A 56,922-nucleotide genomic window follows, 5' to 3' on the forward strand; every position below is an offset into this window, starting at 1 on the left:
CGGCCGCTCGCTGGCGACCAAAACCCAGGGCCGTTTCGAAACCTCGTTTAGGGACGAACGGTTTCGGCACGGAGTTTTGGTTGGGTGCGCGTGTGTCGAGCCTGAACTGTGGCGGCTACGAGAGCGGCGCAGGCCACGAGCGCGAGGGCTACCGCGGCGGCGAAGAGACTCGCCCCGCCGAGCCACCCAGCGATGGGGTAGGTCACGAGGAAACAGGCGTGCGAGAGTGCGAACTGCGCGGTGTAGACCAGGTTCCGGTTCTCGGGCGTTGAGGCGTCCGCGAGGAGGCGTGCCGACGGAGTGTTGACCAGCGATGTTCCCATTCCGAGAACCACCCAGGCTGCAAGAAGCGCCACCCAGCCGCCGACGGCCGCGGTGAGTAGCGCCGTGACGGCGACAGCACCGGCAAGGCCGACCACGATCAGCACGGACCCGGCGATCATCGTCGGGACGACTCCGAACCGCTCGACAATCCAGGGCACGTTCAGTGCGACAACCAGGGAGCCGACACCGTAGCAGCCGAGCGCCAGCGCCAGCGCTGCATCGTCGAGGTGGAACACCCCGCGGGCATATACGACGGAGTTCACCAGCACTATCGCGGTGCCGGCGGCCACGACGATGTTCGTCAGCATCACGAACCGGAGCGTCGGTGTCCGAGCGAACACGCGCACACCCACGGGGAGCCGCTGCCAGAAGGTGCCTGAGGAGGTCGAGGTATCCCGAGGCGGGAGCTTGGTCGTGAGGACGAGCAGTGCGGAGCAGGCGAACCCGACCGCCGTTCCGAGGAAGAGGTTGTTGTACGCGACGACCGTGAGGAGCGCCGCTGCGATGATCGGGCTGAGCAGTGCTTCGAGGTCGTACGCGAGACGCGACAGCGACAGGGCGCGGGTGTAGTCGCGTGACTCGGGGAGCACGGCGGGGATGAGGGATTGGAACGCCGGGGTGAAGGTTGCGGACGCCGACTGCAACACGAACACCAGAACGTAGATCTGCCACGTTTCGGTCACCCACGGCAGGCTGAGCGCGATCGCGAATCGGATCACATCGGCCCCCACGAGCACGACCTTCTTGGGCAGTCGGTCGACGAGAGCTGCGACGAGAGGAGCGACGCCGACGTAGGCGACCATTTTGATTGTGAGAGCCGTCCCGAGGACCGCGCCGGCTGAGTCGCCGGCCAGGTCGAATGCGAGCAATCCGAGGGCGACTGTGAGTAGTCCGGTGCCGAGGAGGGCGAGAACCTGAGCGAAGAACAGCGCCCGGTAGGTCGAGTTGCGTAGGACGTGAATCACGAGTGGTGTCTCGGTGTTTCGTCTACGGCATGTTCGGCTTGTCGGATTGCCTCGATGGCGAGCCGCGTCGCGTGCTCGTCGATCAGGCGGTAGAACGCCCGGTTGCCGTCCTGCCGGACTCTGACGAGCTTGCCCCACCGAAGTTTTGCCAGGTGCTGGGAGACGGCCGCGGGGCTGCGCTCGACGAGCTCGGCCAGGTTGTTCACCGACATCTCGCCCTCACGCAGCGCAAGCACAATGCGGATGCGTGTCGCATCGGCCAGGAGTCGAAAAACCTCTACGGCAAGCTCGATGTACTCGTTCGAGGGTGTGAGGTCATCCCCATTAGTATCTACGTGCATACGCAGATACTAACTCTTGCCAGCGCGCGCGTCGTTTGTGGCTTTCCTCAATCGCTCGAAACTGATCGATTTTGGCACGACAGCCAGCGTCAAGAGACGGCCGCGCCTGTAGATCGCGGCAGTGGATGCCGTCTTTCTCGCGTCGCTTAATGTCACGCCAGACTTCGGGGTCGTCTGGTGGCCAGTTGTCTCGGTCGTCCTCTCGTGCGCTGGTCCTATCCGTTGGGCTCACAGAATCTGAGTTCGTTGCCGAACGGATCGATGATGGTCATGGTCGGGCCGCCTGGGGCGTCACGGTCGATTCCGGGACGTTGTGAACCGGCGGGGCTCGCCATCAGTACGTCGCGGTAGGAGGTGAGGGCTCGTGTGGGAATCCATACGACGCTGCCGGGCGTGCCATCGCCGTGGTGCTCGCTCAGGCCGAGAGCTGCGTCATCTCGGCTGACCCCAACGAACAGGGGCAGGCCCGGTTCGAACTGGTGCTCGAAGTCGATGCTGAAGCCCAGCCAGTCCACGTAGAACTGTCGAGCCAGGGCCGCGTCTTGAACGCGCAGGATGGGCATGGGACTGCCGAAACCAGGCTTGTGGTAGGTGGCGGCTAGCGCGTTCCAGTCGGCGAGTCCGGCCATTCGCGCGAGAACGTCAAGGGCCTGCCCGTGGCTGAGGGTGAGGTGGGGCTCTAGTCCGCTGCGCAGCGCGCGAGCGAGGACCTTGGCATCGTTTGGGGTTAGGGGGATCACGGTGGCTCCAATGCTCGGGAAAGACGGGGGTGCTCGCGTTACCGGCGTACAAACCGATGGAGTGGTCGTGTCCAGATAGTGGAGGTGCGACGTGTTCACCTTTCCCCGAAGGGTGCGAGCGGCAGGTACGTCAACCTCTGGCAAGCCTATCCGCTAAGGCTGGCTGATCGACTTTCAGCGTCCTATAAGTAGTGCCTCTTGGGCGGCGTCCACGGCCTCAGGGGTGAGATGGGTGTGGTTGTTGATGTCGAGGATGCGCCTGACCTGGGTGACAAGTCGGTCGGCGAGGCGGAAGTTCCCGTTGGTCGCTCGGACGATCGATCATGAGAACTCCGACGCCCTGAACTGCGGGGTCATCGTCATCGCCACGGTCCCCGAAGCAAGCGATCCGACGAGCTGATGGAAGGCACGTACGGATCACCGCTTTCAGTGCATGTGGTCAAGGTTGGTTGACCGGCTGCATTCCGTCAACTAATATTGACCGCATGGAGTTCACGCAGATGACGGCGGCGATGGCCACGATGGGCGACGAAAACCCGTTGGTGGGTCTTGGTGGCTTGACGCAGCTTCGCGGTGAGGTGGAGCGTGCTGAGGCCGTCCTGGTTCGTCGGTCCCGCAATGCCGGGGCGACATGGGTGCAGATCGCGGCCGCTCTGGGAGTGTCCAAGCAGGCCGTGCATCAGAAGTATGCCGGTCGCGGTCTGTTGGGTGGTCGGGGATGATGTCCGCGGTGTTCGGCGACGAGCAGCTCGCGGCTCGCGCAGCTGGCCTGCTGGGTTCCCGGCATCCGCGGTTCGCTGTAGCGACGGTCACCGCGACGACGACCACCGTCGCCAGCCGTGGCGCCGAGCTCGGCGCTGATTTCGAGATCGCCTCGATCTCCAAGGGCCTCACCGGCTTGCTCTACGCCGATGCTTTGGCACGCGGGGAGATTCGACGGGACTCGACGCTCGGTGAGCTGCTGCCGCTGGCGGGTACTCCCGTCGCCGGCGTGACGTTGGACTCGCTCAGCACCCATCGTTCGGGGCTGCCTGGCCTTCCCCGTTCTGCCCGGCCGTTGCGGCGGACGATCGCGTTGTGGCGGCACGGGACCAATCCGTACGGTGAGAGCGTCGAACAACTTCTGGAGCAGGCGCGCGGTGTTCGCGTCGGTGCGCCTCGGCCTCGCTACTCCAACTTCGGCTTCGAACTGCTGGGCCACGCGATCGCCGGCGCGGCTGGAGTGAGCTTCGCCGAGCTTGTCCAGTCTCGGTTGGCAGGGCCGCTCGGGCTCGACGGTCTCTACCTGCCGGCGACCGCGGAACAGCTCCGACCCGGTGCTCTCCTCGGCAGAAGCAGACGCGGCAAGCCTCGCGAACCATGGACAGGCGAAGCGTTGGCACCTGCCGGGGGCATTCGTTCCTCCATCCAGGACATGACCCGGCTGGCTGTGGCACTCCTTGATGACTCGGCTCCGGGCATCGATGCACTTGATCCCGTGGCACCTTTCGGCGGGGGAACGCGCATCGGCGCCGGCTGGGTCATCACGGAAGTCGGCAATCGCTCGATCACGTGGCACAACGGCGGCTCCGGAGGGTTCCGTTCCTGGCTCGGCCTCGACCGCACGGCGGGCACCGGCGTCGTCATCCTCTCCGCCACTCCCGCCTCGGTCGACCGTCACGGGTTCGCCCTGCTGGCCGAGCAGTAGACCGGTTCAAGTGGCCACCTGACGACCCCGGAGTCCGGCACGACATCAAGCGACGCGAGAAACACGGCATCTACTGCCGCGATCTACAAAGTGGCGTGCGAAAACGTGTCCCGTATCGAAACCTAATTACGGGACGTGCGGTTTCGGTCCGTAGTTTCGGGACAACCGCGGCCGGTGGGCGGGATGCGCGAGAATCGGGTCATGCGTATTGGAGAGCTGGCGGCCAGGACGGGAGCTAGCGTGAGGGCGCTTCGGTACTACGAGGAGCAAGGGTTGCTTACGCCGCACCGTACGACTGCGGGGCAGCGGATATACAGCCCCCAGCACGAGGAAGCTATCAGGAATATTCAAGACTTGATTGCGGCTGGCTTTTGCAGTTCGGTGATCGCTACGCTCCTCCCGGTTCTGTCTGATCCGGGGATGTCGACCGGTGCGCTGCAAGCGGCCGTGGACGCCGCTGAGGAGCGCTTGCTCAGTGAGCAGCGGGCGATCAAGGAGGAAGTGCAGCGCCTGACCGCGCTTCGTTCCCGGTGGGGTCTTGCCCCTCACGTGCACGTCAGCAGTCAGGGTGAAGAGCATGACGAATTCCACAACCCCGAAACAGCTCCGTTTGATCATCGAGACCGACGACTTCGACACCGCGCTCCGGTTCTACCGTGACGTTCTCGGTATGCCCGAGCAGATCGCATTCGCCACGGACGGCGACGATCGCGTCGCGATCCTCCATGCCGGCGTAGCAACTATCGAACTCGCCACGCGAGCTCACGTGAAGAACATCGACGAAATTGAGGGAATGCCTCCCGTGCGCGGACAGGCCTTGCGCATCGCGCTCGAAGTCGATGATACCGCCGAGGCTGTGTCCGCAGCCGCTGAAGCTGGCGCAGCCATCCTCGCGGCTCCAACACACACGCCCTTCCGTTCCCTCAATGCGCGAGTCCAGGGACCTGCAGGCTGGCAAGTCACGTTCTTTCAGGAGCTGGAAACCCTGCAGGAACGGCAGATGCGAGAGGGGTTCACAACCGACGACGCTCGCGACCGCTAAAGGCCTGCCCAGTTGTAGGTTTCCGCAATCGCTCGAAACTGATCGATTCCGGCACGAGCGCCGACGGCATCCGACCGACGTCGACACGCCGTGCCGAAACCCTGTACCAAAACCTCCCGTCCCGTGCCGCAGTGGTAAACGTTTCCGGCACGACGACTAGGCACGTATGCAGGCTGAGTGTTGCCTATTCGTTTGAGGTCGCGCGATGACTTCAGATGCAACTACGAGTACCGATGGCCTGCGCACAAGATCACCTCTAATCAGGCCTTTCTTGTCTGGTGCGATGCGCATCTTCGACCTGCGCAGTGTTGTCATTGCGCCGTTGCGGTGTGAAGTCCGCCAGTGGCGGTTGATTCGGTTGGGCGAACTGCGGTCTGAGCGCCCAGCTCACTAGTGTCATTTCACTATTGCGTGAGCCGCGCAACGATACGCGAGTCCCGCAGCATCCACGGCAGCGCAGCCGTGGCATTTCGCGCGCTCCTTCCCTCCCTTACCTTCATTGCGGCGCTAGCCCGGGTGCCCGAACTCTGCACGCGCCATACCACCCGCCGAGTTGAATCTCAAGCTGATTCTTTCATCGGCATCCAATAGGTTTCCCATGAGAGCCGCGCGTCAGGGATGCTTGCTGTACTCGCTCTCGACGTGGTCGAACAACTCGCTGACGCGCTGCTTCATCACCAGATATCGAAACGAAGGAGAAGGAAGTGTGAAGAAGCGGACAAAACTTGGCGGGGCTGTCGGGGCAGCCGTCCTGGCGCTGACAACGATCGTAGGCGCCGCGGCGCCGGCGACTGCGTCGACTGACTCATCGACCGATGATCGCGCAGACAACTCTTTCACCTTCCTGGTGCCGGAGGACTCAGCGAGCAGCGCCGAAATCGGGGACGTGCAACCTCTGTCGGCGGAGGATAGAGAATGGGCCGATATATCACACCGGCTGATTCAGATGACACTCGCCAATGCAGAGGTCCTCGCGACATCGACGGTCTTCGACCCCGACACGAAGCAGATCAAGCTGTACAGCGCGGCGCCCGAGGGCATCGTCAACGCCACGATCGAACGCTACGGGCTTGGCGATTCCGTCGTGTACGCTCCTGCTGCTCGGAGCGCGCGAGCCCTTGACGCGGTGATTCAAAAGCTAATCGGCGACTACGGGGTACTCCCATCAGGCCATCAGGTTGCACTCGCCATTCCGTCTGTGGATGGTGCACGTGTGGAGCTGGTTGTGGATGAGGCATCTAAGAACCGGACGGCGCTGAAGCTTCCCGATGTTGATATTCCTGTGGACATCACGTACGGTCCCATGCCCGTCTCCGCGACTCGCAATGCCGCTCCGGCTGCGGGAGATCCGTCACTATTCGTGGGCGCATACATGCAGAACGGCCAACTGGCTTGCACCACAGGGTTTCCTCTCTCCCAAGTAGGGAGCGGAATCCGAGCCATGGGCTCGGCGTATCACTGTGGGGCGGGCGTCAATTCACAGTGGTACTACAGCAGTCTGACCAGCTGGCCGATCGGACAGTTCCAGGGGGGCCTGTATCCCGCAGGGATGCCTTACGGAGATACCGCGCTCTGGACAGGTAGCGGCGTATCGAGTTTGGTCCCGGGAATTTTCGTCGGAGACCACACCGTGTCGGGATCAACGGTGCGCCCGATCCGAGGAGCCGTCAGCTCGTCTGTAGGGATGTCGATGTGTTACTCAGGTAGTCGAAGCGGAACTGTCTGCGGAAACGTCATTGATCAAGTCAACGTTTCCGCATGCTATGGCGGCGGACTGCCGTGCTTCGAGAACCTAGCGCTGACAAAGCAGGCAGTGGGTATCCCCGCTGCAGGTCAGGGAGATAGTGGCGGGCCGGCCTACTTTGTGGGCGGCCCTGGTAACGGCATCTACGCGGCCGGTGTGATCAGCGGCATCCGCAACTACTCTGGCGCGTGCACAGGGGACACCGGGCGGAGTTGCAGCGCGGAGGTGCTCTATGCTCCGATCACCGAGTTCTTCGGTGCGAACTGGGGCTTGAACTACTATCCGTAAGCTCTTCTATCTGTGGAACCGGACGTAGACCTCGTATCCTTCTACGTCCGGTTCCACCGTCAACTCATGGGTCCGAAGTATGAGATTTGCTGCGCAGGGGTCTAACCCGGTCGACGTGAGCTCGATGTAGATCCGCTCTTCATCAGAGCGGATGTCGGCAACATTGGGTATCCAATCGCATCCCGTTGACCCGGGAACTGTGATGAACAATTGGTGGCCGACGCCCGCTGCTCGAACCAACTCAGTGTCTTCTCCGACCACCTTAAGTGTGGATGCTGAGGGTGGAACGGTGGCCTCAGGATTTGGGGGTTCCCCGCATCCAACAATTGACGCTCCCATGCCCGTTGCCAAGCAAACTGCCAATGCACGGATGCTCCACTTGGGAAGGTTGAATGAGCGGCTCATAGGTGTTCTGAACGGGTCGAGGGCTGTCGTGTCTAGATCATCTTCCAACCTGTGGCTGATTCCGTCTATACAGCGCCACCGTTCGTATGTCGGGACGTCGATAACGCACCGGACAGGGCGAGCAAAATGTCGACCGCGAGGAGGCCCAGCGCGACGGGAAGTGGCCCCGTGTCAACGGCGGCGATCACCTGTGCGGAGAACGCAGCTTCTGGGCACGTCCATCGTGGAACCGCTGATCATGAGCGGCGCCCGGCGTAGCCTCTACGGCGCGCTTAGCACACCGGATCGCCCCCACCACTAGGACGGTCCCCGCGTGCTCGTCGTTCAGCCGACAGAACATCCGATTCTCTTCCTGGCGGGCCCGCAAGAGCGGCGACGTCCACCAAATCGTTCATCGCGCTCCCAGCGCTGCTACGCGAGGGCGATCCGGATCGGCGTCGCGTACCCGCGAATGGAGAAGCTCGACGGCGATCTCAACGAAGTCGTCCTGGGGTAGACCCTCAGGCGAGGTATCTACGTGCATGCGCGAATGCCCATATCTGCGCTACCTGAGGCGGAGTGCGGGGTATCCGGAGTAGGCGGACGCGGCGAGCGTCTGCCAGCGGTTGGCGACGCCGACGCTGATGCCGGTGAGGTCGGAGAGGGGCCCGGCGGGCATGATGGCGGCGAGGGCGAGGAGGGCTGCGCCGCGGAGGGAGACGATGCTGCAGCCGAGGATCTGCAGGTCTTTGACCATCATGCTGTAGTCGGTGTGGGCGCCGGCGCGCAGCTTGGAGGGGAAGAGCCAGTCGGAGTCGGTGTCCCAGCGGCGTGGGGCGTCGAGCTGGCGTCGGATCAGGGCGGGGAGCGGGTCGCGGAGCCTCACGGGGGATGTGCCGATCGTGACGGTCATCTCGTCGCCGGTGTCGGTGATGTCGGATCGGGTGAGTTTCGCGACGGCGGAGCTGGGGCGTCCGAGGGTGCCGCAGAGCAGGCCGCAGATCCGCGTCCGAAGGGGAATGGTCTCGTCGGTTTCGAAGCGGTGCATCCAGTCGCGGTAGATGGGTATGGGGTAGCTGGTGAAGGGGTCGATCCAGCGGGACGGCGGCGGGCTCATCCGCGTCGCCCGTCCGGTGTCTGCGGCCCAGCGGATGAAGGTGCGGAGCTGGTCGAGGTGTCGGGGGAACTGTTCGAGGTAGTCCTCGACGAGGGTCTGGGAGCCTGTGTGTAGGTCGAGGTTGTTGTCTTCGAGGTAGGTGAGGAAGGCCAGCGCGATCCGGCAGGATGAGCGGGCGCGGTCGAAGGTGCCGTCGCTGATGCCGTTGCGGGCGATCAGGAGCCGGGTGCGGGCGACGACGGACCACCGGCAGTAGGGCCCGAGGATCCGTGCGATCGCGGTGGGGTGGCCGGTGAGGAATCGGTCGAGCCAGCGTTCGAAGTGTGCCCATGCCTGGTCGCGGGGTGGGAGCACGCCGACGTCGGTGAGGGCGTGGCGCATGAGCTCAGCGGCTTGGGTGATCGGGTGCTCGTCGAGGGCTTCGTGGGAGATCTCGAGGCGCCCGGTGAGCATGTCGCGGATCACCTGGGCGGATGCGGAGCGCTTCGGCCAGCGAGACATCGACTTGGGTTCGGGGTGGTTCATGAGCCTGACGCGGAGCGGCTCGAGCGTTTCGCGCCGTTCGGGGGTGCCCACTGCGAAGAGGGCGTCGACGGCGTCGCGTGCACTGCAGGGGAAGCACTTCTTGCCGTCGCGGATGTCTTCGATGCCGCAGCTGGCGCAGATGAATGGCGACGGCCGTCCGGCGCAGGGAGTGCAGGCGAGGGTGCCGTCGTCGGCGACGGATGCGACGAGGGTGACGCGCTGGCATCGCGGGCAGGGGCGGCGGGTGCCGCGGATGATGTCGAAGCAGGGGCTGCAGGTCGCGCCGCCGGTGAAGCGGACTCTGACCCGCGCGGTGCGGCCGCAGTGCACGCAGGGTTCGATCTTCCCGGGTGCGCACTCTGGGCAGAGCGGGCCGTCCGGGGTGGTGGTGTGGACCAGGCGCACGTTGCCGCAGCGGATGCAGGGCTTCTTCGCGTCGGGGAGCCGGCGGCGGCAGTTGTTGCAGATCGGGACGCCGTCTCGTCGGATGCAGACGGGGCGTGTCCGCCCGCAGTCGCCGCAGGGCTCAGCGGAGAGCGCGTGTGCGCACCCGTTGCAGACGCGCCGCTCGTCGGGGCCGCGCCCGATGATCCGTTCTCGGCCGCATCGCTCGCAGACCGGGATCACCACGGCATGCCCGTTGTCGCGGACCCGGCGGAGCATGCGTTGCAGGATCGCGGGGGTCATCCGGTCGGCGGCATGGGCGAGGTCGGTTGTCGTGCGGACGTAGCGGGCGATGTGCCCGCGGGTGACGGCGGCGGGAGCGAACTCGACGATGAACTCCGTGAGCGCGGATTCGCCCATGCTCACCCAGGGTTCGCCCTGCGCGAGGAGATGGTGGACGGTGTCGGGGAGTGCGGTGGTGGGCGGCGAGCTCACTGCTTGTCGGGGCGGACGAGCTTGGCAGGAACGGTCCGCAGCGACCCAAGCTCGGTGACCGTTCCGCCAACGACGCGGCTCTGCTTCACGGCGACGTCCTCGAACGTAATGAGGTCGTTCGGGGTGCAACCGAGGATGACGCAAAGCGCGTCGAGGACCTCCATGTTGAGTCGTTGCGGGGGGCTCGTCACCAGCCGATAGACCTGCTCCCTCGAGAGGGAGACGCCCTGCTCGGCCAGCAGCGGGACGAGGTCGGTGGTCTTGAAGATGTCGCGCTCGGCGAGCCGCCGGCGCAGGTGCCACTCGAACCTGCGGGTCATGCGACGCCCTCCTTCTTTCCGAGCACCCGATCGAGCGCTTCGTGAAACACCCGGTTCTTCCAGTCATCGCTGACCGAGGTGTAGATCGCCGTCGTCGAGGAGTGGTGATGCCCGACCTGCTCCTGCACGAACCGCTCGGCGTAGCCGAACTCGATCAAATGCGTCACATACGAGTGCCGCAAGCTGTGCAGGGTCAGCATCGGATCCAGGTCGAGGTCGTCGCGGATCCGCGCGAATCGGACGTCCGCCGTGCGGGTGCTGATCCGGGTGCGACGTTCGCTCAGCCAGAGCGCCGCGGCCTCGTCCGTCGCGATCCGCGGCCGGATCTCCTCCACCCAGACCTTCAACCCCCGGGTGGCCCACTCGAACTCCGGCAGCGCGAGAATCGTGCGGCGCCGCGGCGGCGAACCCTTCATCGCCTTCCCGTAGCGGACGTGGACCTTCCCGTACGGTCCCCAGTCGGGCATGTGGGGGTTCGGTCGCAGATCGTTGACGTCCAACATCACCGCCTCGCGGCGGCGGAGGCCGAAAGCGTAGACGGTCTTGAACAGCTGCGCGTCTCGTAGCGCCGGTAGCGCCGCCTTCCCGCGACTCGCGATGAGGTCCTCAGCGATCTCGTCGGCCCGGGCGAAGAACGCTTCGAGCTCGTCGTACCCGAATGGGCGCCGCGACGCGCGCGCTTCGAATTCGGCCAGATGTGAGTGCGTGTTCCAGGGGTGGCAGATCTGTGCGGGGACGAGCCCGAACCGCTCGAGGCAGACGTCGTGCCAGTCGTAGGCCGGGTTGACGAGGAACTCGCAGAACAGCTTGATCATCAGATGGTAGCCGCGGATCGTGGAGTGTGCGGCCGGCTGCGGCCTCGACAGTAGTGACGACGTGAAGTCCTCGACGTCCCGCGGACCCCAGTTCCACGGATACTCGCCGGTGAACTCCTGGAACCGCCTCACACCCCACAACCGCGCTTCCACTGTCGACGTCGACAACCCGCGGGAGCGCAGCGAGATCGCGTACCGGTCCAGCATGTCGGTGAACGTGGCGCGCTCGGGATCCAGCTGCACGACCGGCGCGAGAACCAAGCGGTGCGAAACCATTCACCCTCCAGCGGATGCATTAGACGCAACAGGAATGGCATTCAACGTAACACACAGTCAACAGACGCAACGCATATTGCGCCTCGGGACCCAGTTGCATCAGGTGTTACGGTCAGAGCCCGATTTCGCCGATAACCCCGTTAACCAGGCACAAATGAAATCGCGCACCAGAATGATCGCCTCGCTTCATTGGGGTCGGAGCTGCCCCCACTGGGTGGGCGGGCACCGCAGCCAGCCGTGCGCGACGAAACTCCGCACCAAATCAACGATCATGCGATGCGGCGCGCAGTTGCAAGAAATGCAACTCTGCCCGCTTGTGCCCTCCAGACTCGGCTGGCGCCCCTGCAACGCGACGATGTCGGGAGCCGTCACGGCGAGCTCGAAGGTCTCCTCCACGGTGATGATCCGCTGCTCGGGAGCGCACGCGCCGATGAGCGCGGCGAGCAGCGTCGTCTTCCCCGCGTGCGTGGCGCCGGAGACGAGCACGTTGCGACCGCCGGTCATCGCGTCGCGCAACAGGTCGGCCACGCCGAGGGGAAGCGATCCGGCGCGGACGAGATCGTCGAGGGAGCGCCGAGCCGGCAGGAATTTGCGGATGTTCACGGCGAAATGCGCGCGCGTGATATCCGGAATCACGACGTGCAGTCGGCTCCCGTCCGGGAGCGAGGCGTCGACGAACGGCTGGCTGAGATCGACTCGGCGCCCGGTGGCGTGCAGCATCTTCTCGACCACATCGCGCACCGCCTCGTCGGTCAGTCGCATCGCCACGCGCTCGCTTCGCCCCGCTCGGGCCGCGAAGACGGCGCCCGGGCCGTTGATCCAGATCTCCTCGACCTGCGGATCATCCAGGAGCACCTGCAACGGACCGTAGCCGGTGACGCGCGCGAGCACCTCGCGCACCGCCGCGTCCTCGTCGTCGACGAACTCCAGTCCCCGTGCGAGGGCGTAGTCATTGTGGTGTCTCACCTCCGCGGTCGCCAGCTGCGCGGCGCGATCGGGATGCCGCAGCGGGTCGGCCTGCTCATCGCGCAGGCGGTCGCGCACCCGGTCGGCGATCGCGCGCAGCACCATCGTCGACGCCGCCGAGATCGTTCCCTCCGGCGCGACGGACGTGGGGGCGGATGCGGAGGGGGTCATGGCGGCATCCTCACATCGACGAGGGCCGGCGCGCCGAGACTATCCACAGCGCTCCCGCGCCGTCGCGCGGAATGCCGAGGGCGGGCGGCAAGAGAAAAGAAACCCCGCCCTTTACCGTTGCAGCAGAAAAGAAACAACCCTGTCGAAAAACAGGAAAAGGTGCGGTAATCTCTCGGCCATGGCACGCAGAGAAATCAAGACGTATATCGTGGTCGACGATCTCACCGGCGAGGAGATTCCCGAAGAGGACTCCGTCAGCATTCAATTCAGCTACGGCGGGCAGGCGTACGAAATCGATCTGTCGAGGCAGAATGCGACGAAGCTGGATGACTTCCTCGCCCCCTACATCGACAAGGCCCGACGGGTGCGCTCGTTCGGCGCGGCGCCGGCGCGGCGCGCCGCTCCCGCCGCGCGCACGCGCGATCTGGAGGCCGTCCGCGCCTGGGCGCGCTCCAACGGCCACACCGTGAGCACGCGCGGACGAGTGGCGAAGTCCCTGCTCGAGGCGTACGACGCCGCGCACTGATTCCTCCGCCGGCGGGCGGGCGGATCCTCCGCCGCGGCGCCCTGCTTGTGTTGTGGTCTGACCACAGAGTACGATTTCTTCGTGCTCACGATTCCCGAGACCCTTCAGGCGCAGGCCGACGCGGCCGTCCATAAGGCGGACGGCGTCCTCTCCCCCGGGCGTTTCGCCGTTTCCGGCATGCTGGCCGGCGCCTACATCGGAATCGGCGTCGTCCTCATGGTCGCCACCGCCGGCCCCCTCCTGGCAGCGGGCGATGGCCTCGCCAAGCTGGTCGCCGGCGTCGTGTTCGGCGTCGCCCTGACCCTCGTGGTCTTCGCCGGGGCCGACCTGCTCACGAGCGCGATGATGATCCTCCCCCAGGGCGCCCTCATGGGAGCCGTCGGCTGGTGGCGTGCGATCGGCACCATGGCAGCCACCTTCCTCGCCAACCTCGTCGGCGCCCTCCTCTTCGCCGCGCTCATCGTCGCCTCGGGCGTGCTGCACGCCAACGCACCCGCCGGCAAGATGATCGCCGACATGCTCGCCGCCAAGGCGGAGGAAGGCCCCCTGCAGCTGTTCGTCCGCGGCATCCTCTGCAACGTGCTCGTGTGCCTTGCGATCTGGATGTGTGCACGCGTGCGCTCCGACGTCGCAAAGATCCTCCTGATCTTCGCCGCGATCCTCGCTTTCATCAGCTCGGGTTTCGAGCACGTCGTCGCGAACATGACCACGTACGGCATCGGCCTGTTCAGCGGCGACCCGCACTTCACCTGGGGCCTCTTCGCCAACAACATGCTCTGGGTGGGCCTGGGCAACCTCGTCGGCGGCGGGATCGTCGTCGGTCTGGGTTACTGGATCATCGGCGGCCGTCCCCGTCTGGCAGCCGCGTCGACGGTATCCGCTCCGGAGTCGGTCGAGACCACTGGCTAGACTGGTCGCCGCGCGGGAGTGGTGAAATCGGCAGACACGCAGGATTTAGGTTCCTGTGCCTTCGGGCGTGTGGGTTCAAGTCCCACCTTCCGCACGGACGACGTCGCCGCAGAGCGGCCGGTGTGATCAGCCGATTCACCGCAATCACTCGGGAACCGCGCCGGTAGACTGACCGCGACCGCTCCCCTGAGCGACCTTCCACCGCCGATCTACCGACGGGAACCCTGTGCACGCTCTCGCCCTTATCCCCTGGCTCGATCCTGCGGCCATCATCCAGAACGCGGGCCCGTGGGCCCTGCTGGTGGTCTGCTTCATCGTCTTCGCCGAGACGGGTCTGCTCGTCGGCTTCCTGCTCCCCGGCGACACGCTGCTGGTGATCTCGGGCCTGCTGTCGCACTCGACGCCGACGCTGCCTCACGGGATCTTCGGCATCAGCGTCTGGTGGGTGGCGCTGCTGATCGGCCTCGCAGCCTTCGTCGGCGGCGAGCTCGGCTATTACATCGGGCACAAGGGCGGACCCGCCGTGTTCGAACGCAAGGACTCCGGCCTCTTCAGCCGCAAGAACGTCGAGCGCACCAACGCGTTCTTCGAGCGCTACGGCGGCCTCACCGTCATCCTCGCCCGCTTCGTGCCGATCGTCCGGACGTTCGCCCCGGTGGCGGCGGGCGTCGGCCACATGCCATGGCGCAAGTACTCGCTCTACAACCTCATCGGTGCGGTCCTCTGGGGCTTCGGCCTCACGATGTTCGGCTACCTCATCGGCTTCATCCCGCCGGTGGCCACGTTCGTCGAGAACTACATCGACCTCATCCTGCTCGCCGCCGTCGGCGGCACGGCCCTGGTGACCGTGTGGCACTACTTCTCCGAGCGTCGCAAGGTCAAGAAGGAGCAGGCCGCCGGGCTCGCGCCCGAGACCGTCGAGCCTCTCGAGGACGGCACGCCCGCAGCCTGAGTCACGACGCCTTGGTGGCCTTGCCCTTCTTGGGCGGGGCCACCTTCTCGTTCTCCGCACGGGCGGCCCGGCTGCGCTCCACACTGGCCTTCAGCGCCGCCATCAGGTCGATGACCTCGCCCCCGGCATCCTTCTCGGCCTTCTCGCCGAACGTCTCGGACGTATCGAGCGCGTCGCCCTTCTCGAGCTTGGCGTCGATCAGGGTCCGCAGCTCCTGCTGGTACTCGTCGACGAACTGCGCGGGGTCGAAGTCCGACGAGAAGCTCTCCACGAGGGATGCCGACAGCTCGAGCTCCTTGTCGGAGATCTTGACCGGCTCATCCAGCGCCGGGAACGAGGCTTCCCGCACCTCGTCGGCCCAGAGCAGCGTCTGCAGCACGAGGACGTCTCCCCGCACCCGGAGCGCGGCGAGACGCGTCTTCTGGCGCAGGGAGAAGCGCACCACCGCCGTGCGATCGGTCTGCTCGAGGGTCTTGCGCAGGAGCACGTAGGCCTTCGGCGAGGCGGAGTCGGGCTCCAGGTAATAGGGCCGGTCGAGCGTGAGCAGATCGATCTGGTCGCTGGGGACGAACTCGACGACCTCGATCTCGCGACTGCGCTCCGCCGGGAGCGCGGCGAGGTCTTCGGCGGTCAGCACCACGGTGCGGTCGCCGTCGTCGTACGCCTTGTCGATGTCGGCGTAGGGCACCACCTCGCCGTCGAGCTCGCAGATGCGCTGATACCGGATTCGTCCGCCGTCGGCCGCGTGCACCTGATGCAGCGGCACGTCGTGGTCTTCGATGGCCGAGTACACCTTCACCGGCACGTTGACGAGCCCGAAGGTGAGCGCGCCCTTCCAGATCGATCTCATGGGCCCATCAAACCGGCTCCTGCACCGGTTCGCCAGGGGCTGGCCGCTACCCTGGCGCCATGGCACAGGCAGCACAGGTCGTCGAGGTCGGCGGACGACGCCTCCGGCTGAGCAACCTCGACAAGGTGCTGTACCCCGCGACCGGCACCACCAAGGCCGAGGTCATCGACTACTACTCGCGTATCGCTCCGCTCCTGCTCCCCCATCTCGCGGGCCGACCCGTCACGCGGCTGCGGTGGCCCGACGGCACCGGCGAGCCCCCCTTCTTCGCGAAAGACCTGGAGGCCGGCGCACCCGACTGGCTCCGGCGCCGCGCGATCGATCACTCCGGCGGAGCCAAGGACTACCCGCTGATCGACGACGTCGCGGGCCTGGTGTACCTCGCGCAGGTCGCGAGCCTCGAGCTGCACACGCCGCAATGGCGCTTCGACGGCGGCGGCCGCGGATCGCCCGACCGGCTCGTACTCGACCTCGACCCCGGCCCCGGCGTCGGGCTCCCGGAGTGCGCCGAGGTGGCCCGCCGGGCCCGCGGCATCCTGGCGGACATGGGCATGGACCCGCTGCCGGTGACCAGCGGGTCGAAGGGCCTCCACCTGTACGCACCCCTGGACGCGACGCGCACGAGCGACGAGATCTCGGCGTTCGCGCGCGAGCTGGCACGCGCGTTGGAAGCCGACGATCCCGATCTCGTCGTGAGCGCGATGAGCAAGAATGCGCGCCCCGGCAAGGTGTTCGTCGACTGGAGCCAGAACAACGCCGCCAAGACCACGATCGCGCCCTACTCACTCCGCGGACGCGCGGAGCCGACGGTCGCCGCCCCCCGCACCTGGGCCGAGCTCGACGATCCCGACCTGCGGCACCTGCTGTTCGACGAGGTGCTCGCCCGCGCCGCCTCCGACGGCGACCTGCTCGCGCCCCTGGCGCCCGTCGCCCCCGATCCCCTCTCTTCCTACTTGGCGAAGCGCGCCCCCTCCGCCACGCCCGAACCCTTTCCCGCGCCCGCGAACCGACACGCCCTGGCCGAGCCACCACACCCCGGCCCGGCGGGGCATAGCGGCTCGCACGACTCGTGGCGGTTCGTGATCCAGGAGCATCACGCGTCGCGTCTGCACTTCGACCTCCGGTTGGAGCACGACGGGGTGCTCGTCAGCTGGGCCGTGCCGCGCGGCGTCCCGGCGACCCCCGATCGCAACCACCTCGCGGTCATGACCGAGGCGCACCCCCTCGAGTACCTCACCTTCGCCGGCGAGATCCCCGCCGGCGAGTACGGCGCGGGAACGATGACCGTCTGGGACTCCGGCACGTTCACGGTGGAGAAGTGGCGCGACGACGAGGTGATCGCGACCCTCTCCGGCCGGCCGGACGGCCCGCTCGGACGTGTGCGGATCGCCCTGATCCGCACCGCCGGCTCGGGTGAGAAGTCCCAGTGGCTCCTGCACCGCACGAAGGATGCCGCGACGCCGCCGGTCCGCGCCGCGCGCGCCGGGCATCGTGCGCCCGCGCGAACGGCGAGCGGGCCCGACGCCCCGATGCTCGCGGTGTCGACGACGCCGGCGCTCGCCGCGGCGGCCGCGCGAAGGTGGGGCGACCTCCCCTGGGTCGAGTTCAAGTGGGACGGCATCCGCGCCGTCGGCACATGGGACGGCAGCCGCCTGCGGTTGCGAGCGCGCAGCGGCGCCGACATCACCGACCGCTACCCCGAACTCACCTCCGGAGACGTCGGCTTCGGCCCCCGCCCGGCGGTCGTCGACGGCGAGATCGTCGCCCGGGATGCCGCGGGCCGCCCGAGCTTCACGCTGCTGCAGTCGCGCATGCACCTGACCTCGGCGCCGGAGATCGCGCGGGAGGCGCAGCGCATCCCCGTCGACTACTTCCTCTTCGACGTGCTGCGCGTCGGCGACGAGGACGTCACCGGGCGTCCCCTGCGCGAACGCCGCGAGATCCTCGAGACGATCGCGGCCGACGCCATCGCCGCCGTCGCCGTGCCGCCGGTCGCGGACGACGTCTCCGATGCACTGGCGGCCGCCGCGGAGCTGCACCTGGAGGGTGTGGTCGTCAAGGATCCTCGGTCTCCCTACCGTCGCGGAGCCCGATCCGAGGAGTGGCTCAAGGTCAAGCTGACGGCCATGCAGGAGGTCGTGATCGGCGGCATCCGCCCCGGGAAAGGGGGACGGCGCGGCAGTATCGGATCGCTGCTGCTCGGCATCCCCGACGAGGACGGCCTGCACTACGTCGGACGCGTCGGCACCGGATTCGGCGACCGCGAGCTGAGCCGGCTCGCGGCCCTGCTCGAGCCGCTGCGCACCGACTCCTCGCCCCTGCTCGGCGTGCCGGTCGCGGACGCCTCCGATGCGCTGTGGGTGCGGCCGGAGCTCGTCGGCGAAGTGGAGTACGCGGAGTTCACGCCGAGCGGCACCCTGCGCCACGCCCGGTGGCGCGGTCTGCGTCCGGATGTGGATCCCGCAGACGTGCGCCGGGACGACTGAGCTCAGGCCGGCGCGGCGGTCGGACCCTGCGGGTCGGCCGCGAAGACGGCGACGGCGTCCCCGTCCCACACGAACTGCAGCGCGGTGCCCACCGGGAAGGCGGCGCGCAGCTCCTCGGGGCTGTCATCGGCGACGAGCAGCGCGACGGTCGGGTGAAACGGCCCCGCGCCGCAGCCGCTGGTCCCGGACCGCGATCCGTCGGCGGCCGGGACCCGCGGCGTCACGATCAGACACTCGCCCGAGGAGTCCAGCACGTCACGCGCGACGGCGACCACCACGAGCCCGGAGAACGCGTAGGCGGAGCTCTCCTCGGATTCGCCGAACCACGGCATCGCCGCCGGCGGACTGGTCAACGGCTCGTCCAGGCTCGCGACCTGCCGCGCTCCCGTGACCGGTGACACCGGACGCAGCGAGGCCAGACCGAAGACGAGCGCACCCACCACGACGGCCACCACCGCGATCGACGCCGCCCATCCGATCGCCAGCGCACGTCCGATGCGGGGCGGCATCGCCGCGGGCGCTTCCGTCGGGCGGGGAGGCGGCGCGCCGCCGTCCTCCGGGGCGGTCTCGACGGCCGCGCCCGGCGCGGGTCCAGGCGTGGCCGCGGGCGCGGGCGTCACCGCGGCCTGCGTGCGGCGCCGTTCCTCCAGCGCCCGCAGGCGGGCCAGCGCGTCCGGATCGCGCTCGATGTCGGCATCCGGTCCGTACGCGCGCGTGCGCAGCAGGGAGAGTTCGCGGAGATCGGCATCGTCCATGCCCTGCATCGTCGCACAGTCGCCGGGCGGGCTTCGTCGCTACACGTGCGCGTCGTGCTCGCGGTGCCCGGCCGGCTCGAGCTGGAACGTGGAGTGCTCGACATCGAAGTGACGCGACAGGCAGCTCTGCAGACGCGACAGCAGCGCCCCCGCACCACCGGCGTCACCGGCGAGCACGTCGTCCGCGACGACGACGTGCGCGGTGAAGACGGGGGCGCCGCGCGTCAGCTGCCACACGTGCACGTCGTGCACGTCGACGACGCCGGGCTCGCCGAGGATGTGGTCGCGGATGTCCGCCACGGCGGTGCCGTGCGGCGCCCGCTCGCCGAGCACGGAGAAGACCTCGCGCAGGAGTCCGACGGCCCGCGGCAGGATCATCACCGCGATGAGCAGCGAGGCGAGGGCGTCGGCCGGCATCCAGCCCGTCGTCCAGATGACGACGGCCGCGACGATCACGAGCGCCGAGCCGATGAGGTCGCCGAGCACCTCGATGTAGGCGCCGCGCACGTTGATGCTGCGCTTCTGCGCCGCGCTGAGCAGGTACATCGACACGGCGTTGGCGACGAGACCCACCGCGGCCACGAGGAGCATCAGCCCTCCCGCGACCTCGACCTCGGTCGGTCCGATGAGACGCTGGACCGCTTCGACGGCGATCCACACCATGAGGGCGATGAGGATCAGCGCGTTCACGAGGGCGCCGAAGACCTCCGCGCGCTGATAGCCGTAGGTGTTGCGATCGTCGGCCGGTCGCCCGGCCACCGCCGAGGCGATGAGGGCGATCACCAGCGCCGACGAGTCGGTGAACATGTGTGCCGCGTCGGCCAGCAGGGCGAGCGATCCGGTCAGCAGCGCGCCGACGATCTGGACGAGCATCACTCCGGCCGTCAGACACAGCGAGATCGTCAGCAGTCGCCGATTGCTCGAGTCCCGGATGCCGGTGGGTGCGTGATCGTGCATAGAACGAGGCTAAGCCGCGGCGCCGCCCGCGCACCCGCTCGCGCACTAGTCGGGAATGAAAGCGGTTATCGCTCCAGCGCGCTCAGCAGCGGCGCGAGCGCGACGAACGCACGGGCACGGTGCGAGGCCGCGTTCTTCTCCTCCGCCGACAGGTCGGCGGCCGTCCGCCCCTGCTGGTCGTCGGGCAGGAAGATCGGGTCGTAGCCGAACCCGCCGTCGCCGGAGGGCGCCGTCGCGAGCCGGCCCGGCCAGACGCCCTCGACCGTCTCCTCGTGCACGATGCGGCCGTCGGGCCCGGGCACCACGAGGGCGATGGTCGAAACGAACTGGGCCGTCCGGTGCGGGTCGGCGATGTCGGAGAGCTGGTCCAGCAGCAGCTCGAGGTTGGCGCGGGGATCCTTGCGGTGCCCTGCCCAGTACGCGGAGAAGACGCCGGGGGCGCCGCCGAGCACGTCGACGCAGACGCCGGAATCGTCGGCCAGCGCGGGAAGCCCGGTGTGGGCCGCGGCGGCTCGCGCCTTGATGAGCGCGTTCGCAGCGAAGGTGACGCCGTCTTCGATGGGTTCCGGGCCGTCGTAGCCGATGACCTCCAGATCGGGGCGCACGCGCGCGACGATCGCGCCGAACTCCTCCACCTTGTGCGGGTTGTGGGTCGCCAAGACGATACGGCGGGGTCCGGCGTCCGCCGTGGAGGAGTTCGGGACGCCGGTCACGAGGCGAGCACCTCGGTCTGGGCGTCGCGGAGGTCGGTGCAGCCGGCGACGCCGAGCTCGAGCAGGGCGTCGAGCTCGCGCTTGTCGAACGGGGCCCCCTCGGCGGTGCCCTGCACCTCGACGAACAGACCGCGACCGGTGACGACGACGTTCATGTCGGTCTCGGCGCGGACGTCCTCGACGTAGGCCAGGTCGAGCATCGGCTCGCCGTCGATGATGCCCACCGACACGGCGGCGACGGAGTCGAGCAGCACCTTCGCGTTCTTGCCGACGAGACCCTTCGCGCGGCCCCACTCGATCGCATCGGCCAGGGCGACGTAGGCACCGGTGATCGCGGCGGTGCGCGTGCCGCCGTCGGCCTGCAGCACGTCGCAGTCGATGACGATGGTGTTCTCACCGAGCGCCTTGGTGTCGACGACGGCGCGGAGCGCACGGCCGATCAGACGCGAGATCTCGTGGGTGCGCCCGCCGATCTTGCCCTTGACGGCCTCCCGGTCGTTGCGCGAGTTGGTGGCGCGCGGCAGCATCGCGTACTCCGCCGTCACCCACCCCTTGCCCTTGCCGGTCAGCCAGCGGGGCACGCCCCCCGTGAAGGATGCCGTGCACAGCACCTTCGTGCCGCCGAACGAGATCAGGGCGGACCCCTCGGCGTGCGCGCTCCAGCCCCGCTCGATCGTGACGGGGCGGAGCTGGTCGGGCGTGCGTCCGTCGGCGCGGGTGGTGGTCTCGGTCATGGGGTTCCCTTCAGGGGGTCCGGCAGGTCGATGGCGCCCGTCTGCACGAGGCGCACGCTGGAGACGCCGCGGCCCATGAGCCGGTCGGCGAGGCGGAGGAAGTCGTCGGCGGAGTCGCCGGTCGCTTCGTAGGTGTGGGTGGCGACCGCATCCGGACCGGCGAGGAGGTCGCGCGAGACGAGCTGCCGGTAGACGTCCTTCGCGGTCTCGGTGTCGCTCGAGACGAGCGACACCTCGGGCCCCATCACATAGCTGATGGCCCCCTCGAGGAACGGGTAGTGGGTGCAGCCGAGCACGAGCGTGTCGACGCCCGCGTGCCGAAGCGGCGCGAGGTAGTCCTCCGCCACCCGCAGCACCTCGGCCGATCCCGTGACACCAGCCTCGACGAACTCGACGAAACGCGGGCAGGCCTGCGTGAACACCGCCAGCTGCTCGTTGACCCCCAGCATGTCCTGGTACACGCCCGAACCGATGGTGCCGACCGTCCCGATGACGCCGATGCGCCGGTTGCGCGTGGTCGAGATCGCCGTGCGCACCGCCGGGCCGATGACCTCGACGACCGGCACGTCGTAACGCTCCCGCGCGTCGCGCAGGACGGCGGCGGATGCCGTGTTGCAGGCGATAACGAGCATCTTGACGCCCTGCTCCACCAGCGTGTCGAGCACGTCGAGGCTGTACCGGCGGACGTCCGCGATGGGCTTGGGACCGTACGGCGAGTGCGCCGTGTCGCCCAGGTAGAGCACGGATTCGCGCGGAAGGAGCTGCGAGACCGCCCGGGCCACGGTGAGCCCGCCCACCCCGGAGTCGAAGATCCCGATCGGCGCGTCATTCACGATCCTCCACCCTACCCGCCGGTCCCGGGAGGATCTCCGCACGCGGACCCGGCCCGGCGCCCGACGGCCTCGACGGCGTCGCTAGAGTGACGGAATGACCCGCGCCGATGCCCCGTCGTCCGCCCTGCTGACCGACCGGTACGAGCTCACGATGATCGACGCCGCCCTCCGCGACGGGACCGCGTCGCGACCGTGCGTGTTCGAGCTGTTCGGCAGACGCCTGCCGGGTGCGCGCCGCTTCGGCGTGGTGGCGGGCACCGGGCGGCTGCTGCAGCAGCTGCGCGCGTTCCGCTTCGGCGACGACGAGCTGCGCTACCTGCGCGACCACCGGGTGGTCGGCACGCAGACGCTGCGCTTCCTGGAGGATTACCGCTTCACGGGCACCATCCGCGGATACCGCGAGGGCGAGCTCTACTTCCCGGGATCTCCCATCCTCACCGTGGAGGGCTCGTTCGCGGAGGCCGTGGTGCTCGAGACGCTGGCCCTCAGCATCCTGAACCACGACTCCGCCGTCGCGAACGCCGCCGCCCGCATGAGCATCGCCGCCGGCGACCGCCCCCTGGCCGAGATGGGGTCGCGCCGGGCCGCCGAGCGATCGGCCGTCGCCGCCGCGCGCGCCGCCTACATCGCGGGCTTCGGCGCCACGAGCAACCTCGAAGCCGGTCGCGAATGGGGCATCCCCACGATGGGGACGGCCGCACACGCGTGGACCCTCCTCCACGACACCGAGGAGGAGGCCTTCCGCAGCCAGATCGATGCGCTCGGCATCGACACCACGCTGCTCATCGACACCTACGACATCCGCGCCGGCGTCGAGACCGCGGTGCGCGTCGCCGGAACGGGGCTCGGCGGGGTGCGGATCGACTCCGGCGACCTGCCCACCGTCGCAGCGGAGGTGCGCGCGCAGCTGGACGAGCTCGGCGCGACGTCGACGCGGATCACGGTCACGAGCGACCTCGACGAGTTCGCGATCGCGGCGCTGGCGGCATCCCCCGTCGACGCCTACGGGGTGGGCACGTCGGTCGTCACCGGATCGGGCGCTCCGACGGCCGGAATGGTCTACAAGCTGGTCGCACGCCAGGATGCGGCGGGCAGCTGGGTCGCCGTGGCGAAGGCGTCCACCGACAAGGGTTCTCGGGGCGGACGCAAGGCCGCGTTCCGCACCCTGTCGCACGGGACGGCCACCAGCGAGCTCATCGCGGTGTCGGACGGGTTCGACGCCGTGCAGACCTCCGACGACCATCCCGACGCCCGGGCGCTGCAGGTGACGCTCGTGGACCACGGTGAGCCGGATGCCGCGTACGAGGGCTCCGGCGGTGTCGCGCAGGCCCGCGCGCACCACGCCCTGGTGCGCGAAGAGCTGCCGGTGACGGCACTCGCGCTGAGCCGGTCCGACCCGGCGCTGCCCACCGTCTACATCGACGCGTGACAGGAGGCCCGGACCGACGGCGAACGGGTCAGCTCATGAGCGACTCGTAGATCTCCTTGCACGTCGGGCACACCGGGAACTTCTCCGGGTCGCGGCCGGGCGTCCACTTCTTGCCGCAGAGGGCGCGCACCGGCTTTCCCGTCAGGGCCGACTCGAGGATCTTGTCCTTCTTGACGTAGTGGGAGAAGCGCTCGTGGTCGCCGGGCTCGATGTTCTCCTCGCGCAGGAGCTCCTCGAGCTCCCGGTCGAGGGTGGCGACGCCGCCGTCGCCGGGGCCGTCGGGGCTGTCGAGAGGGCTGCTCATGGTGTCCGATTCTATCCGCGCGGCGACCCGCCCGGCCGAGTTCGTCCACAGCGGATCAGGTCGACTCCGCGAACTCCATCAACCGCTCGCCCGTGCGATCGAACACGGCGCCGCCGCCGAGGATGCCGGCGAGCAGCACCACCGCGCCGATGCCGATGCCGCCCCACAACGCGGTCCACGACCACTGTTCGTCCACCGTCAGGGCGAGCCAGGCCCACCACAGCGCCGGAGCCCCGCACGCCAGCGCTCCCAGCATCACGACGCCCTGCGAGAGACCGCCGCCGGTGCGCTGCGGCTGCTGGAACGGACTGTCCCCGGGCCGGGAGACGGCGTAGGGAGCGATGACCGAGGCCAGGGAAGACAGGCCGAGTCCGCTGAGGAAGAGGCCGGCGCACACGCCGATCATCGCCGGGAGCATCGCCCACCGGCCGTGTATCGAGACGGTGACGGGGATCGCGACCGCCAGTACCACGACGCCCACGAGGGAGATCGGGGCGAGCCGCCCGGCCCGGTCGGCCGCACCGCGCACCGCCCCGGCGATGTGCATCCACAGCGCCGTCGAGTCGTACGCGAGGTCGTTGTGCGGCAGCCATCCGAGGAAGAGGGCGATGAGGGGCGCGGGGATGAGCACCGCCATCGACAGCGGCACCCCGACGAGCACGAGCGGCACGATCGTCACGGCCGCGGCCACGGGCACGATGATCATGTTCACCAGGTAGCGCGGGTCGCGGAACCAGTAGATGAGACTCCGTGCGGCGACACCGCCCGCCGGCGTGCCTCCGGTCAGGTCGAACCATCCCAGACCGCGCCGCTCGCGCGTCGAGCCCGGGCGCTCCGTCGTCGTCATCAGGCGCCCGACGACCCAGAACCAGCAGACCGCGAGAAGTGCAACCGTGAGGGCCGCCACGATCGCGGGCCCGAGCAGTCCGCCGTGGACGGCTCGGTGCGGGAGCGCCCAGGCCGCCCCGAACGGCGTCAGCGCCAGGACGTCGACCGCTTCGGTGAGGGCCGACGGGACGCCCTCGGCCCACTGCAGCGACGCGAGGAAGACGACGACGGGCACCACCACCGCGATCACGGCGATGAGGAAGACACCCGTGAGCTCCCGCGACCGTCGCTCATGCAGGAGCCCTCCGATCGCGAGGGCGATCTTGGACAGGAGCAGGCAGGTGAGCACCCCGGCGATCGACGACAACACGACGACAGCCGCGGGCGCTCCGCGCTCAGACCAGAGGGTGGCCATCGCGATCGCGATCGCGATGAGCGCGATCATCGGCACGCTGATCACGCTCGCCAGCAGCGTCGCGGCGGCCGTCGCACGCGGCGAGGCGCCGAGGACGGAGAACCGGCGCGGATCGAGCTGATCGTCCACGCCGCCGATGAGCGCCGTCACCAGGAAGCCGACGGTCAGAGCGGATGCCGCCACCATCGTGACGGCGAAGGCGGCCTCGTCCGACGACGAGCGCAGCCGCAGGGCGCCCGCCCACACGGCGCCGACGGCCAGCGCCACGAGCACGAACCCCACGACCGTTCGCACCGCCTGTCGGCGCTCGCCCCGCAGCGCACCGATCAGCAGATCGAGCCTCAGTCGGAGAACGTGTGCAACCACTCGAGCCCCTCCGCGTCGCTGATGCCGCCCGAGAGCTCGATGAAACGCTCCTCGAGGGTGAGGTCGCCGCGGACCTCGTCCACCGTCCCCTCGGCCAGGACCCGACCTCCGACGATGACGGCCAGGCCGGAGCACACCCGCTCCACGAGCTCCATCCCGTGGCTGGAGAGCACGACCGTCCCCCCGTGGGCCACGTACGCGGAGAGGATGTCGAGGACGACCGCGGAGGACACCGGATCGACCGACTCGAACGGCTCGTCGAGCACCAGCACACGCGGCGAGTGGATCATCGCGCCGGCGAGCATGATCTTCTTCGTCATTCCCGCGGAGTAGTCCGACACGGGCCGCGCCAGGGCGTCGGTCAGGTCGAACGCGCGCGCGAGCTCGGCGCTGCGGCTCTCGACGACCGCGGAGCGCAGTCCCCTCAGCACGCCGTAGTAGTGCAGCAACTGGCGCCCGGTGAGCCGGTCGAACGTGCGGAGCCGGTCGGGGAGGATCCCCATCTGCTGCTTCGCGCGGCGCGGGTCCGCGGCGAGGTCGATGCCGGCGATCGCGATGTCGCCGCTGTCGGGGCGCAGCAGGCCCGCGATCATGGAGAGCGTGGTCGTCTTGCCGGCGCCGTTGGGACCCACGATCCCGTAGAAGGTCCCCGCCGGGATGCGCAGGTCGATCGCGTCCACCGCGACCGTCGCGCCGAACGACTTCGTGACGCCCCGCACGTGCACGGCCGGCGTCGGCGATGCCGCCGCCTCGGACACGGCCTCTTCGCTCGCCACGACGAACACCTCGTCGGCCAGGTCTCCGAAGACCTCCGCCACCGACGGCTCGGGCACCTCTGCCGGGTCGTCTTCCCGCTCCGGTCCGGATGCCGGGGCGAGGTCAGGCTCGAGGTCGGCGGCGTCCGCTTCGGACTCCGCCTCCACAGCCTCCGGCTCTGGCTGCGCCAGCGGTTCCGGCTCCACAGCGTCCGGCTCGGGCTCGGGCTCGGACTCCGCCTCCACCGCCTCGGGCTCCGGCTCCGGCTCTGCGGCATCCGCTTCGGACTCCGCCTCCACCGCCTCGGGCTCCGGGTCCGCGGCATCCGCTTCGGACTCCGCCACAGGCTCAGGCTCTACGGTCTCAGCAGCGGTCTCGGTCTCTGCCACATCCGCGGATTCCGGCTCCGGCTCGACAGCGGACTCGGCGACCTCGGTTTCGGGCTCGGAATGCGGGCGCGCCGGTTCTGCGACGTCCGCCTGCGACTCGACCGCGTCCGGCACCGGGACGTGCTCCTCGGTGTCCGCGGCCGGCTCCTCGACCGTCGGCGCGGTGTCGGAATCGGCGGGCGCGATCACCGAGCGATCGGCCGCGGCGGCCTCGAAGCGCGCCGCGGCGATCTCCGGGGCGATCTCGGGGCGCGGCGGCGTCGCGACCTTCGGCTTCCGCGCGCGCGGCGCACGCTTCGCCGGCGGGCGGCGCGGGCGCGGAGCGGCGGGCGCCGGAGCATCGACGGCGGGCGCCTCGTCGGCATCCGAGGGCGTCCGATCGAGCCGAGCGGCGGCCTCCGCAGCGGCGACCGGGGGCAGCGGCGGCAGGGCGTGCACGCCGTCGTCGTCCTGGGGGATCGGCTGGGGGGCGCTCACCCGACAAACCTAGCAAGCACGCCCGACGATTGCCGCGAGTCGTCCACAGAGCGTGACAATGCGTGCGGTTCGCGGGGCGAAAATGCGACGGATCAGCCACTTCCCGCACCTTCCCAGGTCGAGCCGGTACCATAGCCGAAGCACAAGGAAGTGGCTGAACGCCGAATACTCCGTGAACACTTCCCCGGGAGCACACTCGTGACACTTCAGACCGTCATCCTCGCAGCGGGCATGGGCTCGCGCCTCGGGCGCTCGCTGCCCAAGCCGCTCACCGCACTCAGCGACGGCCGCACCATCATGCAGCAGCAGCACGACAACATCCGCGCCGCCTTCGGATCGGCCGCCCGCATCACGACCGTCGTGGGCTACCGCGCCGAGGCCATCGTCGATGCGTTCCCCGACTCCGAGTACGTCTACAACGAGCGCTACGACCAGACCAACACGTCCAAGAGCCTTCTGCGGGCCCTCCGCGCGACGGGGCGCGCCGGGGTCCTGTGGCTCAACGGCGACGTCGTCTTCGACCCGCGGGTGCTCGGCCGGGCCCGCCCCCTGATCGATGCCGAGCAGTCCTTCGCGACCGTCAACACCTCCTCGGTCAGCGACGAGGAGGTCAAGTACACGGTGTCCTCGGAGGGCTTCATCGCCGAGCTGTCGAAGACCGTCCGCGGCGGCGTGGGTGAAGCGGTCGGGATCAACTACATCTCCGCGGCCGACAAGCGCGCACTGATCGCACAGCTGAGCCGCGTCGACGACCAGGACTACTTCGAGCGCGGGCTCGAGCTCGCCATCGCCGAGAACGGCCTTCTGCTCGAACCGCTCGACATCTCCGACCTCTATGCCGTCGAGGTCGACTTCGCGGAAGATCTGGAACGCGCCAACCAGTTCGTCTGACCGGACGATCGACGACACCCCGACCGCTCAGCCGCCGCTCAGGGGCCGTCCATAGGATCGTGCCGACATGGCCAAGATCCATCGCATCCACTCCCTCCCCGACGACGCGCCGTGGGACGGTGGCCTTCCTCCGGAAGGATCGCCCGAGCACCCGCGCACCGTGCGGGCGCTCGATCGGATGCTGCAGGTCCAGCGCCCGGTCGTGATCGCGCACCTGCGCAGCATCCGTCTACGCCATCCCGAGGCGACGACGGCGCAGATCGTCCGGATGCTGGAGCGGCGCTACCTGGCAGCGGTGACCACCGGCGGCGCCGCCGTCGGCGCGACCGCGGTCGTACCCGGCATCGGGACCGGGGTCACCCTGGCCCTCTCGGGCATCGAGACCGTCGGGTTCCTGGAGGCTACGGCACTGTTCGCCCAGTCGCTCGCCGAGCTGCACGGCATCCGCGTGGACAATCCCGATCGCGCCCGCGCGCTCGTGCTGACGCTGATGCTCGGCCAGGAGGGTGTCGACCTCGTCGCGCAGCTCGGGCGACAGGTCGCCGGCACCGGTGGCTCGCGGACCTCGTACTGGGGCGAGCTCGTGACGAAGTCGCTGCCCCGCGCGGCCGTCGGCCCGCTCGTCGACCGGCTCAAGTCGTCCTTCATCCGGCAGTTCGCGACCAAGGGCAGCGCCTCGGTCATCGGCAAGGCGCTCCCCTTCGGCATCGGTGCGGCCATCGGCGGAACCGGAAACCACCTGCTCGGCCGCCGCGTGGTGGTGGGATCCCACCGCGCGTTCGGTCTGCCGCCCGTCGCGTACCCGGCGGAGCTCGAGCCGCGCCCCGGCACCGAGCGGCTCGAGCGCTCCGCGTTCGGCACGGTCCGGCGCGCCGGCGAGGCGATCGGTGCGGGCGGACGTCGCGCGGCCGGCGCCCTGGGCGCCGCCGCCGGCGCGGTCGGAGCGAAGGCCCGCCGCGGTGGCCGCTCGGCGGCGGACGGCGCTGCCGCGGGAGACTGACGATCGCGTCGCGCGAGACGCGCCCGGCGGGGGCGCCCCCGCGACGCCGGGGTCGCGCACAATGGAGCCATGGGTATCTTCCAGAGTCGTCCCGAAGAGCCGACCGAATGGGGCGGTCTGCCCTCCGAGCCGGTCGATGAGCAGCAGCCCGCGGAGGTGCTGCCGCCCCCGGTCGACGATCTCGGTGTCTTCGGTGCCGCCGGCGTCGCATTCTCCGTGCCGGTGGAGGTCCTGGTCCAGGACGAGGAGTCGACGCCAGAGGACTGACGACGCCTCGGCGCGGCTTTCTCGACACCCGACGGCGCGCTGGCTAGCCTCGACCCATGCAGACGACGCTGAGGCATCTGGCCGCATGGATGCCGCAGCAGAGGTGGTACACCCCGACGGGCGGTGAGCCGCGGCTGCGCGTGCTGGCCGAGCGGCGGCTCTCGAGCTCCGCTCCCGACGTCGACGTGCAGCTGCTGATCGTCGGCGACGGAGACGACGCCGACGCGATCGTGTATCAGGTCCCCCTCGTGTGGCGGCCTCGCACCGGCGAGCCGGGACCGTCCCACACCGTCGGCGTCGACGATGATCGGCTCCTCGTCGACGGCCCCCACGATCCCGCCTTCACGGCGGCGCTGCTCGTCGAGCTGGGTCGCCCCGATCTCGCCGGACCGGCGAGCGTGCTCACGGGCGAGCAGTCGAACACGTCCGTGATCTTCCGGCCCTCCCACGCCGCGCCCGTCATCTGCAAGGTGTTCCGTCGGCTTCATCCGGGCATCAATCCGGACATCGAGCTGCAGTCGGCGCTCGCGGCCGCGGGCTCTGCGCACGTCCCGCCCGTGATCGGTCACCTCGACGGCGAGTGGACGTCGACCGCCCCCGGCGAGCCCGCCGTCCGCGGATCGCTCGCGTTCGCCCAGGAGTTCCTCCCCGATGTCGAGGACGCCTGGCGCGTGGCGCTCGCGGCCGCCGCGGTCAGCGCCGACTTCTCGGCCGAAGCGCAATCGCTGGGACGCGCGACCGCCGATGTCCATCGCGATCTCGCCCACCTGTTCCCGACCCCGCCCGCCGACGCCGATGCGCGGCGCTCGATCGTCGCGGCGTGGCGCCGGCGCCTGTCGATCGCGGTCGCGGAGGTGCCCGCGCTCGGCGCGTTCCACGATGCGGTCGCGCGCATCTACGCGCGCGCCGAGGCCGCGCCCTGGCCGCACCTGCAACGCGTGCACGGCGACTACCACCTCGGCCAGGTCCTGCACTCCCCCACCCGCGGCTGGATGCTCCTCGACTTCGAGGGCGAGCCGATGCGCCCGATCTCCGAACGGCGCGCCCCCGACCTGGCGCTGAGGGACATCGCCGGGATGCTGCGCTCGTTCGACTACGTCGCGGGCTCGCTCCGCCTCCAGCGCGGGCCGCACCAGCTCGACGCCACGGCCGACGCCGCCGCCGACGCGTGGGCGCTCGCCGCCCGCACGAGCTTCCTCACCGGGTACGGCTCCACGTTCGCCGACCCGTCGGGTGCTCTCCTCGACGCGCTCGAGCTCGACAAGGCCGTGTACGAAGCGATCTACGAGGCGCGCCACCGTCCGGCGTGGCTCGCGATACCGCTGGCGGCGGTGGCGCGGCTCGTCACGCGCTGAGCGCGCTCAGCCCTCCACACCGGCCGAAGGCCCGGACGCCGCGTCCGCGCGCGTCGCGGCATCCCACGTCTCCCACCGTCGCATGAGCTCGGCGATGGCGGCCTCGAACCGCGCGGATGCCGCACCCGGCGCCGTGTCGCCGAAGTACCGCTGCACCCACCGCGCGAGACGCGCGGCCGCGTCAGGGTCGTCGAGCACCCGCGTGATGCGGTCGTCGACGTCGGCCGCACCGGCGGCATCCAGCCACTCGGCATCCGACAGATACCCGTTCGTATCGACGTCGGCGGCGGGATCGACCGGGCGCGTGATCAGCAGGGGCTTGCTCGTCGCGAGGCGGTCGTAGACCATCGCGGAGATGTCGACGACGGCGATGTCGGCGGCGAGGAGCTGCCAGCCCAGCTCTCCCCCGGCGTCGACGACGTGCCGGGCCGTCGGATCGGACGCGTTCGCAGCCGTGATGGCGGCCACGATGCGCGCGTTCGCCGCGCCGTACTCCGGGTCGACGACGCCCGAGCGGGGGTGGGGACGGTAGATGAGACGGTACCGGGGCGACGACAGCAGCGCCGCGACGAGGGCCTCCCCGTGGCTGCGGAGAGAGCCGTAACGGGCCGCCGGACGATCGCCCTCCCAGGTCGGCGCGTAGAGCACCACCGTGCGCTCGTCGGGCGCATACGGCGGCTCACCGACGTAGTGATCGGTCTGGGGACGGCCGACGGCGATCGTGCGCCGATCGACGTCGTAGTCCCACAGCGTCCGTGAGAGGCGATCGCGCGCCGCCTCCCCCGCGACCAGGGCGTAGTCGTACGCCTTGAACTGGTTCGTGGTCATGTACATCTTGTCGGACTCGCCGTGGTTGATGAACACGTGCCAGCGGCGACCGTACCGGAACATCTGGAAGTTCCGCGTGTTCTGGTTGACGTAGAGGACCACCCGGATGTCCTGCTGCGCGATGTAGCGCTCGAGGTCGCGCACCTTCGGGACGAACGCGACGGGCAGGGCGTCGTCGGCCAGGAGCGCCCGCGCACCCGTCGCGTGCCGGCTGAGCACCACGACCGGCCACCGCCCGGCGAGGGCGGCCAGCGGCCGATACCACTGACGGATCTGGTACATGTTCACGTCGCCGTCGGCGAAGTACACCGCGATGCGGAAGTGGGCCGGCGGTGCCGGGGGCCGCGCAGCCTGTTCGCGGCGCACCTCCCGCAGTGCCGACCGTCCGTTGGCCACGCGCCGCAGCAGCGAGCGGGCGCGGCGTGCCTCGGAGACGATTCCCATCCCTCCAGCCTACGGCGGCCGCGCCGGTGCGCCCCCGGCATGGGATGATCGTCGGATGCACTCCGTCGCGGCACGTTCCCGGGACGCGCGGGTGCCGTCCCCGGATGCCGGGGTCAGCTTCGTGATGCCCGTGCTCAACGAGCAGGCGTATCTGACCCGCGCCGTCGAGAGCGCGCTCGCCCAGGAGACGGCCGGCCCCAGCGAGGTCATCCTCGCTCTCGGACCGTCCACCGACGCGACCGACGCGATCGCCGCGGAGCTGGCGGCGCGCGACCCGCGGGTACGCCTCATCCGCAACCCGGCCGCCGACATCCCGGTGGGCCTGAACCTCGCCATCCGAGCGGCCCACTACCCGACGATCGTGCGCGTGGACGCGCACTCGGAGCTCGAACCCGGATACGCGCAGCGCGCGCTGGACACCCTGGCGCGGGTGCGTGCGGCCAACGTCGGCGGAGTCATGCGCGCGGACGGCCGCACCGGCTTCCAGCGTGCCGTCGCCCGCGCGTACAACGCCCGTGTGGGCCTCGGCGGCGGCGCCTACCATTCGGGCGGCCGTGCGGGTCCGGCCGAGTCGGCCTATCTCGGCGTGATCCGGCGCGACGTGCTCGACGAGGTCGGGCTGTTCGACGAGACCATCCGCCGCGGGGAGGACTGGGAGCTCAATCTGCGCATCCGACGCGCCGGCTACCGCGTGTGGTTCGATCCCGAGCTGGCCGTCACGTACTGGCCGCGCGAGCGTTGGACGCGACTGGCGCGGCAGTTCCGCTCGACGGGAACCTGGCGCGGCGAGCTCGTGCGCCGATACGGTCGCCGCAACTCGCTGCGCTTCTTCGCGCCGCCCGCCCTGGTGCTCACCACCGTCGCCGCCCTCGTCGTCGGCGTCCTCCAGGCGACGGGCGTCCTCAGCGGCATCCCGGCGCTTGCGGCCTCCGTCGTGTACGCGCCGCTCGCGGCATACGCGCTGGTGGTGGTCGGCTGGGCGCTGAGCCCGGCCGCGGGTCCCGGCATCCGGGAGCGGCTCTGGGGCCTGGTGGTGCTGCCGACCATGCACGTCGCGTGGGGCGTCGGCTTCCTCATCGGTGCCGCTCGCGGCGCGCGCGAGAACATCGACACGTCGCGTCTGGATCGCAACACGCCGCTGCCCTGACACCGCTGCCCCGGAACGCCGCTGCCCTCACGCGACCCGACCCCGCGGCATGCGCCGGCCCGATCAGTCCCGGTCGACGAACCTCTGGTCGAGGATCCGGGCGACGACCCGTTCGGCCGCACGCCCGTCGTCGCGGGCGTTGACGCGGGCGCGCCAGGTCGCATACCGGCCCGCGAACCGCTCCGGCACCGTCTCATCGGCGACCAGGCGCGTCAGCTCCTCCTGGGTCGTCGCCAGAGGCCCGGGCGCGTGCGCCGCGAGATCGAAGTAGAAGCCGCGCAGCCGCCCGCGGTAATGCTCGAGGTCGGGGGTGAAGAAGAAGATCGGCTTGCCGGTGGCGGTGAAATCGAACATCACGGACGAGTAGTCCGTGATGAGCGCATCGGCGATCATCAGCAGCTCGGACGTGTCGGAGTGACCCGTGACGTCGACGACCCGCGGCCCGGGCGCATCGGCGGTGAGGTCCACCCCCGGCAGCAGCGTCCGCGAATGACCGCGCACCAGCACCACCGAACCGGTGGCTTCGGCGAACGCCGGCAGGTCCAGGAAGTCGACGATCTGTTCGCGGTCGTCTCGCCACGTGGGTGCGTAGAGGAGCACGTGTTCCGCGGCGCCGATGCCGAGCAGCGACCGGATCTCCTGCTGCCTGCTCCCGGTGCCTGCCGACAGCTCGTCGTTGCGGGGATACCCCTCCACCCAGATCGGACGACGCAGGAACGCGTAGGCCGCGCGCAGCGTACGCGCGCCGTACTCGTTCTGGGCGAGCAGCACGTCCCAGCGGCGACTCTCGCGCACCACCGCGAGCATCCGCCGCAGGTCGAAGCCCGGTCGGTGCAGGGCGAGGCGCTTGAGGGGCGTGCCGTGCCAGGTCTGCAGCACGCGTTGGCCGGGACGGCGCACGTAGCGTCGCCGCAGCCAGTCGTTGACCACGAGCAGACGCGCCGACGCTCGCGCGCGCCACCACTGCGGGCTGCCCTCGACCACGGCCACCGCACCGTCGGGCACCGCCACCGAGAGGTCGACGACGCTCCAGTAGCGGGTCACCCCGGGAGCCGCACGCGCGAGTTCACGGTCGATCGCCCGCGGATTGCACCCGGCGATGCGCCCGTAGAAGCTCTCGAAGAAGACGGCGTTCTCCAGCTCGCCCCCCGGGCGCGTCGCATATCGGCGCTCGAGAGCGGCCTGCGCTTCGGCCGAGTCGTACGCGGCGTCGATCGGCGGACGCACCGTGAGCGTCCCGTCGCGGAGGGCGACGCGCATCGTCGAGGTCATGGTGTCGGCGATGGATGCCGCGGCCACCTCGCCGGCGTCGGCGCCGTCGAGGCGAAGGCGGTAGTCGCCGGTCGGCAGCGGCAGCTCGCGCTCGCCGCCGCGCGCCGAACGCAGGGGCAGCGCCGCGGTCCACCCCCCGGTGCCGTCGGCGGCGGGACTCCCGTCCACCCGTGCACGCCGACCGGCGAGCACGGCGGCGTCGGGCAGCGTCCCCTCACCCTGCAGGACGAGCTCGGGGCCCGCCTCGGCGTGGCGGATCGACGCGGTGATCGTCATGATCGCCTCTCCGCGGCGAGCGCCGCCTGAATCGCCCGGAACACGCGGGCGCTGCCGCCACCGTCGGCGACGTCGTGCACGCGCGCGCTCAGCGCGCGGGCCGCCGCCACACGCCGCGCGTGCTCGGCGGGATCGGTGAGGACCGCGCGCGTCTGGGCGATCGCCTCGTCCCAGGTCGTGGCGGGGGCCTCCCCCGACACGTCGCGGAAGGTTCCGTAGAAGCCGCGCGTCCGGGCGTAGGCGGCGAGGTCCGGGGTGAGGAAGACCGCGGGCACGGGGACGAGCGCCGCGTCGAAGACGATGGACGAGTAGTCCGTGATCAGCACGTCGATCGCCGGCAGCAGAGGGGTGACCTCGGCGACGAGGTCGGCTCCGAGAAGACGGATACGCTCCCCGGCGTGACGCGCGTAGGCGCCGGCGCCGTGCGGGTGCGACCGGATCAGGAGCACGGCGTCCGACTCGGTCAGCAGGGCGCGAAGGCGATCCGCCTCGGCGGGCGTCGGGACGGCGGGATCGGGGGCGCCGTCGCGCCAGGTCGGCGCGTAGAGGATCAGCCTCGCCGTCCCGAGCGCACCGGTCGCCTCCGCGACGGCGGTGCGGGCGCGCGCACGCCGCTCGTCGGCGTCACCGGCGAAGAGCACATCCGTGCGCGGCTCCCCCGTCACGGGCACACGCGTCGAGGGGAGCCCGAAGGCGGACTCCAGGCGGCCCCGCACGAGCTGGGAGGCGGCGGGCAGCACGCGGATGCGCGACTGCGCGCGGCGGTACGCCGCGGTCACCACCCGTGTGAGGATCCGCTGGACGAGCGCCGGGAGACGGCGGGCGGTCACCTGCATCGTCACGGGTGCGTCCAGTCCCAGACGCTTCAACGGGATGCCGTGCCACAGCTGCACGATCACGCCGCCGGTCGCGGCGTAGCGGTTGACATCGCCGAAGCCGTGGGTGATCACGATGACCCCGGCACGCGCCGTCGCCCAGAACCCGCGCAACGACCCTTTGCGCGTCCACGGGATGCCGCGTGCCTGCGCCTGCAGGTCGTCGCGGACGGAACCGGTCAGCCACACCGCGCGCACGCCCTCGCCGCGCGCGTGCTCCCAGAGCGCCCATGCGCCGTCGCCGACGCCCCACGCGCACCCGAAGACCCACCGGTCGCGCGAGCGCGGGATCAGCAGGGTCGCGAGGCGCCCGCCGACGTACATCGGCACGCGCAGGAGCTTGCGGGCATTGCCGACGCCGAACGAGAAGGACGCCACCCCGCGAGCCTATCGCGGGGTGGCGTCCGAGCCTGAGGGCGTGCTTACGGCTGCAGCTCCCCGAGCGTGACCTCGGCGGAGGCCGTCTTGCCGTTGCGCTCGTACACGATCGTGGCCTTCGAACCCGCCGCGAGCGCGCGCACCTGCGCGGTGAGGTCGGTCGCGTCGGTGATCGGGAACCCGTTGAACGACGTCACCACGTCACCCTTCTGCAGCCCGGCGTTCGCCGCCGCGCCGCCCGAGGTGACCTCCGCGATGTAGGCACCCGCGGTCGTCGCGCCCTCCTGCGTGGCCGCGTCGCGGACACCGGCGCCGAGCAGACCGTGCGTGGCCTTGCCGTCCTTGATCAGCTCGTCGGTCACGCGCTTGACGATGTTGGACGGGATCGAGAAGCCGACGCCGATCGAGCCCGACTGGCCACTCGAGCTGGAGCCTCCCGCCGACGCGATGGCGACGTTGATGCCGATGAGCTTGCCCTCACCGTCGACCAGGGCACCACCGGAGTTGCCGGGGTTGATCGCGGCATCCGTCTGGATCACCGCGATCGAGATCGAGCTCGTCGCCGTGGTCTGCTGACCCTGGCCGAAGTCGAACTGGAACGGCGAGCCGTTCTCGCCCTGCTGCGGCGTCTGCTCCTGCGTGTCGCCCTCCGGAGCCGCCGACGAGGCGATCTGGATCGAGCGGTTCAGCGCGCTCACGATACCCGTGGTCACGGTGTTGGACAGACCGAGCGGCGCGCCGACCGCGACCGTCTGGTCGCCGACGTTGAGGTTCGACGAGTCGCCGAAATCGATCGGGGTCAGGCCGGATGCATCGGTCAGCTTGATCACCGCGAGATCGTACGTGGGGTCGGTCCCGACGATCGTCGCGGCGTAGACCTTTCCATCGGAGGTGGTCACCGAGAGCGTGGCGTCGGCGGTCTGGCCGTCGAGGGTGACGACGTGGGTGTTCGTCACGACGTAGCCGTCGGCGGTCAGCACCACACCCGAGCCGGTTCCGCCCGACGAGCCCGACGTGGCCGAGATCGTCACGACGCTCGGGACCACCTTGGCCGCGATGGCGGTCGTCTGGTTCACCGACGAGGTGTTGTTGACCGTGACGGCCGCGGGCGCGCCGCTGATGACCGTCTGCGACTGCGGGAACAGCGACGCGCCGGCAGCGGCGCCGCCGATTCCGGCCGCTCCGCCCACGAGGGCGGCGGCGACCATGATGCCGACGATCTTGCCGGCACCGATGCGCGCGGCGGGTGCCGCCGGCTCGGCGGTCGCGGTCGCGCCGTACGGCATGGTCGGCTGCGCACCGAAGGCCGCACCCGTGTAGGCGGGCGCCCCGTACGGCGACGGCTGCGCCGACGACGGGACGGTCGGCGCGGTGTACGGCGCGTTCGAGGAGTAGCCGGTGGGCGCGACGGCCGGCGCCTGTGCCGCCTGGGTCGCGGGCTGCTCCGGCAGCGGCGGGCGCTGCGGCGCGTCCCCGGCGTTCGCGACGGTCTCGGGGGCGGCCGGGGTCTCCGCGGCGGCGGGGGTCTCTGCGACGGCGGGCGTCTCGGCGCCCTGCGCGGCGGCGTCGTAGCCCTGCGCGGCGGCGTCCTGCGGGTCGGTGTTCGAGGGGGTGTTCTCGCTCATTGGTGCTTCCTTCTTCCCAAGTCCTGATCAGGATGTCGCGCGATTCTGTGTGTTGCTTATGTCCGCACCCCGCTGAGCCTATGCATGTAGCCTGAGCGCGATGCGAGAGATTCCGGGCGCGTGGCGCCGTACCGCACAGGGCGCGGGACTGCTGTCGTCGGACGGTGTCGCGGCGCCGACGATCTTCGCCGAGATGAGCGGCCTCGCCGCACGCACCGGCGCCATCAACCTCGGGCAGGGCTTTCCCGACGAGGACGGTCCTCGTGCCGTCCTCGACGCGGCGCGCGACGCGATCGCGGCCGGGTTCAACCAATACGCCCCCGGTCGCGGCGTGCCGGCGCTGCTCACCGCGATCGCGGCGCATCAACGGCGTTTCTACGGACGAGAGCTCGATCCCGACCGCGAGATCCTCGTGACGGCCGGGGCGACCGAGGCACTGGCGGCCACTCTGCTCGCCCTCATCGACTCCCCCGACGACGAGGTCGTCGTCTTCGAGCCCTACTACGACTCCTACGCGGCGTGCGTCGCCCTGGCCGGCGCCCGGCTGGTGACGGTGCCGCTGGCGTGGCCGCGGTTCCAGCCGGATCTCGACCGGCTCGCAGCCGCCGTCACCGACCGCACCCGGATCATCCTCGTCAACGACCCCCACAATCCCACCGGGGCGGTCTTCGCGCCGGAGGTCCGCGCGGAGATCGTGCGCCTGGCCGAACGTCACGACGCCGTCATCGTCACCGACGAGGTCTACGAGCATCTCGTGTTCGACGCCCGGCACGAGCCGATCGCGACGCTGCCCGGCGCCGCGGAACGCACGCTCACGATCTCGTCGGCGGGCAAGACCTTCTCCACCACGGGGTGGAAGGTCGGATGGGTGTCGGGGCCCGCGGCGCTGATCGACGCCGTCCTCGCGGTCAAGCAGTTCCTCACGTATGTGAACGGCACACCCTTCCAGCACGCGATCGCCACCGGCCTCGCCCTCCCGGACGACTTCTTCACCGGCATCGCATCGACGCTGCGCACCAAGCGCGACCTGCTCGCGGCGGGGCTGGATGCCGCCGGCTTCACGGTGTCCGAACCGGCCGGCTCCTACTTCACCGTCGCCGACGCGGCACCGCTGCTGAGTCCCGGCACCGATGCGGCGCAGTTCTGCCGCGAGCTGCCCGCGCGCGCCGGGGTCGTGGCCATCCCGCTCACGGCCTTCGCGAGCGCGTCGCACCGGGCCGACTACGCCACCCTCGTCCGCTTCGCCGCCTGCAAGCGCACGGAGGTCATCGAGGAGGCGAGCGCCCGGCTCGCCGCGATGGAGCCGTCACCGGGCCGCTGAGCACGGGCGGTCTACCGTCTCGTGCTCCTCGTGCACGGCGCCGTGTCAGCGTCGTGTCAGCGCGGTGCGACGTCGAAGCGCCGCAGCGCGAGCGCGGGATTGACCCGCCGGATGCGCTCGATCGTGCCGACGTCGGCGAAGCCGACCGCCACGTCGCTCGCGGTTCCGACGCCCGCGATCTCCACGCCCTGCGGATCCACGACCACCGATGCACCCACCCCCAGCGGCGGCGGGTGGTCGGCACCCGCGACGTACAGCGTGTTCTCGATCGCCCGCGCGTGCAGGAGCGTCCGCCAGTGGTGCTCCTTGAGGGGCCCGCGCACCCACTCGGCCGCCACGAGCACCACGTGGGCGCCCGCATCGGCGAGCACACGCGCCACTTCGGGGAAGCGCAGGTCGTAGCAGGTCATCAGCGCCACGGTCAGCCCGCCCACCTCGAAGGTCTCCGGAGCGCCGATGGCCCCCGGTTCGACCCAGTCAGACTCCCGCTGGCCGAACGCGTCGTACAGGTGCAGCTTGTGGGAGACGGCGAGGATGCCGCCGGCATCGACGGCCACGACCGCGTTGCGCACACGCCCGGCCTCGCCCCGTTCGACCAGGCCGGCCGTGACGACGAGGTCGTGTCGGGCGGCGATCGCCGTGAGATCGGTCACGAAGGGCCCGTCGAGCGACTCCGCGTTCTCGGCGAGCGAGGCATCGAACGGATCGACGAAGTAGCTCGCGTACTCCGGGAACGCCACGACCGCCGCGCCCCGCGCGGAGGCGGCGGCGGCGAGCTCGTCGATCACGCGCAGGTTGTCGGCCTTGTCGGCGGTGGGCGCGAACTGCGCCACCGCGACGCCCACGGCATCCGCTCTCATACCCGACTCCCCTCCGGCGCCGCCGGGCACGCAGCGGGGCACGAACGGGAGGGTGCGGTCACGACCCCATCCTCCCCCGCGGCGGCGACCTTCGGCAATGCCCGGTTCGCGTGGCGAGGAGCGCCCCGTGTACACCGGCACTCCGAACCCGTGTTAGGCTATTCCTTGTGCCGCGGGGTGGAGCAGCTCGGTAGCTCGCTGGGCTCATAACCCAGAGGTCGCAGGTTCAAATCCTGTCCCCGCAACCAATATCGCGTGTGTCACGCGGTCACGAAGAAGGCGTCCCCGATCCGGGGGCGCCTTCTTCGTGTGCGCCGACCCGCGGCCGTTCACTCGACGAGCGCGTCGTCCATGTCCTCGAGGAAACGCGCGATCGCACGGAGCTCCTCGTCGCTGTAGCCGTCCATGACGTCGCGCATCTTCGCCATGCGCTGCCCGAGGTGGCGGGAGAACTCGCTGCGCGCGCGCTCGGTGAGCACGACGATGCGCGCCCGTCGATCGGCGGGGTGGGGACGCCGCTCGATGTGTCCCCGCTCGCTCAGCCGGTCGAGCAGCTTCGTCGTGGATGCCGTGGAGATCGCGAGGTGCTTCGCGATCTCGTGGGGCGAGACCCATTCGCCGCGCTGCTCGCGCACGATGAGCATGCGCAGCGCCGCGAGATCGGACCCGTTCATGTCCATGTCGGAACGCAGCACGCCGTGCAGCCGATCCATAGAATCGCTGAAGGAGCGCACGGCGACCAACGCGTCGCGGACGAGTTCGTCGCGCTGCGTCGTCGGGATCCACCGGTCTGTCACGCTGGACACCCCCCTCACTCGAAAGGTAGTATCCCTTAAAATCGCTAGCTAAACTAGCAATAAGGAGAAGATCGTGTCCCCGACAGAATACGTGGTCCTGCTCGACGACAACGGGGACGAGATCGGCACGGCGCCGAAGGCCAGCGTGCACGGCACCGACACGGCTCTGCACCTCGCCTTCTCCTGCCACGTCTACAACTCCCGCGGCGAGACGCTCGTGACCCGCCGCGCCCTCGACAAGCTCACCTGGCCCGGAGTGTGGAGCAACTCCTTCTGCGGGCACCCGCGTCCCGCGGAGCCGGTGATGGATGCCGTGCACCGCCGCGCCGAGCACGAGCTGGGTCTGACCCTGCGCGACGTGCGGCTCGCCCTCCCCCTGTTCCGCTACCGCGCGGTCGACGCGAGCGGCATCGTCGAGCACGAGATCTGCCCGGTGTACACGGCACTCGTCGACGACGAGCCGCGGCTCAACCCGCGCGAGGTGGCCGAAGCGCGCTGGGTCGATCCGGCCGATCTCGCCGTGTCGTTGCGCGCCACCCCCTGGGCGTTCAGCCCCTGGCTCGTCCTGCAGGCCGAGCAGCTCGGCGTCTTCGAGCCCGCGACGGTGCGGAGCGCGTCGTGATCGCGTTGCTCGACGATGACGCGCGCATCAGCGTCGACGCCGCGATCGAGCGCGCCCTGAGCCGGCTGCAACGCCGCGCCGCTCCGCTCGGAGACGGCGCGAAGGCCCTCACCGCCGCGACCGCCGCGGCCGCCGCCGACGGCAAGCGGCTGCGCCCGGCTCTCGTCGTCGCCTCCTATCGCGCCTTCGGCGGAGGTCGCGACGACGACACCACGGCACTGTGGGACGTCGCGGCCGCGCTCGAGCTGCTGCACACGGCATTCGTCGTGCACGACGACCTCATCGATCGCGATCTCGAGCGCCGCGGCATCCCCAACGTCGCCGGACGCTTCCGGACCCGAGCCCAGGCGTTCGGTGCCGGGCCCGAGCAGGCCGCCATCGTGGGCGATGCCGCCGCCGTGCTCGCCGGCGACCTGCTGCTGTTCGAGGCCGCCCGCCTCGTCGCCTGCTGCGACGTCGACGAGACCACACGGCACGCCCTGCTGGAGATCATCGACGACGCGATCCTCGTCTCGGCCTCCGGCGAGCTCGCCGATGTCGAGCACGCCGCGCGCGCCGACTACCCCGACACCGATGCCCTTCTCGGGGCGGCGCACGACAAGACCGCCGCCTACTCCTTCGAGGCGCCGCTGCTCGCCGGAGCCATCATGGCGGGAGCACCGGCCGAGGCCCGCTCCCGGCTGTCGCTGGCCGCAGCCGACCTGGGTCTCGCGTTCCAGCTCGTCGACGACCTCATCGGCACGTTCGGGTCCCGCAGCCAGGCCGGGCGCGATCCGGGCGCCGACCTCCGCGAGGCGAAGCGCACGCCCCTCATCGCCCTCGCCCGCGACACGGCGGCCTGGCCCCGGGTCAGCTCCGCGCTGGCCGTCGCGCACACCGGGCCGATCGCCGTGCGGCGCGCCCAGCGCGAGCTCGAGGCCAGCGGGGCACGCGACCACCTGGTCGCCCTCATCGACGACCGGCTGCGCCGAGCGCGGAGCCGATCGGCCTCCCCGGCGCTGCCCCCGGCCGCGGTGACGCTGCTGGCGGAGGTCGCGAACGCGATCGAAGGGCGCATCCCGTGAGCGGCGCCCCCGCGGCCGGCGGCTCCCTGTACGACCGCTGCGCGCAGGAGGCGGCGGCCACGGTCATCGGCGCGTACTCCACGTCGTTCGCACTCGCCTGCCGCCTGCTCGGCCCCCGCGTGCGCGCACACGTGCGCAGCATCTACGCGCTCGTGCGCGTCGCCGACGAGGTGGTCGACGGCGCCGCCGAGCAGACCGGCCTTCCCGCGTCGACCCACCGGCTCCTGCTCGACGAGCTGGAGGCCGAGACGCTCGCGGCCGTCGCCCGGGGGTTCAGCACCAACCTGATCGTCCACGCGTTCGCCCTCGCCGCCCGGGAGTGCGGCATCGGACACGACCTGGTGCGACCGTTCTTCGCCTCGATGCGGACGGATCTCACGCGCACGCGGCACGACGACGCCTCGCACGACGAGTACGTCTACGGCTCGGCCGAGGTCGTCGGCCTGATGTGCCTGCAGGTGTTCGTCAACGCCGGGCGGGCGACACCGCTCGCTCCCGACCCCGGCCTCGTCGACGGCGCCCGGCGCCTGGGCGCCGCCTTCCAGGACGTCAACTTCCTCCGCGACCGCACCGACGACGAGAACCGACTGGGACGGGACTATCTCGGACTGCAGGACGGACGCCGCGATCGCACGGCCGTCCTCGACCGCATCGACGCCGACCTGGATGCCGCGGCCGCCGCGATCGCCGACCTGCCCGCCGACTGCCGGCGGGCCGTGACGACCGCCCACGGCCTGTTCGCCGAGCTCGCGCACCGCTTGCGCGAGGACGACGACACGGCCCGTGTGTCCGTCCCCACACCGGTCAAGGCCACCATCGCGGCCCGGGCGCTCGCCGGCCGCCCCCCGAAACGGAGCACTCCATGACCCGCACGGCCCTCGTCATCGGTGGCGGGATCTCCGGCCTCGCGACCGCCGCCCTCCTCGCCCGCGACGGGTGGCAGGTGGAGCTGCACGAGGCCGGGGACGCGCTGGGCGGGCGGGCCGGCTCCTGGGAGCGCGACGGCTTCCGCTTCGACACCGGCCCCAGCTGGTACCTCATGCCGGAGGTCTTCGACCATTTCTTCCGCCTGTGCGGCACGAGCGCCGCCGCCGAGCTCGACCTGGTGCCGCTGACGCCGGCCTACCGGGTGTACCCCGAGCCGGATGCCGGTGCCGCCAGCGCCGCCGTCGACGTCGTCTCGGGGCGCGAGGCGGCGCGGGAGCTCTTCGAGAGCCGGGAACCCGGCGCGGGAGCCCGCCTCGACGCGTACCTCGACTCGGCCGCCGACGCCTACGACCTCGCCGTGTCGCGATTCCTCTACGACACGTACGCCTCCACGAAGGGACTGCGCGATCCTGCCGTCGCCGGTCAACTGCCACGACTGGCGCCGCTGCTGACACGGTCGCTCGACGACCATGTCGCCCGTCGTTTCCGCGATCCGGTGCTGCGTCAGATCCTCGGCTACCCGGCCGTGTTCCTCGGCTCGTCGCCGTTCGACGCGCCCAGCCTGTACCACCTGATGAGCCACCTCGATCTCGACGACGGGGTGCTGTATCCGCAGGGCGGCTTCACCGAGGTCATCGCCGCGGTCGCGCGGGTCGCCCGTGCACAGGGCGCGGTGCTGCACACCTCCTCGCCCGTCGCCGAGATCCTCACCCAGGATGCCCGTGCGATCGGCATCCGCCTCTCCGACGGCACCGTGCGAGAGGCCGACATCGTCGTCTCCTCCGCCGATCTCCACGAGACCGAGACGACCATGCTCCCGCCGTCGCTCCAGTCCTACCCGCCACGGTGGTGGCGCCGGCGCAACCCGGGGCCCGGGGCGCTGCTGCTCCTGCTCGGTGTCGACGGGGAGCTGCCGCAGCTCGCGCACCACACGCTGTTGTTCGCCCGCGACTGGGAGAAGAACTTCGGCGACGTGTTCGGCGCCGACCCCCGCATCCCCGACCCCGCCTCCCTGTACATCTGCCGCCCCTCCGCGACGGATCCGACCGTCGCGCCGCCGGGCGCCGAGAACCTCTTCGTACTCGTCCCCATGCCTGCCGACCCCTCGCTCGGCCGTGGCGGCGTGGACGGGGCCGGCGCGCCGGCGATCGAGCAGGCGGCCGACCGGGTGATCGCCCAGATCGCGGCGTGGACCGGCATCCCCGACCTCGCCGCGCGCATCCGGGTGCGACGCACCATCGCGCCCGCCGACTTCGAGGCCGACCTGGGCGCCTGGCGCGGAGGCGCCCTGGGGCTCGCGCACACCCTCCGCCAGAGCGCGGTCTTCCGTCCGCGCAACGCCTCGCGCAAGGTGCGCGGCCTGTTCTACGCCGGCACGTCGGTGCTCCCGGGCATCGGGCTGCCGATGTGCCTCATCTCGGCCGAGCTCGTCGTCAAGCGGCTGCGCGGCGATCGCGGTGCCGCGCGCCTGCCCGAGCCCTCGGGAGTCGGCGCGCGACGCCGCGCCCCTGAGGACGACCGCTGACATGCCCGGCGCGTACCTGCTCGTGCTCCTGGTGTCGATCGGCGGGGTGATGGCGCTCGACGCCCGCCTGCGCCTGGCGCTCTGGCCCCGCCGCGGCGACGGCGGCGACCGCCTCCGTGCCCGCAATGCGGGCGCGATCGTCGTCGGGACGGCGTTCTTCCTGGTGTGGGATGCCGTGGGCATCGCGACCGGCGTCTTCGTCAAGGGAGACAGCCCCTACCTCCTGGGCGTCGACCTCGCCCCGCACCTGCCGATCGAGGAGCCCCTGTTCCTCGCCTTCCTCTGCTACCTGGCGCTCACCGTCCACGCCGCTGCCCGCCGGTTCGCCGACCGTTCGCACAGCGGCGCGCCGGAGACACGGCGTCCCCCCGGCGCGCGCGATCCCCGGAGGTCGTCGTGACCTACCCGCTCATCGTGCTCCCGTTCGCCGTCGTCGCCGCGGCGGCCGTGCTCGCCACCGCGCGGCGTCCCGCATTCCGGGCGCGTCTGCGTGCGAGCGCGATCGCGGCGATCGTCCTGCTGCTGCTCACGGCGGTGTTCGACAATCTGATGATCGCCGCGGGCCTGTTCACGTATCCGGAGGAGCTCATCAGCGGCATCCGCATCGGCCTCGCCCCCATCGAGGACCTGTCGTATCCCCTCGTCGCCGCGTTCGCCGTGCCCGCCGTCGCGGAGCTGCTCCGCCGACCGCGCTCTCCGCGGCCGCAAGACGCGGGAGCGTCCCGATGAGCGCCGGGGCGACGCTGCGCCAACTGCTCGTCGCGTCACGTCCGGTCAGCTGGATCAACACCGCCTACCCGTTCGCGGCCGCCCTGCTGCTCACGACGGGACGGATCGATGCGACGCTCGTGGTGGGCACGATCTTCTTCCTCATCCCGTACAACCTGGCGATGTACGGGATCAACGACGTCTTCGACTACGAGTCCGACCTCCGCAACCCCCGCAAGGGCGGGGCGCACGGCGCCGTGCTCGACCGTCGCTTCCACCGGATCACCCTGTGGGCGGCGGGGCTGTCGTGCATGCCGTTCGTCGCCTATCTCGTGATCGTCGGCTCGATCGCATCGACGCTGGTGCTCGCCGCGAGCCTCTTCTTCGTCGTCTTCTACTCCGCCCCGCCGCTGCGGCTGAAGGAGCGGCCCGTCGCCGATTCGGTGACCAGCAGCATCCACTTCTTCTCCCCCGCCGTGTACGGCCTCGTCCTGGCCGGCGCGACGTGGACCCGGCACCTCGGCGCCGTGATCCTCGCGTTCGCACTGTGGGGCGTCGCCTCGCACGCGTTCGGTGCCGTGCAGGACGTGGTCGCCGACCGCGAGGCCGGCATCGGTTCGATCGCGACGGCTTTCGGCGCGCGCGCCACCGTGCGTCTCGCCCTCACCGGCTACGCGCTGGCGGGGGCGGTCATGCTGGGCGCCGCCTGGCCCGGACCCCTCGCCGCACTCCTGGCCCTGCCCTACCTGGTCACCGTCTGGCCGTACCGCCACGTCTCCGACGCGGATGCCGCGACCGCGACGCACGGCTGGGACCGCTTCCTCTGGCTCAACCAGTTCACCGGCTTCGCCGTCACGCTGCTGCTGATCTGGTTCGCCCTCATCCGCTGAGCGCCGCGCGCAGCCGCGCACCAGACGGCGGACCCCGGCAGACGAGACGGCGGCACCCCCGACTCCGGGGATGCCGCCGTCAGCGGGACTGCGATCCGCTCAGCCCTGGCCCTCGAGCTGGAGGAGCTTCTGCAGCGCGGCGGTCAGACGCGCGTCGGCCTCGCCGTACTTGGTCCAGTCGCCCTGCGTCAGGGCCGCCTGGCGGTCCATCATCGCCTGCTGCGCATCCTTCAGCGCGGCCTGGAACTCCACGCTCGTGCCGGTTCCGCCGCCCGTGCCCGAGCCGGTGCCGGCATCCGTGCCACCGCTCTCCGACGGTGACGGAGACGGAGAGGGCGTCACGCCGCCGTCACCCGTGCTGGCGCCGGAGTCTCCGCCGAACAGCTTGTCGAGCGCGTCCTGCAGCGTGTTCTCGAAGGCCACCTGGTTGCCGAACGCGACGAGGATCTTCTGGAGCGTGGGGAGCTTGGTCGATCCCGACGACTGCACGAAGACCGGCTGCACGTACAGCAGACCACCGCCGACGGGCAGGGTGAGCAGGTTGCCGTTGAGCACCTGGGACTGGTTCTGGTTCAGCAGGTTCGAGAACGACGACACATCGGGCTCGGAGTTGAACGTGTTCTGCACCTGGCCGGGTCCGGGGACCGGGGTCTCCGCGTTGATCTCCAGCATCCGGAGCTTGCCGTAGTTCGGATCCTTGACCCCCGCCGTGGCCCCGGCGTCCGAGTCGACGGACAGGTAGCCCATGAGGACGTTCCGCGTGTCGTCACCGCCGGGGATGAACGTCGTGAACATCGAGTAGGTCGGGGACTGCTGACCCGGCATCTTCATCGTGAGGTAGTACGGCGGCTGCAGCACCTCCTGCTTGGAGACCGGGTCGTTCGGGGTCTTCCAGGCGTTGTCGCGCTGGTAGAACGATCCGGCGTCGTCGACGTGGTAGGTGCCGAGCATGGCGCGCTGCACCTTGAACAGGTCGGTCGGGTAGCGCACGTGGCTCATCAGGTCGCCGCTCATCTCCGTGAGGGGCTTGAGCGTCGACGGGTAGACCTTCTGCCACGCCTGCAGCAGCGGGTCGGTGTCGTCCCACGCGTACAGCGTCACCTTGCCGTCGTACGCGTCGACGGTCGCCTTCACCGAGTTGCGGATGTAGTTGACGTCGTCGAGCGCGACGCGCGGCGTCGTGTTCGTCGTGTCGCTGATGGCGTCGCGCAGGCTCACGATCGACGAGTACGGGTAGTTCGCGCTCAGCGTGTAGCCGTCCACGATCCACACGATCCGCCCGTCCACCACCGACGGGTACGGGTCGTTGTCGAGCTCGAGGTAGGGGGCGACCTTGTTGACGCGGTCGATCGGGTTGCGGTCGTACAGGATCTGCGAGTCCGCGTTGATGCCGTCCGAGAAGAGGATGTCGGTCGACTGGAACTTCAGCGAGTAGATCAGCCGGTTGAACGGGTTGCCGATGTTCGGGCCGCCGTCACCGGAGAAGGTCGTCTTGGTCTGCGCGGCGTCGCCCGTTCCCCGGGGGTAGTCGAGCTCGATGTCGGGCGTACCCTCGGGCGCTCCGACGATCGAGTAGGCGGGCGAGTTCTCGCCGAAGTAGACACGCGGCTCGTACTGCTCCCCCGTCGTGAGGGCGCCCGTGGTGGGGATGCCGCGCTCCACGAAGACCGGGTTGCCGTCGGCGGTGCGCTCGTTGCCCTTCGCGGCGACCATGCCGTAGCCGTGCGTGTAGACGAGCGTCGAGTTGTACCACGACGCCGCCTGGCCGAGCTGGCCGATGTTGAGCTCGCGCAGCGAGACGACGGTGTCCTGGCTCTTGCCGTCGATCTGGTAGCGGTCGACGTCCAGCGGGTCGGTGAACTGGTAGTACGACCGGTACTGCTCGAGCTGGCGGACGGTCGGCGAGATGATCGCGGGGTCCATGATGCGGATGGATGCCGTGGTCTCGGCATCCGAGCGCAGCTGCCCGGTCTCGGCGTTCGTGACGGCCTGGAAATCGCTCTTGGTCAGCCCGTCGATGCCGTACGCCTTCTTGGTCGCATCGATGTTGCGCTGGTAGTACGGGCTCTCCAGGGTCTCCTGGTTGGGGCGCACCTGGATGTTGGTCACGACCCACGGGTAGGCGACGCCGACGACCAGCGCCGAGACGATCAGAAGGCCCGTGCCGATGAGCGGGAAGCGCCAGCGGCCCACGATGGCGGTCACGAAGAACAGCACGGCGACGATGACGGCGGCGATGGCGATGATCGTCAGGCCCGGGATGATGGCGTGGTCGTCGACGTAGCTGGCGCCCGTGATGCGATCGCTCTGCTGCGTGAGCGTCTTGTAGCGGTCGAGCCAGATGCTCACGCCCTGCACGAGGAGGTACAGTCCCGCGATCACCGCGAGCTGGATGCGGGCGGCCTTCGAGATGCGCAGCTCACGCTGTCCGACGCGCACGGAGCCGTACAGGTAGGCGACCAGGGCCGTGACGATGAGCGAGACCAGCAGCACCGCCGAGGCGAAGCCGAGGGCGGAGCTGAAGAACGGCAGCGAGAAGAGGTAGAAGCCGGTGTCCAGCTGGAACTGGGGGTCGAGCTCCCCCGTGTCGACCCGGTTGAACCACAGCCACACGGTCTCCCACTGCGCCGACGCCGCGAACCCGGCGAAGAAGCCGAAGAAGACGGGGATGCCCCACATCGCGAGACGACGCAGCGGCTCGACGACCTCCTGGTAGTGGTCCAGCTGCGAGGTGAGCCGGGCGTAGACGGGCCGCAGGCGGTACGCCAGCTGGATCGCGGCGAACACCGGCACCGCCATCGCGAGAAATCCGATGACGAACATGATCACGCGAGCCGACCACTGCGTCCACAGCACGCTCGAGAACCCGAGCTGATCGAACCACAGCCAGTCGGCGTAGAGGCTCGCGAAGACGAAGAAGCCCACCACGATGACGGCGATCACGGCGAGCGTGATGGCGATGGCGCGGCGGAAGGGATTCGGCGTGGCCTGGTTCGGCGCTGAGGTCGTGGTCACCCCACCATCCTAGGTGGGCGCATTCTGGAGGGACGCCGAGGAACCTTCCAGGATGCCGTGAGGTCAGCGGCAGGTGGGGAGCGCGTCCAGGTCGCCGCCGTCGCGGATCGTCGAGAGCACGGAGAGGGCGTCGTCGAGGGTGGCGACCGAGAACACGCGCAGGCCGGAGGGGATGTGGCCGACGACCTCGTCGCAGTTGGACTGCGGTGCGAGGAAGGAGGTGGCACCCGCGCCGACGGCGCCGTACATCTTCTGCCGGATGCCGCCGATGGCGCCCACCGTGCCCGAGGCGTCGATCGTCCCGGTGCCGGCGACCTGCTGGCCGCCGTTGAGGTTGCCGTCGGTGAGCGTGTCGATGATGCCGAGGGCGAACATCATGCCCGCGCTCGGGCCGCCCACGTTGTTGAGCTGGATGGTCACGTCGATGGGGAAGTCGTAGTCGTGCATCGTCGAGATGCCGACGAGCCACGTGGTCGCGCCGTCGACGGTCGCCTGCTTCGGCGTCACCTCGACGTTCTCGCTGGCGCCGGCCCGATCGATGGTCAGCTCGACCGGGGCACCGCCGCCGGCGTTGATGATGCTGCGCAGCTGGTCGGTCTCGGTGATGGGCTGACCGTTCGCCGCACGGATGATGTCGTCCTTCTGCAGGATGCCCTGCGCGGCGGAGTCGTCGGTCAGCGCGTAGACGCGCACCATCGGCTTGACGTCGTAGCCCAGCCGGGTCAGCGCCGCCGCGGTCGCCTCCTTCTGCGAGTCGACCATCATCACCGCGCTCTGCTCGTTGCGCTGCTCGGTCGTCTGCCCCTGCGGGAACACCTCGTCCACCGGGAGGACGGCTTTGGCCGGGTCGAACCATGCCAGGGCCAGCTCGAACCACGACGGGGTCCGCTCACGGTTGCCCACGACCTGCACGGTCAGCAGGTCGAGGGAGCCCGAGGTGGGGTAGGTCGACGCGCCGGAGACCGTGATCAGCGGGACCTCGGCTCCCGAAGAGTCGGTCGTCGTGCCCAGCGTGTTGAACACGGGGCCCGGACGCTGGATCACGAACGACGTCGGGATGAGGGTGAGCACCAGCAGCGCCACCAGGGCGACGGCCAGGGCCCACACCCCCACCCGCGTCGAACGCGACAGCGGGCGGCGGCGCGCGGGCACGATCGTCGTGCCCTCGTCGAACAGTGCCACAGCAGACCTTCCCGGCCGATCGTTCGCGATCGGCGTACACGCGACGTCCTCCGTGGCGGGCCGAGACGGCCGTGCGGGGAAGTCCAGCCATTAGCGTAGAACGCGACGAGATCCGCCTGCTGAAAGGCGCCTGATATGGCTCACGACGACACTCCGGACCGACCCGACGACGACGATTTCCAGGAGATGCTCCGCAATCTTCTCGGCGGTGGGGCGGGGCTCGATCCCGCTCAACTGGAGGGGCTCTCGCGGATGGGCGTCGATCCGGCGATGCTCCAGCAGATGATGGCCCAGCTCCAGCACGCCTTCGCGAACGGCAGCGACGACGGCATCGACTGGAGCTCCGCGAAGACCCAGGCGCTGCACCTGGCCAACAAGGACGGCCTCGGCATCAGCACCGGGCAGAAGCAGGACTTCGACCAGGCGTTCTCCCTCGCGACCCTGTGGCTGAGCGAGGCGACCACGATCTCCGACCTCGCCGGCGCACCGCAGGCGATCACGCGCGGCCAGTGGGTGGAGGAGTCGCTGCCGGTCTGGCAGGAGCTGGCCGAGCCCGTGGCCGACTCGATCGCGGGCGCACTGACCGCGGCGATCGACGAGCAGACCCCCGAGGAGATGAAGCAGCTGATCGCAGGGGCGGGCACCTTCATGCGCAGGGTCGGCGGCTCCCTGTTCGCCGCGCAGCTGGGCGGGGTCATCGGACGGCTCTCGCAGGAGGTGCTGAGCGGGGGCGACGTCGGCATCCCGGTCATGCCCGACGGCGTGGCGGCCATCCTGCCGCAGAACTTCGCCGACTTCGCGCGCGACCTCGACGTCACCGACGATCAGCTCGCCCTGTACCTGGGCACCCGCGAGCTCGCCCACGCGCGACTGTTCCGCCACGCCCGATGGCTGCGCCTGCACGTCATCTCGCAGGTGACCGAGTTCGCCCGCGGCATCCACGTCGACACGAGCGCCCTCGAGGACCTCGCGTCGCGGTTCGACCCCTCCTCGCCCGAGGAGCTGCGTTCGGCGATCGAGTCGGGCGCCCTCCTCCCGCAGCGCACGCCCGCGCAGGACGCGGCACTCGGTCGGCTCGAGAACCTCCTGGCGACCATCGAGGGCTGGGTGGACGTGGTGACCGCGGATGCCACCTCCCGGCTTCCCGCCGCCGTCAAGATCGCCGAGGCGGTCCGCCGCCGCCGGGCCGTGGGCGGACCCGCGGAGCAGGCCATGGCGTCGCTCGTCGGGCTGGAGCTGCGGCCGCGGCGCCTGCGCGAGGCGGCGGCGATGTGGCGGGCCGTGACGGATGCCGTGGGCATCGAGGCCCGCGACGGTCTCTGGGACTACCCCGATCTCATGCCGACCGCCGAGGACATCGACGACCCGCAGGCGCTCGTGGCCCGTCTGCAGGCGCGCGCTCGCGGCGAAGCGCCCGAACGCGACGCCTTCGACGAGGCGCTCGACGAACTGCTGGCGCAGGCGGCGGACGAGAAAGACTCCGGCACGTCCGCGGCGGGCACGAACGATCCCGACGCCGACCGCGCGACCGACGGGCCGGAAGACCCCCGCCCCGTCTGAGCGCACGCCGCCTCCTCCCCCACGGCCCGGCCGCCCTCGCGCGCGGTCGGGCTGTGGACAGTCGCCCCGCGGCCCCCGCGAGCCCATCACAATCGGGGGCATGCTCCGACTGGCCGCGTCCCATCCGCCGCTGTGGCGGACACCCTCGAGCCTTCAGCTCGGAACGGAGCCGGGCGTTCGCATCGACGGCGTCAGCGACTGGCAGGAGCGGCTCCTCGACGCGCTGACCGACGGGATCCCCGACGCGATGCTGGTGCCGCTCGCCCGCAGCTTCGGGGCGACCGCCGCACAAGCGCAGGAGTTCACGGCCCGGCTCTCGACGGTGCTGACCCGCGAGGATCCTCCCGCGCTGGCCGTGCAGGTCGAGGTCCCCGCCACGCTCGCCCACGCCGAACTCGTGTCGCTCACGGCGGGGTGGGATGCCGCGGCACTCGCGCACGACGGCGTCTCACGGTGGGACTGCGGTGTGCCGCGGCCCGGCATCCCGCTCATCGTCGTCGCGCACCGGCTGCTCGATCCGCGGCGGGCCTCCCGCCTGATGCGCGGAGACGTCACCCACGTGCCGATCGAGCTCGCCGGCGATCGCGTGAACGTCGGCCCCGTCGTGGTGCCCGGCCGGACGGCGTGCACCTCCTGCCTGCACGCGCACCGCGCGGACGAGGATCCGCAGTGGCCGCTCCTGGCCGCGCAGCTGCTCGGCCGCGAGCCGGTGCGCACCGACCCCGCGCTCCTCGTCGAGGCGGCGCTGCTCGCCGGGCGCCTCCTGCGCGAGGCCGCGGCGCTCCCGGCCGAGCCGGACGGCGAGGTGCGGCCGACGCTGTCCGTGGGGCTCAGCGCCGCCCGCGCGCGCCGCTCGTGGCGCGTCCATCGGCCGCACGAACGCTGCCTGTGCCGATCTCCTGAAGGAATCGCGACCGCTGCCGCTGCCGCGCCCCCGAGCGCTGGGACCAGCTCAGGGAGAGCGACCGCGCGGCCCGCGTGATGCCGACGTAGGCGAGGCGTCTCTCCTCGTCGATCTCCTCGAACCCGGTCGCGTAGGAGATCGGCAGCAGGCCCTCGGCCAGCCCGACGAGGTGGACGTGATCCCACTCCAGTCCCTTCGCCGCGTGGAGCGTGGCGAGGGTGACCGTGCGCAGCGTCGGTTCGTGCTGATCGCGCCCGCGCGCCATCAGCTCGTCGGTGAAGGCGCGCAGCGTCATGCCCTCCGGCGCCTGCTCCGCCAGCCGCATCACCGCCGCGCGCGCTTCCCACGCGTCGCGGAGCGCCCCGCCCGCCGGCGGCGGCTCTTCGGTGAGGCCGAGCGAGCGCAGCACATCGCGCACCGCCGCGACGAACCCGGACTCGACGGGGGCCACGGAGGCGCCCCGCAGCGCGAGCACCGCCTGGCGCACCTCGGGGAGGTCGAAGAAGCGCTTGCCGCCGAGGACGGTCGCGGGGATGCCGCGCGCCGCGAGAGCGGCCAGCAGTGGAGCCGACTGGGCGTTGGCGCGGTACAGCACCGCGATGTCCTGGGGCTCGATGCCCGCGTCGCGCTGCGCCGCGATCGCGGCGGCCACGCCCTCGGCCTCCGCCGCGTCGTCGTCGTAGCCGGTGACGGTCGGCGTCACCCCGGCCGTCCGCTCCGAACGCAGCGCGAGCGCCCCCGGCCGACCGCGCATGAGCGCGTTGGCGACCGCGAGGATGGCGGGGTCGGAGCGGTAGTTGTGCTCCAGCCGCACCACGGTGGCGTCCTCGAAGCGGTCGGCGAAGTCGAGGAGGTAGCGCGGGTCGGCGCCGGCGAAGGAGTAGATCGTCTGGCTCGCGTCGCCGACGACGCACAGATCGCGCCGGTCTCCGAGCCAGAGCTCCAGCAGCCGGTACTGCACCGGCGAGACGTCCTGGAACTCGTCCACCGTCAGGTGGCGGTACTGCTCGTGCACCGCGGCCGCGACGCGCGGCTCCGACTCGAGCATGCCCGCGCACGCGAGCAGGACGTCTTCGAAGTCCAACTGCCGGCGCTCGTCCTTGACCTTCTCGTACCGATGCTGCAGCTCGGCGAGGGCGTGCGCGTCGAGCGCGGGACCGAGTCCCTCGGGGTGCGCGGCGGCATCCTGATCGATCGTGTGCATCGCGACCTTGCGCCATTCGATGCGACTGGCCACGTCGCGCAGGGTCGTGCCATCCAGCCGCAGACCGAGGCTGTCGGCGGCCTGCCCCAGCACACGCACCTTGTTGTCGATGATCGACGGGGCGGTGTCGCGGGCCAGCTGCGGCCAGAAGAAGTTCAGCTGCGCGAGGGCCGTCGCGTGGAAGGTCCGTGCGGCGACGCCTTCGACACCGAGCGCGCGCAGGCGCCCCCGCATCTCCCCCGCCGCCTTCGCCGTGAAGGTCACGGCCATGACCCGCGACGGCGAGTAGGCGCCGGTGTCGACGCCGTGCGCGATGCGGTGGGTGATGACGCGGGTCTTGCCCGTGCCCGCGCCCGCCAGCACGCACACCGGGCCGCGCAGCAGCGCCGCCGCCTCGCGCTGCTGATCGTCGAGGCCCATCAGCGCGCGTGCGCTCACGCGGTCTCTCCCGCCCAGTCGGCGATCAGCCGATGCGCGATGGAGGCCGTCCCGGGCAGCAGCACGTCGCCCTCGCCGCGGAGCGCGGCACGGATCTCGTCGCGGTCGAACCAGCGCACATCGACGATCTCCTCGCCGTCCGGCCGGGCGGCCGCCGGATCGACGGCCGCGGCGTGGAAGCCGAGCATGAGCGACCGCGGATACGGCCAGGCCTGCGAGCCGCGGTAGTGCAACGCCTCGACCGCGACACCGGCCTCCTCGTGCACCTCGCGCACGATCGCCGACTCGAGCGACTCGCCCGCCTCGACGAACCCGGCGAAGGTGGAGTACAGGTTGCGATCGCCCCACAGGGCGTTGCGACCCAGCAGCAGGCTCTCGCCGTCGGGAGCGACGACCCCGACGATCACCGCGGGGTCCGTGCGGGGGAAGTGCTCGCGTCCGCACACCGGGCAGTGGCGCGCCCACCCGGCGGCACGCTGCACGGTGCGCGCTCCGCAGTGGGAGCAGAACGGGGCGTCGACGAGCCAGCGGGCCAGGGCGACCGCCTCGACGAGCAATCCGGCGTCAACGGCGGAGAGCTCGCCGCCGATCGCGCGGAGCGACGCCCACACGAGCCGTGCGGCGGCGTCCGCCGCACGGTCCTCCCGCACCGGGTCGGCCTCGTCGGCCCCCGCAGCGGCGAGCAGCACGGCGGTGCCGGCTGCTCCCCGACCGAGGAAGGCCCACTGCACGTCTACACGGATCGCGTCGACCGGCACGAGCTGCAGGGCTCCGGCGGCATCCACCGGAGCGCGGTCGCCGTGGACGGCGACGACGCGGGAGGACGGGTCGGCGCGCAATCGCTCCAGCAGGTCGGGATCGCTGCGCTCCTCGGCACAGCGATCGATGCCGCCGCGCGCGAGCGCGGGCAGACGCACGGAAACAGGCGGCTCGGCCGATGGCGACATCCGGGACCTTCCTCGACGGGCGTGGCGCACACGGGGACGGGGCGCGGCACACCTACCCTGGGGGCATGGCACGCTCACCACTCACTCTAGCCGCGTCGGTCACGTCGGCTCTGCCTCGCGTCGCGGTGGTCGGTGTGGCGCCGCTGACCGAGGGCGTCTCCGGCCGGTACGACAGCGCCATCGCCACCCTCGACGACGATCGGCGCGTCGTGGTGCGCGTTCCCGTCAACGACGAGGCCCAGAACGACCTGCTGGCCGAGGCGCGCGCCCTGACCTCTCTGACGGCGGGCGTGCGCGGAGTGCTCCCGTTCGGCGCCCCCGACGTGCTCGGGCAGACGAGCGTCGACGGCCGTGCCGCGCTCGTGCAGTCCCTCCTTCCCGGCTACCGCGTGGATGCCGCACACGTGCCGTCGGGACGCGGCATCGCGACCGCGCTCGCGGCGGCCATCGCGGCCGTGCACGACCTGCCCGTCACGGTGATCCGCGACGCGGGCCTGCCGATGCTCACGTCCGGGCAGGTGCGGGACGAGGCCGAACGACTGCTGGACCGCGCCGAGGCGACCGGACTGCTGCCCTTCGGGCTGCTGCGGCGCTGGAGCACGGCGCTCGGCTCCGACCCGCTCTGGCGGTTCGAGACGACGGTCGTGCTGGGCGGGGTCGACCCGGCATCCTTCGTCTTCGAGGACGACGCCGACGGCGCACCGGTCGTGACCGGGTTGCTGTCGTGGGGCGGGCTGGGCGTCGGCGATCCGGCGATCGACCTCCGCTGGACGGCCTCGGCGCCGGCGGCCCAGGCCGACGTCCTCGACGAGTACGCGCGCCGCTCGCATCGGGCGCCGGACTCGCTGCTCTCCGAGCGCGCCCGTCTGCACGCCGAGCTCGAGTTCGCGAAGTGGCTCGTCCACGGTCACGAGAGTGGCGACCGCACCGTCGTCGGCGACGCCGTGGCCCTGCTCGAGTCGCTGGATGCCAGCGTCCGCGACGAGCCGGTGCGCGCGCGCGACGACGTCACCCTCGACGAGGCCCTCGCCGCGACGCAGCGGGTTCCGGCGGGTGCCGGCGACGCCGCCGACACGTCCATGCAGACCGACAGCTTCGACCCCGACACCCTCGCCGCCTTCCTCGCCGACGAGAACGAGGCCGGCTCGGCGGAGACGAGTCATCTGGAGACCATCCCGATCGAGCTGTCGGAGTGGTCCGCCGCGCCGGCGGCCACCGGCCGCGTGCCGGTTCACACCGCCGATGTCCCCGTGACCGCGCCCGCAGCGCGCGAGGACGACCTCGCCCCCGCCGAAGACGGTGCGCCGGCCAGCGCCGACGACATCGACCGCGACACG

At 70.4% G+C, this 56,922-nt stretch carries 51 protein-coding genes and 2 tRNA genes (1 of these 53 only partly in view); 27 read left to right on the forward strand and 26 right to left on the reverse strand.

Annotation, left to right across the window (positions count from 1 at the left end; all coding sequences use genetic code 11):
- Positions 1-47: 47 nt before the first annotated feature.
- The 3 genes from MHO01S_RS09710 to MHO01S_RS09720 form a co-directional block, all read right to left on the reverse strand.
- The gene (locus tag MHO01S_RS09710; RefSeq protein ID WP_060959160.1) at positions 48-1,289 is read right to left on the reverse strand and encodes an MFS transporter; all 1,242 of its coding nucleotides are present in this window, start codon (positions 1,287-1,289) and stop codon (positions 48-50) included.
- Positions 1,286-1,630 carry an ArsR/SmtB family transcription factor gene (locus MHO01S_RS09715; RefSeq protein ID WP_060959159.1) on the reverse strand — a complete coding sequence of 115 codons (345 nt, stop codon included), beginning with the start codon at positions 1,628-1,630 and terminating at the stop codon, positions 1,286-1,288. The genes MHO01S_RS09710 and MHO01S_RS09715 overlap by 4 nt, the downstream gene beginning before the upstream one ends.
- Before the next feature lie 215 nt (positions 1,631-1,845).
- Complete coding sequence (locus tag MHO01S_RS09720) at positions 1,846-2,370, reverse strand: glyoxalase superfamily protein (protein WP_255266081.1); 525 nt, start codon at positions 2,368-2,370, stop codon at positions 1,846-1,848.
- Positions 2,371-2,855: 485 nt separating this feature from the next.
- Between MHO01S_RS09720 and MHO01S_RS09725 the strand changes: the two genes are divergently transcribed.
- From MHO01S_RS09725 to MHO01S_RS16480, 5 genes are all read left to right on the forward strand, one after another.
- Positions 2,856-3,092 (forward strand): hypothetical protein, encoded by a 237-nt coding sequence (locus MHO01S_RS09725; protein ID WP_060959158.1) that lies wholly within the window; start codon positions 2,856-2,858, stop codon positions 3,090-3,092.
- 8 nt (positions 3,093-3,100) lie between these two features.
- The gene (locus MHO01S_RS09730) at positions 3,101-4,057 is read left to right on the forward strand and encodes a serine hydrolase domain-containing protein (RefSeq protein WP_231735013.1); all 957 of its coding nucleotides are present in this window, start codon (positions 3,101-3,103) and stop codon (positions 4,055-4,057) included.
- A gap of 201 nt (positions 4,058-4,258) precedes the next feature.
- Positions 4,259-4,717: a MerR family transcriptional regulator gene (locus tag MHO01S_RS16325; protein ID WP_082734111.1), complete on the forward strand. Its 459-nt coding sequence runs from the start codon at positions 4,259-4,261 to the stop codon at positions 4,715-4,717.
- Positions 4,635-5,099 (forward strand): VOC family protein, encoded by a 465-nt coding sequence (locus MHO01S_RS09735; protein WP_060959162.1) that lies wholly within the window; start codon positions 4,635-4,637, stop codon positions 5,097-5,099. The genes MHO01S_RS16325 and MHO01S_RS09735 overlap by 83 nt, the downstream gene beginning before the upstream one ends.
- 706 nt (positions 5,100-5,805) lie before the next feature.
- The gene (locus MHO01S_RS16480) at positions 5,806-7,131 is read left to right on the forward strand and encodes a chymotrypsin family serine protease (RefSeq protein ID WP_157553773.1); all 1,326 of its coding nucleotides are present in this window, start codon (positions 5,806-5,808) and stop codon (positions 7,129-7,131) included.
- A gap of 949 nt (positions 7,132-8,080) precedes the next feature.
- Here MHO01S_RS16480 and MHO01S_RS09740 read toward each other — a convergent pair.
- From MHO01S_RS09740 to MHO01S_RS09755, 4 genes are all read right to left on the reverse strand, one after another.
- Positions 8,081-10,036, reverse strand: a complete 1,956-nt coding sequence (locus tag MHO01S_RS09740; protein ID WP_060959156.1) for a site-specific integrase — start codon at positions 10,034-10,036, stop codon at positions 8,081-8,083.
- The gene (locus MHO01S_RS09745; protein ID WP_060959155.1) at positions 10,033-10,356 is read right to left on the reverse strand and encodes a helix-turn-helix domain-containing protein; all 324 of its coding nucleotides are present in this window, start codon (positions 10,354-10,356) and stop codon (positions 10,033-10,035) included. Before MHO01S_RS09745 ends, MHO01S_RS09740 begins: the two co-directional genes overlap by 4 nt.
- The gene (locus MHO01S_RS09750) at positions 10,353-11,447 is read right to left on the reverse strand and encodes a tyrosine-type recombinase/integrase (protein ID WP_060959154.1); all 1,095 of its coding nucleotides are present in this window, start codon (positions 11,445-11,447) and stop codon (positions 10,353-10,355) included. The genes MHO01S_RS09745 and MHO01S_RS09750 overlap by 4 nt, the downstream gene beginning before the upstream one ends.
- Positions 11,448-11,633: 186 nt before the next feature.
- Positions 11,634-12,584, reverse strand: coding sequence for a TadA family conjugal transfer-associated ATPase (locus tag MHO01S_RS09755; protein WP_231735010.1), 951 nt, complete (start codon positions 12,582-12,584; stop codon positions 11,634-11,636).
- 178 nt (positions 12,585-12,762) lie between these two features.
- Here MHO01S_RS09755 and MHO01S_RS09760 point away from each other — a divergent pair, with 178 nt between their 5' ends.
- From MHO01S_RS09760 to MHO01S_RS09775, 4 genes are all read left to right on the forward strand, one after another.
- Complete coding sequence (locus MHO01S_RS09760; RefSeq protein WP_060959153.1) at positions 12,763-13,110, forward strand: histone-like nucleoid-structuring protein Lsr2; 348 nt, start codon at positions 12,763-12,765, stop codon at positions 13,108-13,110.
- An 81-nt stretch (positions 13,111-13,191) separates the two neighbouring features.
- Entirely contained in the window at positions 13,192-14,019 is an 828-nt protein-coding gene (locus MHO01S_RS09765; RefSeq protein WP_060959152.1) for a formate/nitrite transporter family protein, read from the forward strand.
- Between the two features lie 12 nt (positions 14,020-14,031).
- Positions 14,032-14,113 (forward strand) — tRNA-Leu (locus MHO01S_RS09770).
- 132 nt (positions 14,114-14,245) lie between these two features.
- Entirely contained in the window at positions 14,246-14,971 is a 726-nt protein-coding gene (locus tag MHO01S_RS09775) for a DedA family protein (RefSeq protein ID WP_060959151.1), read from the forward strand.
- Between the two features lies 1 nt (position 14,972).
- On the opposite strand, the gene ku is transcribed toward MHO01S_RS09775, so the two are convergent.
- A complete protein-coding gene (gene ku, locus MHO01S_RS09780) occupies positions 14,973-15,821 on the reverse strand; it encodes a non-homologous end joining protein Ku (protein WP_060959150.1) in 849 nt (282 codons plus the stop codon).
- A 59-nt stretch (positions 15,822-15,880) separates the two neighbouring features.
- Here ku and MHO01S_RS09785 point away from each other — a divergent pair, with 59 nt between their 5' ends.
- Positions 15,881-18,307 (forward strand): ATP-dependent DNA ligase, encoded by a 2,427-nt coding sequence (locus MHO01S_RS09785; RefSeq protein ID WP_061782223.1) that lies wholly within the window; start codon positions 15,881-15,883, stop codon positions 18,305-18,307.
- Positions 18,308-18,309: 2 nt separating this feature from the next.
- Here the strand turns inward: MHO01S_RS09785 and MHO01S_RS09790 are convergent, their stop codons facing one another.
- From MHO01S_RS09790 to murI, 5 genes are all read right to left on the reverse strand, one after another.
- Positions 18,310-19,062 carry a spermidine/putrescine ABC transporter permease gene (locus tag MHO01S_RS09790; protein ID WP_255266082.1) on the reverse strand — a complete coding sequence of 251 codons (753 nt, stop codon included), beginning with the start codon at positions 19,060-19,062 and terminating at the stop codon, positions 18,310-18,312.
- A gap of 39 nt (positions 19,063-19,101) precedes the next feature.
- Positions 19,102-20,019 (reverse strand): cation diffusion facilitator family transporter, encoded by a 918-nt coding sequence (locus tag MHO01S_RS09795; protein WP_060959148.1) that lies wholly within the window; start codon positions 20,017-20,019, stop codon positions 19,102-19,104.
- A gap of 65 nt (positions 20,020-20,084) precedes the next feature.
- Positions 20,085-20,732 carry an RdgB/HAM1 family non-canonical purine NTP pyrophosphatase gene (rdgB, locus tag MHO01S_RS09800; RefSeq protein ID WP_060959147.1) on the reverse strand — a complete coding sequence of 216 codons (648 nt, stop codon included), beginning with the start codon at positions 20,730-20,732 and terminating at the stop codon, positions 20,085-20,087.
- Positions 20,729-21,466, reverse strand: coding sequence for a ribonuclease PH (gene rph, locus MHO01S_RS09805; RefSeq protein WP_060959146.1), 738 nt, complete (start codon positions 21,464-21,466; stop codon positions 20,729-20,731). The genes rdgB and rph overlap by 4 nt, the downstream gene beginning before the upstream one ends.
- A complete protein-coding gene (gene murI / locus MHO01S_RS09810; protein WP_060959145.1) occupies positions 21,463-22,299 on the reverse strand; it encodes a glutamate racemase in 837 nt (278 codons plus the stop codon). Before murI ends, rph begins: the two co-directional genes overlap by 4 nt.
- 94 nt (positions 22,300-22,393) lie before the next feature.
- On the opposite strand from murI, the gene MHO01S_RS09815 reads away from it, so the two are divergent.
- Positions 22,394-23,728 (forward strand): nicotinate phosphoribosyltransferase, encoded by a 1,335-nt coding sequence (locus tag MHO01S_RS09815; protein ID WP_061782225.1) that lies wholly within the window; start codon positions 22,394-22,396, stop codon positions 23,726-23,728.
- A gap of 28 nt (positions 23,729-23,756) precedes the next feature.
- Here the strand turns inward: MHO01S_RS09815 and MHO01S_RS09820 are convergent, their stop codons facing one another.
- From MHO01S_RS09820 to MHO01S_RS09830, 3 genes are read right to left on the reverse strand one after another with little or no spacing between them, the layout of a single operon-like run.
- Positions 23,757-24,032, reverse strand: coding sequence for a DUF3039 domain-containing protein (locus MHO01S_RS09820; RefSeq protein WP_060959143.1), 276 nt, complete (start codon positions 24,030-24,032; stop codon positions 23,757-23,759).
- 55 nt (positions 24,033-24,087) lie between these two features.
- A complete protein-coding gene (locus MHO01S_RS09825; protein ID WP_060959142.1) occupies positions 24,088-25,641 on the reverse strand; it encodes a hypothetical protein in 1,554 nt (517 codons plus the stop codon).
- Positions 25,617-27,263 carry an ABC transporter ATP-binding protein gene (locus MHO01S_RS09830; RefSeq protein ID WP_082808066.1) on the reverse strand — a complete coding sequence of 549 codons (1,647 nt, stop codon included), beginning with the start codon at positions 27,261-27,263 and terminating at the stop codon, positions 25,617-25,619. The genes MHO01S_RS09825 and MHO01S_RS09830 overlap by 25 nt, the downstream gene beginning before the upstream one ends.
- A 198-nt stretch (positions 27,264-27,461) precedes the next feature.
- Here MHO01S_RS09830 and MHO01S_RS09835 point away from each other — a divergent pair, with 198 nt between their 5' ends.
- From MHO01S_RS09835 to MHO01S_RS09850, 4 genes are all read left to right on the forward strand, one after another.
- Entirely contained in the window at positions 27,462-28,154 is a 693-nt protein-coding gene (locus MHO01S_RS09835; protein ID WP_060960196.1) for a phosphocholine cytidylyltransferase family protein, read from the forward strand.
- Between the two features lie 67 nt (positions 28,155-28,221).
- Entirely contained in the window at positions 28,222-29,154 is a 933-nt protein-coding gene (locus MHO01S_RS09840) for a hypothetical protein (RefSeq protein WP_061782226.1), read from the forward strand.
- 69 nt (positions 29,155-29,223) lie between these two features.
- Entirely contained in the window at positions 29,224-29,421 is a 198-nt protein-coding gene (locus MHO01S_RS09845) for a hypothetical protein (RefSeq protein WP_101306093.1), read from the forward strand.
- A gap of 56 nt (positions 29,422-29,477) precedes the next feature.
- Positions 29,478-30,776, forward strand: a complete 1,299-nt coding sequence (locus tag MHO01S_RS09850) for a maltokinase N-terminal cap-like domain-containing protein (RefSeq protein ID WP_061782227.1) — start codon at positions 29,478-29,480, stop codon at positions 30,774-30,776.
- Between the two features lie 6 nt (positions 30,777-30,782).
- Here the strand turns inward: MHO01S_RS09850 and MHO01S_RS09855 are convergent, their stop codons facing one another.
- Positions 30,783-32,048 (reverse strand): CDP-glycerol glycerophosphotransferase family protein, encoded by a 1,266-nt coding sequence (locus MHO01S_RS09855; RefSeq protein WP_060960194.1) that lies wholly within the window; start codon positions 32,046-32,048, stop codon positions 30,783-30,785.
- A gap of 55 nt (positions 32,049-32,103) precedes the next feature.
- Here MHO01S_RS09855 and MHO01S_RS09860 point away from each other — a divergent pair, with 55 nt between their 5' ends.
- Positions 32,104-33,195: a glycosyltransferase family 2 protein gene (locus tag MHO01S_RS09860; protein WP_061782228.1), complete on the forward strand. Its 1,092-nt coding sequence runs from the start codon at positions 32,104-32,106 to the stop codon at positions 33,193-33,195.
- 63 nt (positions 33,196-33,258) lie between these two features.
- Here the strand turns inward: MHO01S_RS09860 and MHO01S_RS09865 are convergent, their stop codons facing one another.
- From MHO01S_RS09865 to MHO01S_RS09875, 3 genes are read right to left on the reverse strand one after another with little or no spacing between them, the layout of a single operon-like run.
- A complete protein-coding gene (locus MHO01S_RS09865; RefSeq protein ID WP_061782229.1) occupies positions 33,259-34,743 on the reverse strand; it encodes a CDP-glycerol glycerophosphotransferase family protein in 1,485 nt (494 codons plus the stop codon).
- Entirely contained in the window at positions 34,740-35,996 is a 1,257-nt protein-coding gene (locus MHO01S_RS09870) for a CDP-glycerol glycerophosphotransferase family protein (RefSeq protein WP_061782230.1), read from the reverse strand. The genes MHO01S_RS09865 and MHO01S_RS09870 overlap by 4 nt, the downstream gene beginning before the upstream one ends.
- 44 nt (positions 35,997-36,040) lie before the next feature.
- The gene (locus MHO01S_RS09875) at positions 36,041-37,621 is read right to left on the reverse strand and encodes a S1C family serine protease (RefSeq protein ID WP_061782231.1); all 1,581 of its coding nucleotides are present in this window, start codon (positions 37,619-37,621) and stop codon (positions 36,041-36,043) included.
- 100 nt (positions 37,622-37,721) lie between these two features.
- On the opposite strand from MHO01S_RS09875, the gene MHO01S_RS09880 reads away from it, so the two are divergent.
- Complete coding sequence (locus MHO01S_RS09880; protein ID WP_060960190.1) at positions 37,722-38,942, forward strand: aminotransferase class I/II-fold pyridoxal phosphate-dependent enzyme; 1,221 nt, start codon at positions 37,722-37,724, stop codon at positions 38,940-38,942.
- 56 nt (positions 38,943-38,998) lie between these two features.
- Here the strand turns inward: MHO01S_RS09880 and MHO01S_RS09885 are convergent, their stop codons facing one another.
- The gene (locus tag MHO01S_RS09885; RefSeq protein ID WP_060960189.1) at positions 38,999-39,802 is read right to left on the reverse strand and encodes a carbon-nitrogen hydrolase family protein; all 804 of its coding nucleotides are present in this window, start codon (positions 39,800-39,802) and stop codon (positions 38,999-39,001) included.
- A 171-nt stretch (positions 39,803-39,973) separates the two neighbouring features.
- Here MHO01S_RS09885 and MHO01S_RS09890 point away from each other — a divergent pair.
- Positions 39,974-40,050 (forward strand) — tRNA-Met (locus MHO01S_RS09890).
- Positions 40,051-40,131: 81 nt separating this feature from the next.
- Here the strand turns inward: MHO01S_RS09890 and MHO01S_RS09895 are convergent.
- A complete protein-coding gene (locus MHO01S_RS09895) occupies positions 40,132-40,608 on the reverse strand; it encodes a MarR family winged helix-turn-helix transcriptional regulator (protein WP_223848911.1) in 477 nt (158 codons plus the stop codon).
- 64 nt (positions 40,609-40,672) lie between these two features.
- Between MHO01S_RS09895 and idi the strand changes: the two genes are divergently transcribed.
- The 7 genes from idi to MHO01S_RS09930 are packed head-to-tail and all read left to right on the forward strand — an operon-like array spanning position 40,673 to position 46,335.
- On the forward strand, positions 40,673-41,221 hold the full coding sequence (gene idi, locus MHO01S_RS09900) for an isopentenyl-diphosphate Delta-isomerase (RefSeq protein WP_060960188.1): 549 nt from the start codon (positions 40,673-40,675) through the stop codon (positions 41,219-41,221).
- Complete coding sequence (locus MHO01S_RS09905) at positions 41,218-42,285, forward strand: polyprenyl synthetase family protein (RefSeq protein WP_061782232.1); 1,068 nt, start codon at positions 41,218-41,220, stop codon at positions 42,283-42,285. Before idi ends, MHO01S_RS09905 begins: the two co-directional genes overlap by 4 nt.
- Positions 42,282-43,151: a phytoene/squalene synthase family protein gene (locus tag MHO01S_RS09910; protein WP_061782233.1), complete on the forward strand. Its 870-nt coding sequence runs from the start codon at positions 42,282-42,284 to the stop codon at positions 43,149-43,151. Before MHO01S_RS09905 ends, MHO01S_RS09910 begins: the two co-directional genes overlap by 4 nt.
- Entirely contained in the window at positions 43,148-44,737 is a 1,590-nt protein-coding gene (gene crtI, locus MHO01S_RS09915) for a phytoene desaturase family protein (RefSeq protein WP_060960185.1), read from the forward strand. The genes MHO01S_RS09910 and crtI overlap by 4 nt, the downstream gene beginning before the upstream one ends.
- A gap of 1 nt (position 44,738) precedes the next feature.
- The gene (locus tag MHO01S_RS09920) at positions 44,739-45,137 is read left to right on the forward strand and encodes a lycopene cyclase domain-containing protein (RefSeq protein WP_061782234.1); all 399 of its coding nucleotides are present in this window, start codon (positions 44,739-44,741) and stop codon (positions 45,135-45,137) included.
- Positions 45,134-45,466 (forward strand): lycopene cyclase domain-containing protein, encoded by a 333-nt coding sequence (locus MHO01S_RS09925; RefSeq protein WP_061782235.1) that lies wholly within the window; start codon positions 45,134-45,136, stop codon positions 45,464-45,466. Before MHO01S_RS09920 ends, MHO01S_RS09925 begins: the two co-directional genes overlap by 4 nt.
- Positions 45,463-46,335, forward strand: coding sequence for a prenyltransferase (locus tag MHO01S_RS09930; RefSeq protein ID WP_061782236.1), 873 nt, complete (start codon positions 45,463-45,465; stop codon positions 46,333-46,335). Before MHO01S_RS09925 ends, MHO01S_RS09930 begins: the two co-directional genes overlap by 4 nt.
- Positions 46,336-46,434: 99 nt before the next feature.
- On the opposite strand, the gene MHO01S_RS09935 is transcribed toward MHO01S_RS09930, so the two are convergent.
- Positions 46,435-49,350 (reverse strand): UPF0182 family membrane protein, encoded by a 2,916-nt coding sequence (locus MHO01S_RS09935; protein WP_060960181.1) that lies wholly within the window; start codon positions 49,348-49,350, stop codon positions 46,435-46,437.
- A 63-nt stretch (positions 49,351-49,413) separates the two neighbouring features.
- Positions 49,414-50,532, reverse strand: a complete 1,119-nt coding sequence (locus MHO01S_RS09940) for a YlbL family protein (protein ID WP_060960180.1) — start codon at positions 50,530-50,532, stop codon at positions 49,414-49,416.
- Between the two features lie 135 nt (positions 50,533-50,667).
- Here MHO01S_RS09940 and MHO01S_RS09945 point away from each other — a divergent pair, with 135 nt between their 5' ends.
- Positions 50,668-52,092, forward strand: a complete 1,425-nt coding sequence (locus MHO01S_RS09945; RefSeq protein WP_061782237.1) for a zinc-dependent metalloprotease — start codon at positions 50,668-50,670, stop codon at positions 52,090-52,092.
- An 830-nt stretch (positions 52,093-52,922) separates the two neighbouring features.
- Here MHO01S_RS09945 and MHO01S_RS09950 read toward each other — a convergent pair.
- Together MHO01S_RS09950 and nudC are read right to left on the reverse strand one after the other, a co-directional pair.
- Positions 52,923-54,638 carry an ATP-dependent helicase gene (locus MHO01S_RS09950; protein ID WP_061782238.1) on the reverse strand — a complete coding sequence of 572 codons (1,716 nt, stop codon included), beginning with the start codon at positions 54,636-54,638 and terminating at the stop codon, positions 52,923-52,925.
- Positions 54,635-55,585 carry an NAD(+) diphosphatase gene (gene nudC, locus MHO01S_RS09955; RefSeq protein WP_061782239.1) on the reverse strand — a complete coding sequence of 317 codons (951 nt, stop codon included), beginning with the start codon at positions 55,583-55,585 and terminating at the stop codon, positions 54,635-54,637. Before nudC ends, MHO01S_RS09950 begins: the two co-directional genes overlap by 4 nt.
- Before the next feature lie 65 nt (positions 55,586-55,650).
- Here nudC and MHO01S_RS09960 point away from each other — a divergent pair, with 65 nt between their 5' ends.
- A protein-coding gene (locus tag MHO01S_RS09960; protein WP_061782240.1) for a phosphotransferase crosses the window boundary here: on the forward strand, positions 55,651-56,922 show its 5' portion. It continues 42 nt past the right edge of the window; only the first 1,272 of its 1,314 coding nucleotides appear in the window; the start codon lies at positions 55,651-55,653; the stop codon falls past the right edge of the window.

The organism is Microbacterium hominis NBRC 15708 (assembly GCF_001592125.1).
GTDB lineage: Bacteria > Actinomycetota > Actinomycetes > Actinomycetales > Microbacteriaceae > Microbacterium > Microbacterium hominis.

Bases quoted from the DNA above. Each gene is read 5' to 3' on its own strand.
- MHO01S_RS09715 (WP_060959159.1), bottom strand. From the start codon at position 1,630: ATGCACGTAGATACTAATGGGGATGACCTCACACCCTCGAACGAGTAC.
- MHO01S_RS09725 (WP_060959158.1), top strand. From the start codon at position 2,856: ATGGAGTTCACGCAGATGACGGCGGCGATGGCCACGATGGGCGACGAA.
- MHO01S_RS16325 (WP_082734111.1), top strand. From the start codon at position 4,259: ATGCGTATTGGAGAGCTGGCGGCCAGGACGGGAGCTAGCGTGAGGGCG.
- MHO01S_RS09735 (WP_060959162.1), top strand. From the start codon at position 4,635: ATGACGAATTCCACAACCCCGAAACAGCTCCGTTTGATCATCGAGACC.
- MHO01S_RS09745 (WP_060959155.1), bottom strand. From the start codon at position 10,356: ATGACCCGCAGGTTCGAGTGGCACCTGCGCCGGCGGCTCGCCGAGCGC.
- MHO01S_RS09750 (WP_060959154.1), bottom strand. From the start codon at position 11,447: ATGGTTTCGCACCGCTTGGTTCTCGCGCCGGTCGTGCAGCTGGATCCC.
- MHO01S_RS09755 (WP_231735010.1), bottom strand. From the start codon at position 12,584: ATGACCCCCTCCGCATCCGCCCCCACGTCCGTCGCGCCGGAGGGAACG.
- MHO01S_RS09760 (WP_060959153.1), top strand. From the start codon at position 12,763: ATGGCACGCAGAGAAATCAAGACGTATATCGTGGTCGACGATCTCACC.
- ku (WP_060959150.1), bottom strand. From the start codon at position 15,821: ATGAGATCGATCTGGAAGGGCGCGCTCACCTTCGGGCTCGTCAACGTG.
- MHO01S_RS09785 (WP_061782223.1), top strand. From the start codon at position 15,881: ATGGCACAGGCAGCACAGGTCGTCGAGGTCGGCGGACGACGCCTCCGG.
- MHO01S_RS09790 (WP_255266082.1), bottom strand. From the start codon at position 19,062: ATGGACGATGCCGATCTCCGCGAACTCTCCCTGCTGCGCACGCGCGCG.
- MHO01S_RS09795 (WP_060959148.1), bottom strand. From the start codon at position 20,019: ATGCACGATCACGCACCCACCGGCATCCGGGACTCGAGCAATCGGCGA.
- rph (WP_060959146.1), bottom strand. From the start codon at position 21,466: ATGACCGAGACCACCACCCGCGCCGACGGACGCACGCCCGACCAGCTC.
- MHO01S_RS09815 (WP_061782225.1), top strand. From the start codon at position 22,394: ATGACCCGCGCCGATGCCCCGTCGTCCGCCCTGCTGACCGACCGGTAC.
- MHO01S_RS09820 (WP_060959143.1), bottom strand. From the start codon at position 24,032: ATGAGCAGCCCTCTCGACAGCCCCGACGGCCCCGGCGACGGCGGCGTC.
- MHO01S_RS09840 (WP_061782226.1), top strand. From the start codon at position 28,222: ATGGCCAAGATCCATCGCATCCACTCCCTCCCCGACGACGCGCCGTGG.
- MHO01S_RS09845 (WP_101306093.1), top strand. From the start codon at position 29,224: ATGGGTATCTTCCAGAGTCGTCCCGAAGAGCCGACCGAATGGGGCGGT.
- MHO01S_RS09850 (WP_061782227.1), top strand. From the start codon at position 29,478: ATGCAGACGACGCTGAGGCATCTGGCCGCATGGATGCCGCAGCAGAGG.
- MHO01S_RS09855 (WP_060960194.1), bottom strand. From the start codon at position 32,048: ATGGGAATCGTCTCCGAGGCACGCCGCGCCCGCTCGCTGCTGCGGCGC.
- MHO01S_RS09860 (WP_061782228.1), top strand. From the start codon at position 32,104: ATGCACTCCGTCGCGGCACGTTCCCGGGACGCGCGGGTGCCGTCCCCG.
- MHO01S_RS09865 (WP_061782229.1), bottom strand. From the start codon at position 34,743: ATGACGATCACCGCGTCGATCCGCCACGCCGAGGCGGGCCCCGAGCTC.
- MHO01S_RS09875 (WP_061782231.1), bottom strand. From the start codon at position 37,621: ATGAGCGAGAACACCCCCTCGAACACCGACCCGCAGGACGCCGCCGCG.
- MHO01S_RS09880 (WP_060960190.1), top strand. From the start codon at position 37,722: ATGCGAGAGATTCCGGGCGCGTGGCGCCGTACCGCACAGGGCGCGGGA.
- MHO01S_RS09885 (WP_060960189.1), bottom strand. From the start codon at position 39,802: ATGAGAGCGGATGCCGTGGGCGTCGCGGTGGCGCAGTTCGCGCCCACC.
- crtI (WP_060960185.1), top strand. From the start codon at position 43,148: ATGACCCGCACGGCCCTCGTCATCGGTGGCGGGATCTCCGGCCTCGCG.
- MHO01S_RS09920 (WP_061782234.1), top strand. From the start codon at position 44,739: ATGCCCGGCGCGTACCTGCTCGTGCTCCTGGTGTCGATCGGCGGGGTG.
- MHO01S_RS09930 (WP_061782236.1), top strand. From the start codon at position 45,463: ATGAGCGCCGGGGCGACGCTGCGCCAACTGCTCGTCGCGTCACGTCCG.
- MHO01S_RS09945 (WP_061782237.1), top strand. From the start codon at position 50,668: ATGGCTCACGACGACACTCCGGACCGACCCGACGACGACGATTTCCAG.
- nudC (WP_061782239.1), bottom strand. From the start codon at position 55,585: ATGTCGCCATCGGCCGAGCCGCCTGTTTCCGTGCGTCTGCCCGCGCTC.